The 57,671-nt window shown below is 40.6% G+C and carries 50 protein-coding genes and 3 tRNA genes (2 of these 53 only partly in view); 39 read left to right on the top strand and 14 right to left on the bottom strand.

Translation table 11 applies throughout. The features are described from left to right. Positions 1 to 196: the 3' portion of an efflux RND transporter permease subunit gene (locus ACLCDL_RS05275; protein ID WP_423147226.1), read on the top strand. Its footprint begins 3,194 nt before the window's first position; the window shows 196 of its 3,390 coding nt (coding positions 3,195-3,390); its start codon lies beyond the left edge, outside the window; its stop codon occupies positions 194 to 196. A gap of 70 nt (positions 197 to 266) precedes the next feature. Here the strand turns inward: ACLCDL_RS05275 and ACLCDL_RS05270 are convergent, their stop codons facing one another. From ACLCDL_RS05270 to ACLCDL_RS05260, 3 genes are all read right to left on the bottom strand, one after another. Beyond that, entirely contained in the window at positions 267 to 449 is a 183-nt protein-coding gene (locus ACLCDL_RS05270) for a hypothetical protein (protein WP_423147225.1), read from the bottom strand. A 114-nt stretch (positions 450 to 563) separates the two neighbouring features. Beyond that, on the bottom strand, positions 564 to 773 hold the full coding sequence (locus ACLCDL_RS05265) for a hypothetical protein (protein WP_423147224.1): 210 nt from the start codon (positions 771 to 773) through the stop codon (positions 564 to 566). A gap of 132 nt (positions 774 to 905) precedes the next feature. Then, positions 906 to 1,076 carry a hypothetical protein gene (locus ACLCDL_RS05260; protein ID WP_423147223.1) on the bottom strand — a complete coding sequence of 57 codons (171 nt, stop codon included), beginning with the start codon at positions 1,074 to 1,076 and terminating at the stop codon, positions 906 to 908. Between the two features lie 135 nt (positions 1,077 to 1,211). Between ACLCDL_RS05260 and ACLCDL_RS05255 the strand changes: the two genes are divergently transcribed. Then, positions 1,212 to 1,781, top strand: a complete 570-nt coding sequence (locus ACLCDL_RS05255) for an RNA polymerase sigma factor (protein ID WP_423147222.1) — start codon at positions 1,212 to 1,214, stop codon at positions 1,779 to 1,781. A 17-nt stretch (positions 1,782 to 1,798) separates the two neighbouring features. Then, positions 1,799 to 2,887 carry a trypsin-like peptidase domain-containing protein gene (locus ACLCDL_RS05250; RefSeq protein ID WP_423147345.1) on the top strand — a complete coding sequence of 363 codons (1,089 nt, stop codon included), beginning with the start codon at positions 1,799 to 1,801 and terminating at the stop codon, positions 2,885 to 2,887. Positions 2,888 to 2,943: 56 nt separating this feature from the next. Here ACLCDL_RS05250 and ACLCDL_RS05245 read toward each other — a convergent pair whose 3' ends face one another. Genes ACLCDL_RS05245 through pdxH form a run of 3 tightly spaced genes read right to left on the bottom strand, consistent with a single transcriptional unit; the run spans position 2,944 to position 5,303 of the window. Beyond that, positions 2,944 to 4,128 carry an NADH-quinone oxidoreductase subunit D gene (locus ACLCDL_RS05245; RefSeq protein ID WP_423147221.1) on the bottom strand — a complete coding sequence of 395 codons (1,185 nt, stop codon included), beginning with the start codon at positions 4,126 to 4,128 and terminating at the stop codon, positions 2,944 to 2,946. 18 nt (positions 4,129 to 4,146) lie between these two features. Next, positions 4,147 to 4,647 (bottom strand): NADH-quinone oxidoreductase subunit C, encoded by a 501-nt coding sequence (locus ACLCDL_RS05240; RefSeq protein WP_423147220.1) that lies wholly within the window; start codon positions 4,645 to 4,647, stop codon positions 4,147 to 4,149. A gap of 2 nt (positions 4,648 to 4,649) precedes the next feature. Next, positions 4,650 to 5,303: a pyridoxamine 5'-phosphate oxidase gene (pdxH, locus tag ACLCDL_RS05235; RefSeq protein ID WP_423147219.1), complete on the bottom strand. Its 654-nt coding sequence runs from the start codon at positions 5,301 to 5,303 to the stop codon at positions 4,650 to 4,652. Between the two features lie 153 nt (positions 5,304 to 5,456). On the opposite strand from pdxH, the gene ACLCDL_RS05230 reads away from it, so the two are divergent. Continuing rightward, a complete protein-coding gene (locus tag ACLCDL_RS05230; protein ID WP_423147218.1) occupies positions 5,457 to 6,020 on the top strand; it encodes a YqgE/AlgH family protein in 564 nt (187 codons plus the stop codon). 32 nt (positions 6,021 to 6,052) lie between these two features. Here the strand turns inward: ACLCDL_RS05230 and purE are convergent, their stop codons facing one another. From purE to ACLCDL_RS05210, 4 genes are read right to left on the bottom strand one after another with little or no spacing between them, the layout of a single operon-like run. After that, complete coding sequence (gene purE / locus ACLCDL_RS05225) at positions 6,053 to 6,562, bottom strand: 5-(carboxyamino)imidazole ribonucleotide mutase (RefSeq protein ID WP_423147217.1); 510 nt, start codon at positions 6,560 to 6,562, stop codon at positions 6,053 to 6,055. A 1-nt stretch (position 6,563) separates the two neighbouring features. Further along, positions 6,564 to 7,703 (bottom strand): 5-(carboxyamino)imidazole ribonucleotide synthase, encoded by a 1,140-nt coding sequence (locus ACLCDL_RS05220; protein ID WP_423147216.1) that lies wholly within the window; start codon positions 7,701 to 7,703, stop codon positions 6,564 to 6,566. A 45-nt stretch (positions 7,704 to 7,748) separates the two neighbouring features. After that, the gene (locus ACLCDL_RS05215; RefSeq protein ID WP_423147215.1) at positions 7,749 to 8,231 is read right to left on the bottom strand and encodes an NADH-quinone oxidoreductase subunit B; all 483 of its coding nucleotides are present in this window, start codon (positions 8,229 to 8,231) and stop codon (positions 7,749 to 7,751) included. 4 nt (positions 8,232 to 8,235) lie between these two features. Further along, positions 8,236 to 8,832 carry an NADH-quinone oxidoreductase subunit A gene (locus ACLCDL_RS05210; protein ID WP_423147214.1) on the bottom strand — a complete coding sequence of 199 codons (597 nt, stop codon included), beginning with the start codon at positions 8,830 to 8,832 and terminating at the stop codon, positions 8,236 to 8,238. 133 nt (positions 8,833 to 8,965) lie between these two features. Here ACLCDL_RS05210 and ACLCDL_RS05205 point away from each other — a divergent pair, with 133 nt between their 5' ends. The 6 genes from ACLCDL_RS05205 (at position 8,966) to ACLCDL_RS05180 (ending at position 12,343) form a co-directional block, all read left to right on the top strand. Beyond that, complete coding sequence (locus tag ACLCDL_RS05205) at positions 8,966 to 9,526, top strand: C40 family peptidase (protein WP_423147213.1); 561 nt, start codon at positions 8,966 to 8,968, stop codon at positions 9,524 to 9,526. Positions 9,527 to 9,536: 10 nt separating this feature from the next. Beyond that, positions 9,537 to 9,821 carry a YciI family protein gene (locus tag ACLCDL_RS05200; protein WP_423147212.1) on the top strand — a complete coding sequence of 95 codons (285 nt, stop codon included), beginning with the start codon at positions 9,537 to 9,539 and terminating at the stop codon, positions 9,819 to 9,821. Between the two features lie 123 nt (positions 9,822 to 9,944). Next, positions 9,945 to 11,948, top strand: coding sequence for an HD family phosphohydrolase (locus tag ACLCDL_RS05195; protein ID WP_423147344.1), 2,004 nt, complete (start codon positions 9,945 to 9,947; stop codon positions 11,946 to 11,948). A gap of 63 nt (positions 11,949 to 12,011) precedes the next feature. Then, positions 12,012 to 12,101, top strand: a tRNA-Ser gene (locus ACLCDL_RS05190). A gap of 48 nt (positions 12,102 to 12,149) precedes the next feature. Next, positions 12,150 to 12,223: transfer RNA gene (locus ACLCDL_RS05185), tRNA-Pro, on the top strand. Positions 12,224 to 12,269: 46 nt separating this feature from the next. Next, a tRNA-Pro gene (locus ACLCDL_RS05180) sits at positions 12,270 to 12,343 on the top strand. A 131-nt stretch (positions 12,344 to 12,474) separates the two neighbouring features. On the opposite strand, the gene ACLCDL_RS05175 is transcribed toward ACLCDL_RS05180, so the two are convergent. Next, positions 12,475 to 12,810 carry a plastocyanin/azurin family copper-binding protein gene (locus ACLCDL_RS05175; protein WP_423147211.1) on the bottom strand — a complete coding sequence of 112 codons (336 nt, stop codon included), beginning with the start codon at positions 12,808 to 12,810 and terminating at the stop codon, positions 12,475 to 12,477. Then, on the bottom strand, positions 12,807 to 13,346 hold the full coding sequence (locus ACLCDL_RS05170; protein ID WP_423147210.1) for a DUF4142 domain-containing protein: 540 nt from the start codon (positions 13,344 to 13,346) through the stop codon (positions 12,807 to 12,809). Before ACLCDL_RS05170 ends, ACLCDL_RS05175 begins: the two co-directional genes overlap by 4 nt. 445 nt (positions 13,347 to 13,791) lie before the next feature. On the opposite strand from ACLCDL_RS05170, the gene ACLCDL_RS05165 reads away from it, so the two are divergent. After that, positions 13,792 to 15,054, top strand: coding sequence for an alkaline phosphatase family protein (locus tag ACLCDL_RS05165; protein ID WP_423147209.1), 1,263 nt, complete (start codon positions 13,792 to 13,794; stop codon positions 15,052 to 15,054). Between the two features lie 355 nt (positions 15,055 to 15,409). After that, a complete protein-coding gene (locus ACLCDL_RS05160) occupies positions 15,410 to 16,360 on the top strand; it encodes an NAD-dependent epimerase/dehydratase family protein (RefSeq protein WP_423147208.1) in 951 nt (316 codons plus the stop codon). Between the two features lie 13 nt (positions 16,361 to 16,373). Here ACLCDL_RS05160 and ACLCDL_RS05155 read toward each other — a convergent pair whose 3' ends face one another. Beyond that, positions 16,374 to 16,835, bottom strand: a complete 462-nt coding sequence (locus tag ACLCDL_RS05155; RefSeq protein WP_423147207.1) for an Lrp/AsnC family transcriptional regulator — start codon at positions 16,833 to 16,835, stop codon at positions 16,374 to 16,376. A 178-nt stretch (positions 16,836 to 17,013) separates the two neighbouring features. Between ACLCDL_RS05155 and ACLCDL_RS05150 the strand changes: the two genes are divergently transcribed. The 13 genes from ACLCDL_RS05150 (at position 17,014) to ACLCDL_RS05090 (ending at position 41,418) form a co-directional block, all read left to right on the top strand. Beyond that, entirely contained in the window at positions 17,014 to 18,444 is a 1,431-nt protein-coding gene (locus ACLCDL_RS05150; RefSeq protein ID WP_423147206.1) for an L-serine ammonia-lyase, read from the top strand. 31 nt (positions 18,445 to 18,475) lie between these two features. Further along, on the top strand, positions 18,476 to 19,666 hold the full coding sequence (gene kbl, locus ACLCDL_RS05145; RefSeq protein WP_423147205.1) for a glycine C-acetyltransferase: 1,191 nt from the start codon (positions 18,476 to 18,478) through the stop codon (positions 19,664 to 19,666). A 306-nt stretch (positions 19,667 to 19,972) separates the two neighbouring features. Next, on the top strand, positions 19,973 to 23,218 hold the full coding sequence (locus ACLCDL_RS05140) for a SusC/RagA family TonB-linked outer membrane protein (protein WP_423147204.1): 3,246 nt from the start codon (positions 19,973 to 19,975) through the stop codon (positions 23,216 to 23,218). 22 nt (positions 23,219 to 23,240) lie between these two features. Continuing rightward, positions 23,241 to 25,139, top strand: coding sequence for a RagB/SusD family nutrient uptake outer membrane protein (locus ACLCDL_RS05135; protein ID WP_423147203.1), 1,899 nt, complete (start codon positions 23,241 to 23,243; stop codon positions 25,137 to 25,139). A 22-nt stretch (positions 25,140 to 25,161) separates the two neighbouring features. Beyond that, positions 25,162 to 25,866 carry a DUF3823 domain-containing protein gene (locus ACLCDL_RS05130; RefSeq protein ID WP_423147202.1) on the top strand — a complete coding sequence of 235 codons (705 nt, stop codon included), beginning with the start codon at positions 25,162 to 25,164 and terminating at the stop codon, positions 25,864 to 25,866. A 110-nt stretch (positions 25,867 to 25,976) separates the two neighbouring features. Next, positions 25,977 to 27,839 (top strand): glycoside hydrolase family 2 protein, encoded by a 1,863-nt coding sequence (locus ACLCDL_RS05125; protein WP_423147201.1) that lies wholly within the window; start codon positions 25,977 to 25,979, stop codon positions 27,837 to 27,839. 91 nt (positions 27,840 to 27,930) lie between these two features. Further along, positions 27,931 to 28,593, top strand: coding sequence for a hypothetical protein (locus tag ACLCDL_RS05120; protein WP_423147200.1), 663 nt, complete (start codon positions 27,931 to 27,933; stop codon positions 28,591 to 28,593). A 96-nt stretch (positions 28,594 to 28,689) separates the two neighbouring features. After that, complete coding sequence (locus tag ACLCDL_RS05115; protein ID WP_423147199.1) at positions 28,690 to 32,247, top strand: VCBS repeat-containing protein; 3,558 nt, start codon at positions 28,690 to 28,692, stop codon at positions 32,245 to 32,247. Positions 32,248 to 32,498: 251 nt separating this feature from the next. Further along, positions 32,499 to 33,530 (top strand): glycoside hydrolase family protein, encoded by a 1,032-nt coding sequence (locus ACLCDL_RS05110; RefSeq protein ID WP_423147198.1) that lies wholly within the window; start codon positions 32,499 to 32,501, stop codon positions 33,528 to 33,530. Positions 33,531 to 33,553: 23 nt separating this feature from the next. Beyond that, a complete protein-coding gene (locus ACLCDL_RS05105; RefSeq protein WP_423147197.1) occupies positions 33,554 to 36,010 on the top strand; it encodes a glutaminase family protein in 2,457 nt (818 codons plus the stop codon). Between the two features lie 3 nt (positions 36,011 to 36,013). Next, positions 36,014 to 38,059 (top strand): beta-L-arabinofuranosidase domain-containing protein, encoded by a 2,046-nt coding sequence (locus ACLCDL_RS05100; protein ID WP_423147196.1) that lies wholly within the window; start codon positions 36,014 to 36,016, stop codon positions 38,057 to 38,059. Positions 38,060 to 38,373: 314 nt separating this feature from the next. After that, positions 38,374 to 39,789: a glucuronate isomerase gene (uxaC, locus tag ACLCDL_RS05095; RefSeq protein WP_423147195.1), complete on the top strand. Its 1,416-nt coding sequence runs from the start codon at positions 38,374 to 38,376 to the stop codon at positions 39,787 to 39,789. A gap of 24 nt (positions 39,790 to 39,813) precedes the next feature. Further along, on the top strand, positions 39,814 to 41,418 hold the full coding sequence (locus ACLCDL_RS05090; protein WP_423147194.1) for an AGE family epimerase/isomerase: 1,605 nt from the start codon (positions 39,814 to 39,816) through the stop codon (positions 41,416 to 41,418). Between the two features lie 310 nt (positions 41,419 to 41,728). Here the strand turns inward: ACLCDL_RS05090 and ACLCDL_RS05085 are convergent, their stop codons facing one another. After that, entirely contained in the window at positions 41,729 to 42,754 is a 1,026-nt protein-coding gene (locus ACLCDL_RS05085) for an MBL fold metallo-hydrolase (protein ID WP_423147193.1), read from the bottom strand. Between the two features lie 211 nt (positions 42,755 to 42,965). On the opposite strand from ACLCDL_RS05085, the gene ACLCDL_RS05080 reads away from it, so the two are divergent. The 14 genes from ACLCDL_RS05080 to ACLCDL_RS05015 all read left to right on the top strand — a co-directional run. Next, positions 42,966 to 43,529 (top strand): UpxY family transcription antiterminator, encoded by a 564-nt coding sequence (locus ACLCDL_RS05080; protein ID WP_423147192.1) that lies wholly within the window; start codon positions 42,966 to 42,968, stop codon positions 43,527 to 43,529. 37 nt (positions 43,530 to 43,566) lie between these two features. Further along, positions 43,567 to 45,789 (top strand): glycosyltransferase, encoded by a 2,223-nt coding sequence (locus ACLCDL_RS05075; protein WP_423147191.1) that lies wholly within the window; start codon positions 43,567 to 43,569, stop codon positions 45,787 to 45,789. A 9-nt stretch (positions 45,790 to 45,798) separates the two neighbouring features. Then, positions 45,799 to 46,413, top strand: coding sequence for a Pvc16 family protein (locus ACLCDL_RS05070; RefSeq protein WP_423147190.1), 615 nt, complete (start codon positions 45,799 to 45,801; stop codon positions 46,411 to 46,413). Positions 46,414 to 46,443: 30 nt separating this feature from the next. Beyond that, entirely contained in the window at positions 46,444 to 47,496 is a 1,053-nt protein-coding gene (locus ACLCDL_RS05065) for a hypothetical protein (RefSeq protein ID WP_423147189.1), read from the top strand. A 23-nt stretch (positions 47,497 to 47,519) separates the two neighbouring features. Further along, entirely contained in the window at positions 47,520 to 49,088 is a 1,569-nt protein-coding gene (locus ACLCDL_RS05060; protein ID WP_423147188.1) for a phage tail sheath family protein, read from the top strand. Positions 49,089 to 49,127: 39 nt separating this feature from the next. Then, positions 49,128 to 49,562 (top strand): phage tail protein, encoded by a 435-nt coding sequence (locus tag ACLCDL_RS05055; RefSeq protein WP_423147187.1) that lies wholly within the window; start codon positions 49,128 to 49,130, stop codon positions 49,560 to 49,562. A 14-nt stretch (positions 49,563 to 49,576) separates the two neighbouring features. Then, positions 49,577 to 50,104: a phage tail protein gene (locus ACLCDL_RS05050; protein ID WP_423147186.1), complete on the top strand. Its 528-nt coding sequence runs from the start codon at positions 49,577 to 49,579 to the stop codon at positions 50,102 to 50,104. Positions 50,105 to 50,113: 9 nt separating this feature from the next. After that, positions 50,114 to 50,272 (top strand): DUF5908 family protein, encoded by a 159-nt coding sequence (locus ACLCDL_RS05045; protein ID WP_423147185.1) that lies wholly within the window; start codon positions 50,114 to 50,116, stop codon positions 50,270 to 50,272. Continuing rightward, positions 50,272 to 51,006, top strand: coding sequence for a CIS tube protein (locus tag ACLCDL_RS05040; RefSeq protein WP_423147184.1), 735 nt, complete (start codon positions 50,272 to 50,274; stop codon positions 51,004 to 51,006). Before ACLCDL_RS05045 ends, ACLCDL_RS05040 begins: the two co-directional genes overlap by 1 nt. Next, positions 50,999 to 52,753: a type VI secretion system tip protein VgrG gene (gene vgrG / locus ACLCDL_RS05035; RefSeq protein ID WP_423147183.1), complete on the top strand. Its 1,755-nt coding sequence runs from the start codon at positions 50,999 to 51,001 to the stop codon at positions 52,751 to 52,753. Before ACLCDL_RS05040 ends, vgrG begins: the two co-directional genes overlap by 8 nt. Before the next feature lie 12 nt (positions 52,754 to 52,765). Further along, positions 52,766 to 53,047 (top strand): PAAR domain-containing protein, encoded by a 282-nt coding sequence (locus tag ACLCDL_RS05030; protein WP_423147182.1) that lies wholly within the window; start codon positions 52,766 to 52,768, stop codon positions 53,045 to 53,047. 4 nt (positions 53,048 to 53,051) lie between these two features. Continuing rightward, positions 53,052 to 53,471, top strand: a complete 420-nt coding sequence (locus ACLCDL_RS05025) for a GPW/gp25 family protein (RefSeq protein WP_423147181.1) — start codon at positions 53,052 to 53,054, stop codon at positions 53,469 to 53,471. Beyond that, complete coding sequence (locus ACLCDL_RS05020) at positions 53,468 to 56,611, top strand: baseplate J/gp47 family protein (protein ID WP_423147180.1); 3,144 nt, start codon at positions 53,468 to 53,470, stop codon at positions 56,609 to 56,611. Before ACLCDL_RS05025 ends, ACLCDL_RS05020 begins: the two co-directional genes overlap by 4 nt. A 66-nt stretch (positions 56,612 to 56,677) precedes the next feature. Next, positions 56,678 to 57,671, top strand: partial view of a hypothetical protein gene (locus ACLCDL_RS05015; RefSeq protein ID WP_423147179.1) — the start only. The gene runs 1,187 nt beyond the window's last position; the window shows 994 of its 2,181 coding nt (coding positions 1-994); it begins with the start codon at positions 56,678 to 56,680; the stop codon falls past the right edge of the window.

The raw sequence follows: 57,671 nt of genomic DNA, 5'->3' as shown, positions 1-57,671 counted from the left end.
TACAGAGTTCAATCCTCATATTTATTTCGGAGGGGATAATGTTGCTTTTTGGGGGCCGCTTTCATGGACTATGATATTCGGCTTAAGTTTCGCAACTTTCCTGACACTGGTTTTAGTTCCATGTATGTATCTTATTTCAGATTCAAACTCTAAAAAGGTAAAAGGCTGGTTCAAAAGAACGTTCAGTGGCGATTAAGAAATTTTAAGAAAGTTTTTGGTTGATTGTTTGTCACAAGGCCTGCTGGTTTCAGCAGGCCTTGATTTTTTTATAAGGTATCCGCTGCTGAGTCGGCAGGAGAATTGAATGTTGAGTCAATTGCATCCGATACGGAATCTCTTACAGAATCGATAGAATCAGAAGTGGATTCATGTGACATATTGGAGCTGCAGGCAGAAGCAGCCAAAGAAACTGCAAATGCTAAAAAAAAGATTTTAAATAATTTTTTCATGATGAAGGATTAATTGGTTCAATAATCTTTAATACTGGCGGATTAAGAAAAGTAACCCTAAATAAAAAAGCTGCTCCGGAATACCGAAGCAGCTTTTTATGATGCTTAATAAAATTATTGAGCAGCAGCAGTATCAGTAGCAGCTGAATCAGTAGTAGCAGCAGCAGAATCAACAGTAGTAGCAGCTGAATCAGTTGTCATAACAGAAGAATCTGCACTTACTGAAGTTGAATCAGAAGCGCTTTCTGATTTGTTAGAGTTACATGCAGCAACTGATAAAGAAATAGCTAAAGCTACGAATGCGAATTTGAATGTCTTTTTCATGTTTTTGTAATAAAGTAATTAATAAGTTTATTCATTAATACCAGTGTAGTAAAAAGGTAACCCCAGTATTTTAAAAAAAATAAAAAACCGCTCCTATAAGGTAGCGGTCTGGGTTAAGCAAGCTTAAATTAGTTATTGAATACTATCATTTCCGGTAGCACCTAAAGTATCGGTACTTGTAGAATCAAGTGCAGCAGGCTGTGTGTCTGATCCTCCATCATTACCTGATTTATTGGAACTACATGCCGATAACGCAAGTGAAAAGATAAGTGTAAGAAAACCGTATTTTAATTTGTTTTTCATAGCAATAGGATTTAGTAGATGTGTGTGTTTTAATACCTTTGTGGCTTCAAAAGTAACCCTGTTATCAACAAAAATGATTGGAAAAAATATTTTACCTATCATTGGGTTACAATTTAAATATTACTGTATTAAATAGTGAGCAGGGAGATAAAAAGGTCAGTTCCAACAGATAACGAGATAATTTTAGGAGTCCTCAACAGCTCAAAAGATATTCTTGAAAAGGTGTACAAAGCATATTTTCCGATGGTTTTGCAATTAGTGCTTACCAATAACGGGGATGATGACGATGCCAAGGATATTTTTCAGGAAACTGTAATTGTTCTTTATAATAAGATTAAAAGTGGAAATTTTGAACTTAACAGCAAGCTTAAAACTTTCATTTATTCGGTAAGCAAACGTTTATGGCTTAAGAAACTAAGTTTGAAAGGCCGTAATACAGCAAAGATTGAAGATTTTGAAGATGTAATCGCAGTTGAAGATGACCTGGAGCAGCATACAGAGAGAGACCGGCAGTATAAACAGATGGAGCAGGCCTTAACCCAACTGGGCGAACCTTGTAAAACCATTATAGAAGATTTTTATATTCATCACAATTCAATGCAGGAGATTTGTGAGAAGTTTGGTTATACGAATGCAGATAATGCGAAAAACCAGAAATATAAATGCCTGCAGCGCTTGAAGAAATTATTCTTCCAGTCAATTTAACTATTTGTCAAGTGAAAATGGAATTGTTAGAACGGATTGAAGCTTATTTAAGAGGTGAAATGTCAGAAAGGGAACGGGCGGAGTTTGAACAGCAACGCCGGTCGGATTTTGAACTGGATCACATGGTGATATCTCACATGAATTTTCTTAAGCAATTGGAAGAAGCAGGTGAAATGCGCCAGCTTTCTTCCCGTATGAATGAAATTCACAGTTCTTTAGATATTGACGCTTTAAAGAAAGAAATTCTTCCTCAGCCATCGGTTATAAAAACGCTTTGGAACAAATACAGAATGAATGCTGCAGTTGCAGCTTCCGTAGCTATTATTGCAGTGTTGGCTACCATGCTTACCACGGGTTTTTTCTCTAAGAATAACGCAAATAATTCTAATTACAGTGCGCTCAGAAGAGAGATTAACAAGATCAAAAAATCGCAGCATGCCTTAATAAATAATATCAAGGAGGATAATAATTTACCTCCGTCTGACCCGGGTGAGTTTGGAGCTACAGGATTTGCGCTTTCTGAAAACGGATATGTAGTAACTAATTTTCATGTTATAAAAGGAGCAGATTCAGTGTATGTGCAGGATACGAAAGGCCGGTCTTATAAAGTAAAGCTGATTCATCAGAATCCAGCATATGATATTGCGGTACTGCAAATTATTGATCCCGATTTTAAATCGTTGAACACGTTACCCTATACTTTTAAAAAGAATATCACTGATTTGGGAGAGCGTGTTTATACCATGGGCTTTCCTAAAGATAATCCGGTATACGGCGAAGGTTATTTAAGTTCAAGCACCGGATATGCTAACGATACGTTAGCCTACCAGGTATCAATTCCTGTTAATCCGGGTAATAGCGGTGGTCCGTTATTAGATTCAAAAGGAAATATTATCGGGGTTATTACGGGCAAGCAAATGCAGTCTGACGGGGTGGCTTTTGCTACCAAATCTGATTATCTTTTAAAAGCAATAGAGGAAATTCCTGAAGATTCATTAGATCAAAAACTGGTTCTTAATAAAAGAAATAATGGCCTGAACGGATTAAAACGCACCGATCAGATTAAAAAGCTCCAGAATTATATCTTTATGGTAAAGGTATATTAAGATATACAATTGGTTAACTTGATGGAGGAGCCTTGATTTCAAGGCTTTTTCTTTTTTTATCTGTCCAGTTCGCCCAAAACAATATCAATCGAGCCAATGATGGCGATAAGATCAGCTATTAATACTCCTCTTGATATTTCTGAAATTACCTGCAGGTTGTTAAAACTGGGCGCCCGGCATTTTACCCTTTTGGGAATTTCTGTTTTTCCGTCACAAATAAAATAGAAGCCTAATTCTCCTTTTGGGTTTTCAGCTCGCATATAAAAATCCTGCGCTTTGGGAATAATCTTTTTAGGTAATTTTGCTCTTGGATCAAAATCAGGTGTGCGCTTTAATTCCTTTTGCAAACGATCAAGACATTGTTCAATAATCTTAACAGATTGGTCTATTTCATCCACGCGGACTTTAAACCTGTCCCAGCAATCTCCAACAGCACCCATTTCCCCTTTTCCTACCGGGATGTCAAATTCTAATTCGGGATATACAGAATACTCATCAACACGTCTTAAATCCCATTTTAATCCGGATCCTCGCAACATGGGTCCTGAACATCCGTAGCTAATAGCAACATCAAGCGGCAAAATTCCAACTTTGGCAGTTCTTGAAATGAAGATCTGATTATCAGTAAGCAGTTCGTTCAGTTCGCCCATTTTGGGTTTAAAGTAATCAATAAACTCTTTGCATCTTTCTTCAAAGCCAACCGGAAGGTCATAAAAAATTCCCCCAACCCAAATATAATTATAAAGCATCCGTGCTCCTGAAGCCCATTCCAGCATGTTCATTATATGTTCGCGGTCCCGGAAACACCACAAAAAGGGGGTAAAGGCTCCTATATCAATTCCGTAAGTGCCAAGAGCTATTAAATGAGAGCCAATACGGTTTAACTCGCATACCAATACACGGATATATTCGACTCTCTTAGGAATGTCTTTATCTATTCCAAGCATTCGCTCTACGCCCATAACCCAGGCGTGGCTGCTGTTCATTGATGCAAGATAATCCAGGCGGTCAACAAAAGGGATGGTTTGCTGATAGGTAAGGTGCTCGGCATGTTTTTCAAAACAACGGTGCAGATAACCTACATGCGGAAAAACTTCTTTTACGATTTCGCCGTCTGTTATCAGTTCCAGCCGCAGTACTCCGTGTGTTGAAGGGTGTTGAGGCCCCATATTCAGGATCATTTCTTCTGATCCGAGTTCCTGCATTCTCTCCTGATAGCGTGTTACTGCGTTGTTTGTCATTATTGGCGTGTACAATTATTAATATTCAACTTTTATCCCTTTATAATATTCCGGATTGGTATAATCTTTTCGTAAGGGATAACCTACCCAGTCATCGGGCAGAAGAATCCTTCTCAAGTCGGGATGATTTTCAAAAAAGATACCTACAAGGTCATAGGCTTCCCGTTCGTGCCACTCTGCAGTACGCCACACAGCAGAAACACTTGGCAGCAGGGGTAAATTTTCAGGATCGCGGTTGTTTTCTACATATACCTTGAGCGTTAAAGACAATTTATAAGGAATTGAAGTAAGGTTATACACTACAGCGAATTTATTTTCCTGTACGCCCATATCAACAGCCGTAATACAGGCAAGAAAATCGAAATAAGTAGTGCTGTTATCTCTCAACTCCATACAGACTTTGTCAATGGAGGAGGCTTCAATAATCAGAGCTGGCTGTAATCCTGCTTTTTCTTCTCCGATAATAATTTCGGCGCCAAATTTATTTAGTAAAAGTGCTTGTATCTCTTCAAAAGTCATGGTTATGGAGCTAAACGAACAATTTTCCAGCTATTCTTACCAGTGCTGCGATAAACAATCCGATCATGCAGCCGATTGGTACCCCCCTGCCAGAATTCAATAACCTGTGGTTTCAAAATATAACCTCCCCAATGGGCTGGCTTCGGAATTTCTTTGTCTTTATATTCTGATTCAAGCTCCTGTAATCGCTTTTCGAGGATTTCTTTACTTTTGATCTCCTGGCTTTGGGGAGAAGCAATTGCCCCGATCTGGCTTCCAATTGGGCGAGAATGAAAGTACCTTACAGATTCTTCTTTGCTTAATTTTTCGATCGTTCCTTCAATACGCACCTGTCTTTCAAGTTCTTTCCAGAAGAATACAGTGGATGCTACCGGATTCTTTGCAATTTCCCGTCCTTTTCTGCTCAAATAATTCGTGTAGAAAATAAAGCCCTTTTCATCAAAACCCTTTAACAGCAATACTCTTGCCGATGGTTTTCCATCAGGTGTTGCAGTTGCAAGAACCATAGCGTTGGGCTCGTATATTCCTGAATCCATCGCATGGTTAAACCACTTCGAAAACTGCCTGATGGGGTTAGGATCAGCCTCTTTTTTTGAAAGTTTTGCTGACCTGTATTCCTGTCGCAGGCTTTCTATTTTTTCTTTATCTGTAAGCATATATTAATTTGATGCAAACTTACTAATAAACAGCCTTTTTATCATTTATAACTGCTAAATCATGTCTTTAAAAAGACGAAATCATAAATACTAATAGTATATAAGGTAAATTGTAAGTTAAAACATAATAAATAAACCGCTTGTTAAAGCAATATGTTAAGTAACTCAAATCCACAAATAGGAAGTCTCCTGTTGTCAGAGCCGTTCATGCTCGATCCGAATTTTAAAAGATCGGTTGTTTTGCTTACTGAGCACAATGAGCAGGGTACGATTGGCTACGTTCTGAATCATCGTAGTGACTATATATTGAAAGATGTTGTTTCAGATTTTGGCGAAGCAGAATTTACGGTCTATATCGGAGGGCCTGTAGCTAACGATACCTTGCACTTTATACATCGCTGTTACGACAGGATGAATAGTGGTACTGAGATCAGTAATGGTATTTACTGGGGTGGTAATTTTGAAACGCTCAAGCTGCTTATTGAAAATAGAATGGTTACTGAAGATGAAATAAAGTTTTTTGTTGGATATTCAGGTTGGGGAGATAGTCAATTGCAGGATGAACTTGAACAGAATTCCTGGCTTGTTACCAATACCTTTAATACCTCTTATGTATTTGTAAATGATGACGAAAATCTTTGGAAAGACGTTGTATTAGGCTTAGGACCCAAATACGCTCACATCGCCAATTTTCCGGAGAATCCCCTCTGGAATTAGCCTTTCAGCTTTTGGCTCTAAGTTCTCTGCTCTTAGTTTTTAACTCTTTCCAACTCTTCTGCACTTTCCTCAATTTTCTTTTTAAGGCTTTCTTTGTAACTAATCAGTTTTTCAGCTATTGCGTCATTTGCTGTTCCTAATATCTGAGCCGCTAACAAACCTGCATTTTTTGCTGCATTTAAGGCCACTGTAGCAACCGGAATCCCGTTAGGCATTTGTAAAATAGAAAGAATAGAATCCCAGCCATCAATAGAATTTGAAGATTTAACCGGTACGCCAATAACCGGTAAGTGTGTAATTGAAGCCACCATCCCGGGTAAATGTGCCGCTCCGCCTGCTCCGGCAATAATTACTTTTAATCCCTTTTCGGCAGCAGTTTTTGCGTAGTTGAACATTCTTTCAGGAGTTCGGTGGGCTGATACAACTGTAAGCTCGTAACCGATTCCGAGTTCATTTAAAATATCCGCAGCGTCCTGCATAACCGGCAGGTCTGATTTGCTACCCATTATAATTCCTACCTGTATTTCTGACTGGTTCATCATATTATGCTTCTGCTGTAAGGGTTTGTTGAATTATTCTTGCTTTTTCAATGGCCTTTTCCCTGATATCATCTAAAATGGTTACATGTCCCATTTTCCGGAATGGTTTGGTAAATTTTTTGCCGTAAAGATGCACGTACACTCCGTCCATTTTTAAAGCTTCATCCAGACCTTTATAAACCGCCAATCCTTCATGTCCTTTTTCACCTAATAAGTTAACCATAACCGCATTGCTGATACAACGCGTATCGCCCAGAGGCAGGTTAAATATTGCTCTTAAATGCTGCTCAAACTGCGATGTATAGTTGCCTTCAATACTATGATGTCCGCTGTTGTGAGGGCGTGGTGCTAACTCGTTAACTAAGATTCTTCCGTCTTTCGTAAGAAACATTTCAACAGCAAGCACGCCTACTATGCGTAACTCCTGGGCTATTTTTATAGCCAGCTGTTCGGCGTTTTGTAGGAGTTCCAACGGAAGTGTTGACGGAGAAATAAGAAATTCGACCAGGTTTGCCTGCGGATTAAACTCCATTTCAACACAAGGAAAAGCTTTAACTTCCTCATTCTCATTTCGTGCAACGATTACTGCTATTTCTTTTTCAAAGTCTATCCACTCTTCCACCAGGCTTGGCGCTTCAAATGCGTTTTCTAAATCATCTTCAGAAACGATTTTGTACACCCCTTTTCCATCATAACCATCCTTTCTTAACTTCTGAATGTATGGAAAAGGAATAGCCGCATTTTTTAGTGTTTGTTTATTGGATATAAGCTGAAATGGCGCAGTAGGGATGTTATTTTGTTTGAAAAATTCTTTCTGTAAGCCTTTGTCCTGTATAATTCGGATTACGCGTGGCTGCGGATATATTGTCAGGCCTTCATCTTCCAGCTTTTGCAGGGCTTCAACATTTACTTTCTCTATTTCTATTGTAAGCAGGTCAACTGTTTTTCCAAAATTGTAAACAGTGGCAAAATCAGTAAGTGAACCGACGGTAAAATCATCGCACAGATTTTTACACGGGGCATTAGGATCTGGATCCAGAACACGTGCATTAATGTTGTAATTTATTCCTTCCTGGATCAGCATTCGCCCTAATTGCCCTCCTCCAAGAATACCTAAACGCAGGTCGCCGTAAAATGCTTTCATCGATGCAAGTTTAATCCAAATCTTTTATAAATGCTATAACAGATGCTACGAATTGATAAGGCTTTCTCCTTCAATCTTTTTTTGCAGCTCGAGTATTCCTCCAATCAATGCTTCAGGCCTGGGCGGGCATCCTTGTACATAAATATCTACCGGAATAATCCTGTCTACTCCTTTTACTACGTGATAGCCGTGTTCCCAGTAAGGGCCGCCGCAATTGGAACACGACCCCATAGAAATTACGTATTTAGGGTCGGGCATTTGTTCGTACAACCTTTTAATCCGTTCGGCCATTTTAAAGGTAACGGTGCCGGCAATAATTATCACGTCCGACTGTCTGGGTGAAGGTCTTGGAAATACGCCGAAGCGGTCGAAATCATAAGTAGATGCATACGAGCCCATCATTTCAATGGCACAGCAGGCAATTCCAAAGCTCATAGGCCACAAAGATGATAGCCGGGACCAGTTTAAAAGATCATCCAGCTTGGTTACCATTATATTGCCGTTTGGCGACGATTTCTCCAGGCTCATTTCTCTACGTAGTTTTTCTCATTAATGGTTTAAATGCCGGCCGGACAACAGCAGCGGGTTGAACTGTTTCTTTTTTATTTATACTGTCAGCATCTTCTTTTTCTACGGAAAAAGGTTTAACAACGTAAGTTTCAGTATTTATTCGTTCGTAAATACTTAGAGGAATTAACGAATCGGCAGCAGCAGGTTTTTTTTGCTGAGGTCTTATCCATTCCAAATCCCCTTTTCTCCAAACATAAACCAGTCCAAGAAGCAGTATACCTACAAAAATAAACATTTCAGCTAATGTAAACCAGCCCCACCGGCTATCAGCGGCAAGTAACACACTTTGCCCGAAAACTGTTGACCAGGGAAAAATGAAAACCATTTCCACATCAAACAACAAAAAGACCAGGGCAATTACATAAAACCGCGAATTGAATTGCAACCATGAATTTCCGCTTGGATCTTCTCCGCATTCGTACGTGGTTAATTTTTCCGGATTAGGCTTTCTGGGAGCAATAAGGCGTCCCACAAAAAACGTTACTAAAACCAGGAGGATTCCCATGATAAGGAAAATAAAGATCTTTCCGAATTCGGTTAGTTGAGATGCTTCCTGCATCCGGCAAAAATACTAAAAATTAGAGAAGCCTATTTAAGCTGTAAAGGAAGAAATTAAGAAAAATTGCTTTATTACATTCTTGTGGTTATTTTGCTTTAATAAACAAACTTGCTTTTTTTCAAGTGAAGCGCCCATGATAAAAAATAGAACACGTACTTACGGTATCTGTAAATTCCTGCTAATTTTGCCGCTTATATTAATTTTATTTTCTTCTTGCCGGTCTAAAAAAATTATAACAGATGCCTCAAAGTTCAGAAATGTGAAATTAAAAGGCAGCCTTAAAGAGCGTTATTCTTCTATTTTGGAAGTTTCAGAAAGAGAAATTAAAAACCAGAAACTATATAAATTTATTGATGAATGGATGGGAGTACCATATGCATCAGGAGAAATGAATAAAAAAGGTGTTGACTGTTCTGGATTTACCTGTATGCTGCAAAAAGAGATTTACGGAAAAAATCTTCCCCGTACTTCCCGTCAGATGGCTGAGAACTTAAAGCGAAAATATGAAGGAAAGCTACAGGAAGGAGATCTGGTCTTTTTTGATTTTAACGGACAGAAATATAGCCATGTAGGAGTTTATCTGATGAATAATAAGTTTGTTCATGCTTCAACCAGCAGGGGTATTATAATCAGCGATTTGAAAGATCCGTGGTATTATAAATACTTTTCGAGGGGAGGAAGTGCTAGGGATTAAAAAGTTATAAATGAAACAATATCTGGTTATTGCATATGACTTTCCGGATGCAATAGAACGGCGGCTTGAAGTACGACCTCAGCATTTTGAAGAAGTTAGAAAGATGAAAGCAAAAAATAATTTTGTAAAAGGCGGAGCAATATTGGATGAAGAAGAAAAAATGATAGGCTCTGTAATGCTTTTGCAATTTGAAAACGAACACGAGTTAAACAACTGGAAAGAAAATGAGCCGTATATAAAATATAAAGTTTGGGAAAGAATAGAAGTAAAACCTTTTAAAGTAGCTGAAATTTAGGGAAGGTATTTCAACAGATCGTCATTATTTAAAATAAGATAAGCGTAAACAGTGGTTAAAATAAGAAGAAATTCATACAAGATTTTATACAGGAGATACGGATGGCGGGTGAAGTACATTATGATGCTCGCTTGCGTTGTAGCTGTAACCTTATTTCTACCCAGGCAGGCACGTTTCAGGTATGAATATGAAAAAGGGCAGATATGGATGAATAAAGACCTGATATCTCCGTACAGTTTTGGTATTCAAAAAACATATTCAGAGATACAGAAGGATAGGGAGGAGGTTTTAAAGTCGGTTCTTCCCGTTTATAAAAATGATACAAAAGTTCCTGCCGCAGAATACGAATCGTTTGCAGCCGGCTTTGATATCAGGTGGAAAAATGCACAAGAGCCCGAAGAACGTAAGGAAATATATAAACAAACCGGACTGAACATTCTGAAGGAAGTTTTTGAACGAGGTGTAATAGCTTACAGTAAGAAATTTCAACGAAATTCATCTCAATACAATTTTACACTTTTAACAGATAATGTTGCCCGAACATTAAATACGCTGGATGTTTTTACCTACGACGAGGCTCTTGATTTTGCAAAGAAGCAAGTCGACTCAAACAAAGACATTAAAAATAAAGAGTGGCTGAATGATGTGCTGGAAGATCATATTAAGCAGAACTATATTTACGACGAACGTTTAACAGACAAACTCGAGCAAAGTGCTTTGAATAATCTTTCTACCACCCGCGGGATGGTACAAAAAGGGGAATTAATAGTAGCAAACGGTACAATAGTAACTCCGGAAGTCTATCAGAAACTTGAATCATTACGGAAAGCTTACGAGAAAGATGCGAACATTTTAGGCGAAAGAAAGCAGGTTTTTTTAGGGCAGCTGCTTTTAGTAGCACTGGTCGTGATACTTTTAATGGTATTTCTGTATTTATTTAGAAAGGATATTTTTCAGGATGACAGGAAGATCAGCCTTATCTTATTGATAATTACAGGAATGCTGATTGTGCTTTCCTGGGCTATACGCCTTAAAATTCCCAGCCTGTATTACATTCCTTATTGTATTGTTCCAATTATCATCCGGATTTTATTTGATACCCGGCTTGCTTTAAATATTCACTTGCTGGTGGTAATGGTGGCAGGTTTTTTTGTGCCAAATAGTTTTGAGTTTGCATTTCTTCAGGTTACCTCTGGTATGGTGGCGATTTACAGTATTAAAAATCTGATTAGAAGAGAGCAATTTTTAACATCTGCGCTCATGATTCTTACCAATTATTTAATAGCTTTTTTAGGAATATCATTAATCCGAAATGGAGCTCTGGATAAAGTAGAATGGATCAATTTTGTGCCTTTTATCTTTAGTGTGCTGCTTTCGCTATTAGCTTATCCTCTTATTTATGCTTTTGAAAGGTTATTCGGCATAACCTCCGAAGTAACGTTAATGGAAATAACAAATACCAACTCCAGGCTGTTGCGGGAACTTTCCTATAATGCTCCGGGAACTTTTCAGCACTCCTTACAGGTAGCTAATCTGGCAGAAGCGGCTATATTTAAAATAGGTGGAAATGCTTTAATGGTAAGGGCAGGAGCTTTGTACCATGACATCGGTAAAATGGAGAAGCCTCAGTATTTTATTGAGAATCAGAATAAGGGAGTCAACCCGCACGATTTTCTTTCTTATGAAGAAAGTGCAAAAATTATAATATCACATGTAACCAAGGGTGCGGAAATTGCAAAGAAAAATCACCTGCCGGATATGATTATTGATTTTATACGTACACATCATGGCACAACCAGGCTTGATTATTTTTACCAGTCCTTTCTGAAAAATTTCCCCGAAAAGATTGTTGACGAAAATGTTTTCCGTTATCCCGGTCCTATCCCTTCATCAAAAGAAACGGGTGTTTTAATGCTGGCCGACTCCGTCGAAGCAGCCTCCCGAAGCCTTAAGGAGCCTGATGCTCAAAGTATTAATAATCTGGTTGACAGAATAGTTAGCTATAAATTAGAACAGGGGCAGTTAAAGGACAGTAACATTACATTGAAAGACCTGGAAACCATAAAATCAATTTTTAAAAGTATGCTGATGGGTATTTATCACGTTAGGATTGATTATAAAGTTTAAAATCTAAAATATTTTTTGAAGAGCTTGTTTAATTTCTATATTTGCAGTCCTTAAAAAAGGGAAGGAGAGGTGCCTGAGAGGCCGAAAGGAACAGTTTGCTAAACTGTCGTACTGGCAACGGTACCGCGGGTTCGAATCCCGCCCTCTCCGCCAGCTTTTGTGAATGTTAGGTTTACAGCAGTTGCAAAAAAAGATACCGATCGGGGTGTAGCGTAGCCCGGTATCGCGCCACATTTGGGATGTGGAGGTCGTAGGTTCGAATCCTGCCACCCCGACTAGTCAGAGCGATTCTGATTTAATAATTTCAAAAAAGATACCGATCGGGGTGTAGCGTAGCCCGGTATCGCGCCACATTTGGGATGTGGAGGTCGTAGGTTCGAATCCTGCCACCCCGACTTTACGAGTACTAAACTCAGTTGAAGCCTCTTAAATCGTATGGTTTAAGAGGCCTTTTTATTAAATTATTGTAATGATAAAGATTTAGAAAGAGAGTTTGTAGGCGTTTTATGGAAGTGTTTTTATTTGCCTATTTCAATATAAGCTTACCTTTCATCACAGAATGGATACTGCAGTAATAATTTGAATTTTCTGTTACCGCCATTTTCCAGGATTCCCCTTCGGCAATTGGACCTGAAGTCCATGCTTTCGTATCTGCTTCTGTTATATCGTGTGCCATCATATCCCTGTTTATCCAAACTACAGTATCTCCCTTATTCACAGTCAGGTTGGCCGGTGTAAATTTCATATCCTTAATTTCTACAGTATGTACTGCAGGCTTGCTTGATGAGGAGTTGCACGAATTGAATATTAGTGTCACACCTGAAAGGAAAAGGAAAATACTCCTTATTAGTACCTCTCTCATTTACTTACAGTTTTTTGCACCATTTGAGCATGTGAAAGGTGCGTTTTTAATGCAGGCACTACCCTTTGTAATAATTCTTTTAATTCTGCATTCTCGGTAGAAGGAATTAATAGTCCTTCTACAGCGTCAATCACAGCCTTATGGTAAGCAACTTCGTTATCAATGTAAGCTTTATTAAAAGCCTCTCCTGATTTCGAATGCAACATTTTCTTTGTTTTTTCTGCCTCAGACAATAGCTTTTTACTTACGTCATTGTCTTTAGGAGTTACCTTTAATTTAGTTACCAGGGCTAGCGCCTTTGCAATTACGGCTTTATGATCATTGGCCATTGTTTCTGCAAATCGCAGGACTTCCGCATCTTTTGATTTTTCTTTCGCAATTGCTGCATAGTCAATGTCAATCTGATTCGCTGTAACAGCAACAGAAGCAATTTCAGGATCAGATAGTTTAGGGCTTTGCGAAAATACAGGTAATGCAAGTGTTACACATACCATTGCAATTAGTACGACTGGGATGCATCTTTTAATAGTTTTCATTTTTCTTTTTTTTAAGGATTTATTTATCAGAGTTAATACTAATTAGAGAGGCTGGCTTCAAAAAGGGTTACAAATTATGTTTCTTTGTTTTGAGTTTTTAATTCATTCAATTCAGAGAATTAAAATGCTCATATTCAATTTTTAGTGAACCGGAATAAATGCCGTTTTCAGGTTATTTTATTCGCTCTGATGTTTAGAAACTTGAATGACATATATTTAATCTCCCTGGTAGTTTTAGAAACTAAATAAATCACAAAAGGGTGGAAGAATATCAGTATTCGAAAGCGATTGTTGCTGATAACAAGTCAGCGGTTAATTTTATTTTTCGTGATATTACCAGGAGCTGCTTGGTTCTGCCAGATCTGCCTTAACAGAAGAAGTTAGCGGGAAGTTATGTCAAAACAATAACGTTAATGGGATATGTTTAATTGAAATAAATCAAATTATGAAACTATTGATAAAAAAGTGCCTGATAGTCCTTATTTGCATTGCCAATTTATCGGCACAGGGGCAAAGTAAGATAAAAAAAGCCCTGTTTATTATTGCAGACGGTATATCTGCCGATGCCCTTGAAAAAGCCAATACTCCCAATATTGATAAAATCGTTAAGCAAGGGAGTTATTTAAGGGCTTATGTAGGAGGCGGAAAAGGAGAATATTCTCAAACTCCTACCATTTCCGCGGTTGGATATAATAGTTTATTAACCGGAACATGGGTTAACAAACATAATGTCTGGGATAATGATATTAAGGCACCGAACTATAATTACTGGACTATATTTCGCTTTTTAAAGAATCAATATCCGGAGAAGAAAACAGCTGTGTTTTCAAGCTGGACAGATAACAGGACTAAATTAATTGGCGAAGGGCTTTCGCAAACAGGCAATATACAAATGGATTATAAATACGATGGATATGAGTTGGATACGATAAACTTTCCCCATGATAAAGAATGGGATTTCATGCATCGGATAGATGAAAAAGTAGTAGACATGGCGTCAAAAACGATAAAGGATAATGGGCCGGATCTTTCGTGGGTTTACCTGGAATATACGGACGATATGGGACATATGTATGGAGATAGTCCGCAGTTTTATAGCGCTATTGAAAAAATGGATAAGCAGGTGGGCCGCATCTGGGATGCTATTACCGACCGCCAGAAGAAAAACAACGAAGACTGGCTGATTTTCATTACCACTGATCACGGCAGAGATGAAAAAAACGGACGGGGGCATGGAGGACAATCGCTACGGCAACGATCTACCTGGATAGCCACTAATTACCCGCATTTGAACAAATTTGCGGCCTGTAATAAACCCGGTATTGTTGATATTATGCCTTCAATTGCTCGTTTTATGAACGTCTCAATTCCTTCTCAAAGCCAAAAAGAGTTGGATGGTATCCCCATAATAGGACTTGTTTCTGTTTCTGAACCGGAACTTATTTATATAAACGGCACGATAGATGTAAGCTGGAAAGCGCTGGATTCTATTGGTAAAGTCAAAATATGGATGGCGCCTTCAAACAAGTTTAAAGAAGGAGGGAGGGATGAATATTATTTAATGAAAGAAGTGCCTGTAATTCAGCAAAGTGCTTTAATTGACGTTAAAGAATATCCTTCTTCTTTTTACAAGATTGTAATTGAGGGTCCTCATAATAGTATCAATAAGTGGATTATGCTGAAGGAGGATGCTACAGAAGTAAAATAATATGGCGTGTATACACTCTTATAACCGCCTTTGCTTTTTGCGTGTAAAATTCAAATACTGCCTGAGCTTCTGCGTTTACACGGGATCGCTTTGGCAGCTATATTAATGAAATAGCTTGTTGTTCCTGATTTAACATCAGTGCTTGTAGATTTTAGAAGTCACAAGCTGTTCGGAGTGCCCGTAAAATTTTCGACGCCTCGTCTATTTTCTAACCTTTAATAGTAATTTTTTCGTAAAATGGAGTTAATTTAAGTAACATTTCCTTTTATAAAACCGAGTTTAAATAAAAATACTTGTATTGCTTAAATTTGTAACGAAAATAGTTTTGAATTGTATTTAATATAAAAGTATTATAATGGAAAAGGAAGCGATTTTAGTTATTGGGGCTAACGGACAAATTGGAACTGCTTTATATCCTAAACTTCAGGAGGTTTATGGAGCAGAAAATGTGGTGGCTTCGGATTTAAGGAGTTCCTTTGAAGGGAATGGACAATTTGAGCAGTTAGATGCAACTGATTTCCAGTCTCTTTCTAAGATTGTCAGTAAATATAAAGTAACTCAAATCTATCATCTGGCAGCAGTTTTATCAGCTAAAGCGGAAGCTGATCCCATTTGGGCCTGGAACCTGAATATTCAAACTCTGTTAAATATACTGGAGGCAGGAAAGCAATTCAAACTGAAGAAATTATTTATTCCAAGTTCCATCGCAGTTTTTGGCGAAAACGCACCGGCAGAAAATACTCCCCAGATTACATACCTCGATCCTTCCACAGTGTATGGCATTAGTAAGGTTGCAACCGAAAATTGGATGCATTATTATTATAGCCGTTTTAATGTGGACGTCCGTTCACTCCGATATCCCGGAGTTATCAGCTACCAGTCTATGCCCGGCGGTGGCACTACCGATTATGCCGTAGATATGTATCACAAAGCTACTTCTAACGAGAAATATACTTGTTTTTTAAGTCCGGATACCCGACTTCCAATGATTTATATTGACGATGTTTTGCGGGCAACTTTAGAGCTGATGGAAGCACCGGCAGAAAAAATAAAAGTACGTTCGTCCTATAATCTTGCTGGCCTTAGTTTTACACCTGCAGAGCTATATGAATCTCTTAAGAGTTATTATCCGGATTTCAGTTGTGAATATGCTCCGGACTTTCGTCAGGATATTGCTGCTTCCTGGCCAAAAACAATTGACGATTCTTCTGCCCGTCAAGATTGGGGTTGGGAACCTGAATTCAACCTGGAAAAAATGACACGTGATATGGTGAAGCATCTGTCTGCTATTCCTTCCCTCAAATGAGGCAGAAATAACATTAAACAGGGTAAGACAGGTTATGCTTGATCTCTTTAAGCACGAAAGTACTGTTTAAAACACCTATATTATCTATCTTAGATAATTTATACTTAACAAAATCATGGTATTCGTCCAGGCTGCCAACATTAATCTTAAGTAAAAAATCTACTTCTCCTGCCATGTGGTAACATTCCTGAACTTCTTCCAGTTTTTGTATTTCCTGCTCAAACTTCTCAATAAAAGCTTCATTATGGTAACGCATAGAAACCTGGCAGAAGGTAGTCATTTTACGGGCTAAGAGGGTTTTATTAAGAACCGCCACGTATTGCTTAATATAGCCCAGATTTTCCAGTCGTTTAATACGCTCGTAAACAGGCGATATGGTTAAGCCAAGTTCAGCTGCAAGCTCCTTGGTTGTTGCCTTTGCATCGGTTTGCAGGCGTCGCAAAAGTTGTTTATCTACTTCATCTAAATTTTCCATCGTAAAATTTTCTAAGAGCGTGCCTTTGAAAGGTTGAATTTAGAAAGATTTATTGTACAGTCTTTCTTCTTCCGTAAAATTTCTTAAAGAATTGAAGAACTGCTATAGTATTTTTTTCGTTTTATATTTTTGACAGTATCTGTAACTTGATTTTTACAGCTGTAATGTAGTGAAACTTATGAGGGAAGAACGAATATCAGTTTTCGATATTTTCAAAATAGGAGTAGGGCCTTCAAGTTCGCATACGTTAGGCCCATGGAGGGCATGCAGCCTTTTTATTGATAAATTGTTTGGGCAGGAACTCCTTTCAAAGGTCAAATCCATCAGCATCTTATTATTTGGCTCCCTTGCAAAAACAGGTAAAGGACACGGGACGGATATAGCAGTAATGCTAGGTTTAAGTGGTTATAATCCGGTTACTATTAATACAGACGGTATAGACAAAATCATTGCTGAAATAAATCAGTCGCGGGAAATACGGCTGGCAGGTAAATATTCCGTTGCATTTTTACCTCATAAAGATATCCGCTTTCTAGGTACGCAATCCCTTCCGTATCACCCAAATGCCTTAACAATAGTTGCTGATTTAGGTGAGATTGGCTTGAGGGAAGAAACATATTATTCAGTTGGCGGGGGATTTGTTCAGCAGGAAGGAGATGAAACGCCGGATTTACAGCAGCCTGTTACTCTTCCATATCCTATTGATTCTGCCGCTGATATCTCAAAGTGGTGCAGTGTTAGCGGAAAGTCTATCTCTGAGATCGTTTTTGAAAACGAAAAAGTATGGCGGGAGGAATCAGCACTGAAAAAGGAACTGATGAATATTTACCGGGTAATGGTTGAAAGTATTTATAAAGGATGTCATACAGATGGCGTATTGCCGGGAATATTAAAGGTAAAAAGGAGGGCCGCGACTCTAAATCGGGATTTGCTGAAAGGAAAATCATACAGTGATTATGAAAGCTGGCTGCGAGCGATACAAAGTGGTGGAAATAATTTTCAATATACGCTGGATTGGGTAACTTGTTTTGCATTGGCTGTTAATGAAGAAAATGCCTCTTTTGGAAGGATCGTTACGGCACCCACGAACGGAGCAGCCGGAGTATTGCCCGCAGTTATGCTTTATTTTATTCTTTTTTGTAATGGGAACGATGAAAATAAAATTCAGCAATACCTGATGACTGCTGCAGAAACAGGAAGCATATTTAAAAAGGGTGCAACTCTCTCGGCAGCTATGGGAGGCTGCCAGGCTGAGATCGGAGTTTCATCTGCGATGGCGGCTGCAGGATTAACCGAAGTTATGGGAGGCTCGTACCGGCAATGTTTAATGGCTGCCGAAATAGCAATGGAACACCATCTCGGACTTACCTGCGATCCGGTTGCCGGTCTGGTACAGATTCCCTGCATTGAAAGAAACACAATGGGTGCAGTTAAAGCAATTACTGCATCGCAGCTGGCTTTAAGAAGCAACCCCGACCAGGCTAAAGTATCTTTAGATAATGTAATTAAAACAATGTGGGATACCGCCCGCGACATGAGCTCGAGGTATAAGGAAACTTCTGAGGGAGGTTTGGCAGTTCATATTCCGATCAGCTTAAGTGAATGTTAGGGAGGAGATAAAATATTGAAATTTAGAAATTATGTATGAAACATTAAAACCAGATCTGGAACAACAGATAGAAGAAATCAGGGAAGCCGGACTTTTTAAGAAAGAACGGATCATTACTACACCTCAGGGAGCGGAGATCAGCACATCAGAAGGGAAGGAAGTACTTAATTTTTGCGCAAATAACTACCTGGGTTTGTCCTCGCATCCTCAAGTAATAGAAGCTGCCAAGCGTACTATTGATACACATGGATACGGAATGTCGTCGGTACGTTTTATATGCGGCACACAAGATATACATAAAGAACTGGAGGCAAAGCTGGCAGATTTTTTAGGTACAGAGGATACTATCTTATATGCTGCGGCTTTTGATGCGAATGGCGGTGTTTTTGAACCCCTGTTTGGAGAAGATTCAGCAATTATTTCGGATGCCCTTAACCATGCCTCTATTATTGACGGCGTACGGCTGTGTAAAGCGCAGAGGTTTCGCTATAACCACAACGATATGCAGGATCTGGAAGCAAAATTAAAAGAAGCTGCTGCTGCAAAACATCGTATTATCGTTACTGATGGTTCATTTTCTATGGATGGGACTATCGCTCAGCTGGATAAGATCTGCAATCTGGCTGATCAGTTTAAGGCCCTGGTTATGGTAGATGATAGTCACTCAACAGGCTTTATGGGTAAAACAGGGCGGGGCACACATGAATTTCGTCATGTAATGGGTCGGATTGATATTATTACCGGAACTTTCGGGAAAGCTTTGGGTGGAGCAATGGGAGGATTTACTTCCGGCAGGAAAGAAATTATAGAAATGCTGCGCCAGCGCTCAAGACCCTACCTGTTTTCTAATTCTTTGGCCCCGTCTATTGTGGGCGCAACCCTTGCTGTACTGGATATGCTATCGGAAACAACTCAACTTCGTGATCAGTTAGAATGGAATACCAGTTATTTCAGAGATAAAATGACAGCGGCCGGGTTCGATATTAAACCCGGCCAGCATCCCATCGTTCCAATTATGCTGTATGATGCCAAACTTGCCCAGGAATTTGCTTCCCGGCTTTTGGACAAGGGAATTTATGTCATCGGATTTTATTATCCCGTTGTTCCTAAGGGACAGGCAAGAATCAGGGTTCAGATTTCAGCAGCCCATACCCATGCACATCTTGATAAAGCTATCGACGCATTTACATCGGTAGGAAAGGAGTTGAGTATTTTAAAATAGAAGTTATATCAGATCTCGTACAACCTGCAATATTTCATTTCGTGTGTTGCAGGTTGTATTTGATGTCATACTGAATAATCAATGTTTCCCTGAGTGTTAAAAACAGATGCGACATTCATTTCTCCGTTACATTGCAACTTTTCTTTAAGTACTTAACATATTGTAACTAATATGAGACGAAATGAGGAAAGTTTGATACAAACTGAATAATCGAAATCCCCTACTACCTCCTACTTTTAACTAAAATAATTCCCCTTCTTTTACCGGGAGAATTCATTTTAAACTAACTAACTCTAAAACCTTTTTATGAAAAGAAGTTTACTTCTCCATGGTGGTTTTTCCCACGCCAAACAGTTTCCTTTAAGAAAGGGGCTGTTCTTTAGAAAAATTATTTACGCTGTTATTTTGCCGTTCTTTTTTTTATCCCTGTTTACGCAAACGATTGCGTTTGCGCAAACCCAAGTTACAGGTACGGTGACGGATGAAAAAGGAGTACCTCTTATCGGTGTAAGTGTGAAGGTAAAAAATACAGCGATGGGTGCAGCAACCGATGTAAACGGCAAGTATGTGATTAAAGGAGTTGAGGGAAAGGAAACTCTTGTATTTACCTATATCGGTTACCAGGTTCAAGAAATACCCATTAATAACAGACCTGTTGTTAATGTGCAGTTAGGCTCAAGTTCTGAGGCCTTGAATGAAGTAGTTGTTACCGGTTACGGCACTCAGCGTAAGGGAAGTATAACAGGTTCTGTTGCAACCGTTACCAGCAAAGACATAGACAGGGTACACGCGGGTTCTACCGTAAGCAGTAGTTTAGCGGGTAAATTGCCCGGAGTAACATTCAGAATGCCGGATGGAAGGCCCGGTTCAAGTGCCAATATCCAGATAAGGAATATGGGGCGCCCCTTGTATGTAATTGATGGAATCCAGCAGGATGAAGGACAGTTTAATAACCTTGCTCCAAATGATATAGAAAGCATCACCATTTTGAAAGATGCTTCTGCCGCAATTTATGGGGTTCGTGCTGCTAACGGGGTAGTGGTTGTAACAACCAAAAAAGGAGCAGTGGGCAGTGGCAGCAAGATCAATATAGATGCTTATGCGGGCTACCAGGATTGGTTCCGATTCCCGAATGTGCTTACCAACTCATACGACTACATGAGCTACAGAGCCGATGCGGAAGTAAATAGTAATATTTTTAAGGTTAAGCCTGAAGAGCGTACTAATATTACCCAAGCAGAACTGGATAAATATCAGGCTGGTACAGATCCTGCTTACCGCAGCTTTAACTGGCGGGATTATATTTTACAGGATAATCATGCTCCTCAAAATTCTGTAAACGTAAATTTTACAGGAGGTTCTGATAAGATCAATTATTATGTTTCTGCCACTAATTTTTTTCAAAATTCAGTTTTAGGACATGAATATAAATTTAACCGGAGCAATATTCAGTCGAATATTAATGCACAGGTGGCTAACGGACTTAAAGTGGGAGTGCAAATTAATGGCCGTATAGAAACAAGGCAAAATCCGGGTGTACCAGGACTCGATGATTATTTTTTATCGCGTTTAGCAGTGTTAAGAAATACACCTATAGAAAGGCCTTATGCAAATGATAATCCAAACTACCTGAATGATTTGGGGCCGCATCTTGAGTCTAATTATGCTTTCTTAAATGAAAAAATTTCGGGTAAGTTGAAAAACGAATGGCGTGTGCTGCAAACCAATTTTACCGCAGAATATGCAATTCCGGGAATCAAAGGTCTGGATATAAAAGGCACGTATTCGTATTACGTTGCAGATAACCTGCTGAATAACCACGAGTACACTTATAAAGCATATACATACAGGCCGGCTACTGATACATACGATGTAACCGGAGGAAGTACCAACCCATGGAGGGAGCGTGAGCAGCGTAAAGAATACAACCAGACTTTCCAGGGGCAGATAAATTATAACAATACTTTTGGCAAGCACACCATTGGTGCCACATTAGTTGCAGAAAGAATAAAATTACAACATCTCAGAAACTGGATTCACGCTTCTCCGATTTCCAATAATCTGCCTTTAATCTATTTTCCAACTGCAGATCGATATGACGATAGCAATACAGAAGAAGCCAGAATCGGCTATATCGGACGTATTAATTACAACTTTGCTGATAAATATTATCTAGAACTCTCAGGAAGAAGAGATGCATCTTACCTGTTTGCACCAGATCAAAGGGTGGGATATTTTCCTGGTGCATCTGTCGGCTGGAGAATTACCGAAGAACCTTTTATGAAAAATCTTCTGGGAGAAAAAAGTGTTTTAAATGATTTAAAATTCAGGGCATCATATGGTGTTTTAGGAGATGACAGGAATCCATACGATCAAAATCAGCCGATTATCGGGGCCTATTCTTATCTGCCGGGATATAATTATAACCAGGGCACTGCAATTCTGGATGGAAATGCCGTAACGGTTTCGCGGGATAAAGGCATCCCAATTACCAGAATTTCCTGGATGAAAAGTAAAATAACTGATGTTGGGGTTGATTTCTCTATGTTCAACAGCAAACTGTCCGGAACCATAGACTATTTTTACCGAAAACGTACAGGATTGCCGGGTAATAAAAATGATGTCCTCGTACCTGTGGAGCTTGGTTATAGCCTTCCACAGGAAAACATCAACAGCGATGCCCAGTATGGTGAGGAACTTTCATTAAATTACAACACCAAAATAGGTCAGGCGAATGTTAACATTGGAGGAAATGTAAGCTACAGCAGGTCTAAAAATCTTCATTCATACAACCCGCTTTTCTTTAACTCTTGGGATCAGTACCGCAACTCTACCGAAAACAGGTTTGCCCATATAGACTGGGGATACGAAGTTGCAGGACAATTTCAATCGTTTGAGCAGATTAATAATTACAACGTCAACATCGACGGCCAGGGAAACCGAACGTTAATTCCCGGCGATTTGATTTATAAAGATCAGAACGGTGATGGTAAAATTGATGGTTATGATCAGCGGCCTATTGGTTATGGTTTAGGTACGCAGCCAAATATTAATTTCGGTTTCAGTTTAGGAGCAAACTATAAGAATTTCGATTTTAATATTGATTTTTCAGGTGGCGCCGGATATACCTGGTTCCAGAACTGGGAAACACGCTGGGCTTTTCAGAATAACGGAAACCTGAATGATATATTTACTGACAGGTGGCATCGTGCAGATATTTTCGATGTTAACAGTGAATGGCTGCCAGGAAAATATCCCGCAAACAGGTACAACCCCGGAACTAACCACAGTGATTATAATTCAAGCTCGACCTTCTGGCTGCACAATGTAAGGTATTTAAGAGCCAGAACCATTCAATTAGGGTACAGCCTGCCCGAAAAATGGATCAAAAAGGTTAAAATGCAAAGGGCGAGAGTGTACATTAATGCCTATAACCTGTTTTCATTCGACAATCTGAAAGAGTATCAGGTAGATCCGGAAGTTTCTGACGACAATGGTTTGCAATTCCCGCAAAACAAGGTAGTTAACTTAGGCCTAAATGTTACTTTTTAATTAATCTTCAAGTATTCAATTCATGAAAAAGATATTATCAGTTGTAATATATGCGTGTTTGTTAAGCATAACAGCATGCAAAAAAGACAGTGAGTTTTTGGATGTGCCACCAACGCAGGTTCTTCCCGAAGAACTGGCATTTTCTGATCCTGCTCTTGTACTGTCTATTTTAGGGGATCTTTATAACAGGCAGGAGGATTTTTCAAGCCTGGACAATGGCTGGCGCTCGTTTGTTGATTTCAGCGAGAGCTTTGCTTCCGAAAATGGAAGTGATTTTATTAACACGCGTACAGGCTGGGGCTACGGTGAGTGGGGAACCTGGAATTATGGTTATATACGTGATCTGAATCTCTTTATACAACGAGCTACCGCATCAACGCAGCTTACTGAAGCAGATAAATCCAGGTTTATAGCCGAAGCCAGATTTCTTAGGGCAAATTATTATTTCGAAATGGTGAAAAGAATGGGGGGAGTTCCTCTGATTACAGAACCGCTAGAATACGATTATTCAGGTAATGTAACAGATTTACAAAAACCTCGTGCCAAAGAATCAGAAATATACGATTTTGTAATCAGCGAAGCGGAAGCTATTAAGGATTTATTACCTGCTGATGTGAACACCAAGTCGAGGGCAAGCAAAGCTGCTGCACTGGCAATGGAATCAAGGGCAGCTCTATATGCCGGCTCTATTGCTAAGTACGGCGTGAGAACGCCCCAGGTTTCACTTCCGGGTGGAGAAGTGGGTATTCCTTCAAATATGGCAAACGGATATTATACCAAGGCATTAACTGCCGCCCAGGAAATTATTAACGGATCTGCGGGGGCCTATCAGTTGTATAAAGTTTTACCTGATCTTTCAGATAATTTTGCTGCATTATTTCTTGATAAAAGCAGTGTTAACCAGGAAGCAATCTTTATTGAAGATTTTAAAGTTGGCGGAAGAACCCATGGATTCACTACCAATGATCAGCCTTACTCAATTTCTGATGAAGGCGGAGATGCAGGACGGATAAATCCTTCTTTAAATTTAGTACAGTCATATGAAAAGTTAGATAATACCTATGCTCCTCTTCAAACAACTGATGCCTCGGGCAACCCTGTTTATTATTCAAATCAGCAGGACATCTTTGAAGGAAGGGATGCACGGTTAAAAGGAACAGTTTTAGTGCCTGATGCTCAGTTTAAAGGCAAACATGTTGATATCTGGGCGGGATATTTATTAGCTGATGGCAATATTCTTACCAGCGAGGAATCAGGTAAATTGAAGAAGTTGCCAGGTACAGATGTTGATGTGCAGGTAGTGGGTGAAGATGGGCCCATTAACGGCCTGGAGTTTAGAACTCAAACAGGTTTTTACATTCGTAAATATTTAGATCCTACAGTAGGTTCGGGCAGAAGAGGTAGGGGAAGTGATGTTGCATTTATCCGTTATCGTTACGGAGAAGTTTTACTGAATGCTGCTGAAGCTGCCTTTGAACTTGGACAAATGCCCGTAGCTCTTGGTTATATCAATCAGGTTAGAGCCCGAGCCGGATTAACAACCGGATTAACCGCTGCTCAGCTGAATTTTGACAGAATTGTACATGAACGGCGGGTTGAACTTGCCTTTGAAGGGCATCTTTTATTTGATATGAAACGCTGGAGGCTGGCACATATCGTTTGGGACGGAAACCCGATGACTGTTTCAGACCTGGTTAGCAATATTGGCTCTGCAACCAAGAGAAATACACAGCCCTTTGGCTTATGGCCTTATAAATATTACAATCCTGGCAATCCGAATAACGGTAAATGGGTTTTCAGAGAAGTAAAGCCATCTAAAGTTACCGGGGCTAACCGCTTCCTGTTAGGAAACTATTATTCAAATATAGGAGAGGATATATTGGCAGCGAATCCTAAAATAGTTAGGCAACCAAATCAATAAGTGTTTTTTCAATCAAAGAATCATGAAAATTAAATTTCATTTTTACATACTAACGGTGCTTATAATAGCAGCTATATCCTGCAAAAAAGATAATTATGATGCACCATCTTCTACTTTAAGCGGCCGTTTGGTTTACAATGGCGATTCTATAGGGGTAGAAGCAAACCAGGTTCAGTTTCAATTATTTCAGCCGGGCTTTGGTAAGATTGGGCCTATTTCGCAAACTTTTGATCAGGATGGCTCTTATTCTGCACTTCTGTTTGACGGCAATTACAAATTTGTAATTCCTAACGGACAGGGTCCGTTTATGTGGAAGAAAACTGCAAACGGCGCTCCCGATTCAATTGCTATTAATTTAAACGGCAGTCAGAATCTGGATATTGAGGTTACTCCTTATTACATGGTTAGAAATGCACAATTTACCGGTAGCGCAACTAATGTAACGGGATCCTGCCAACTGGAAAAAATTATAACAGATGCCAATGCAAGAGACATTGAAAAAGTTATCCTGTATATAAACCGTACTCAGTTTGTATCTGGCGGCGATTATAATGTTGCAAATGCCGAATTAGAGGGATCTGCCATTGCCGACCTTAATAGTGTTTCTCTTAGTGTCACTGTTCCTGCGATAAGTCCTGTTCAGAATTATGTTTTTGCCCGTATCGGTGTAAAAATTGCGGGTGTGGAGGATATGATTTTTTCGCCAGTATCAAAAGTTCAGCTTTAAGCATAGATTGTTAGGTTAGTAAAAGGTTGCCCATTTTTATGGGCGACCTTTAATTATTCTAACTTTACGATAATTATCAGTTCATTAATTTATATGTGTTATTAAGTATTATGAGTATTAAGAAGCTATTCCTGATTTTATTTGTATCCTCCGTAATAGGTGGCAATGTTGCTGCTCAAAGCAACGGATGGAAAATTGCGGGAGAAAAAATAACAACTCCCTGGGCAGAAAAAGTTAATCCTTCTAATGTGTTGCCAGAGTATCCTCGTCCTCAGCTGGTAAGGGCTAACTGGAAAAATCTGAATGGCCTTTGGGAATATGCTATCCAGCCCAAAAATACAAGTAAACCAAAATCCTATGATGGAAAAATCCTGGTTCCGTTTGCTGTAGAATCAGCCTTGTCCGGCGTAGGAAAAACGGTAGGCAAAGACAGTGTATTGTGGTATCAAACCTCTTTTACACTGCCTGCACAAATGAAAGGAAAAAATACGCTTTTGCATTTTGGAGCGGTTGACTGGGAGACAGATGTATATATAAACGGTAAGAAGGTCGGTTCACATCAGGGCGGATACGATCCTTTTTCGTTTGATATAAGCCCTTATCTTAAAAAAGGAAATAAGCAGGAAATAGCTATTCGTGTATGGGATCCAACAGACGATGGCCCTCAGCCTCGTGGAAAGCAGGTGAAGAATCCGGAAGGAATATGGTACACGCCTGTTACCGGTATCTGGCAAACAGTATGGCTTGAAGCAGTACCCAAAACCTATATAGAATCTACAAAACAAACTCCGGATATTGACAACCAAAAGCTGAGCTTCTCGGCTAAAGTTAAAAACGCTCAGGGAAGCGATAAATTAAGGCTATCTGCATGGGATGGCCAGAATAAAGTAGCTGAGCAGGAAATAAATGCCAATGCAGAGGCAGTTTTAAAAGTAAGCAACCCAAAGTTGTGGTCGCCCGAGAACCCGTTTTTATATGATTTAAAAATAGCAGTTGTTCGGAACGGAAAAGTGGTGGACGAAGTAAAAAGCTATTTCGCCATGCGGAAGATCTCGACCGGTGTTGACAGCAAAGGCACCAGGCGAATGCTGTTAAATAACAAATTTGTTTTTCAATACGGCCCGCTGGATCAGGGCTGGTGGCCTGACGGTTTATATACTGCACCGACAGATGAGGCTTTGAGGTTTGATATCGAGAAGACAAAGGAAATGGGTTTTAATATGATTCGCAAGCATACAAAGGTGGAGCCGGCCCGTTGGTATTACGACTGCGATAAGCTGGGTATGCTTGTCTGGCAGGATATGCCTACCGGAGATCTGGGCGGAGGACGCTGGGAGAACCGCCCCGGGATAGATAATTATGGAGCTGATAAGGTGCGTACAGAAGAGTCTGAAAAGATATTCCGTACTGAATGGGCAGAGATCATGAAGGATTTGTACAACTTTCCAAGCATTGTTGTTTGGGTGCCATTCAACGAAGCCTGGGGCCAGTTTAAAACCGAAGAAATTACAAACTGGACGATGAAAAATGATCCTTCACGCCTGGTAAACAGCGCCAGCGGTGGTAATTTTCACCTCGTGGGTGATATTATGGACCTGCACAATTACCCTTCTCCGGCAATGCCGAGAGCAGATGTTTTCGGTGCGAAAAATATCCTGGTACTGGGCGAATTTGGCGGGCTTGGCTTACCTCTGGAAGGCCATACCTGGAAGCAGAAAGACAACTGGGGCTATCAGAGCTTTAAAAATCCGGAAGAATTATTTAAAAAATATTCTTCTTTTACAGATGAACTGGAAGGATTGATAAAAAGAGGCCTTTCGGCTGCAGTTTATACGCAGACTACAGACGTGGAGGTAGAAGTAAACGGGCTGATGACCTACGACCGTAAAGTAATTAAAGTTCCTGCTGCACAATTAAAAGAGGTTAGCAAAAAGCTGTATAATCCATCCCTTGTTGATCTGAAGGATAAATAGAATTTACTTTGAGCGGAGCCAAAGAGTATGGATGCTTCGTCCGATGACTATCGGGCGAAGCTCAACTGATGTATCAAAAAATAGTGTGATTATGAGATTTATAGTGAGTTTTCTTCTTGCAATCGTTACTGTTCTCCCTGTTTTTTCACAGGAGAATTTAAAAGGAATTTCTATTTCTCACTATGTATTCCCCGAATTTAAACAGGGAACCGTGTTGAAAAAATCCGGCGAAACGCAAAAAGCACTGCTAAATTATAATACGCTCACACAGGAAATGATTTTTGACCACAACGGAACAAAACTCGCCCTTGCACAAATCAATACCATTGACACGGTTTATATTGACGGTCGCAAATTCACTCCGGTTGATTCTATTTTCTACGAAGTTGCCGATACCAAAACTAATACGCCGCTTTTTATTCAGCATAAAAGTACTGTAACAGGTCCGGGAGCATCAGTTGGCTATGGCTCAAGCACCCAGTCATCTTCGGCTACTTCCTTATCCAGCTACTCGGGCTCAGGTATTGGGAAAACAATTTATAATCTAAAATTACCCGACGAGTATAAAGTAAAATCGCAGAAACAATTTTTTTTAAAAAAAGACAACCGGTTTATTAAAATAAACAACCTGAAGTCAGTGCAACGGCTTTTTAAGGATAAAGCGGAAGAAATTAAAACTTTTGCAGTTACAAATCATACAAATTTTAATGATGTGGAGGATTTAATTGCCTTAATAAATTATATAAGTAAATGATGCTAATGCAGGCATGCTCAAAGCTGCCTGCAGTAAAAAATTACTATATTAGTTTTCCCATAAATTAACTAACCTACTTACTAAACCTCGCATGCTTTGGAAAAATTCATTCGACTAACAGTTGTTTTTATAATCGCTGTTTTTTGTATTTCTTGTTCAAAAGATAAACCAGCGCTTTTTAAGTTACTTCCTTCGTCGCAAACCAATATTGATTTTGCAAACAATCTTACCGAAAGTGACTCTATAAATATTTTGAAACAGGCTAATTTATACAATGGAGGGGGAGTTGGTATGGGTGACTTTAATAACGATGGTTTAACGGATATTTATTTTGCCGGGAATATGGTTTCAAACAAGCTATACCTGAATAAAGGAAAAATGCAGTTTGAAGATATAACAGATGTTGCAGAAGTAGGCGGAAACGGACATTGGTGCACGGGGGTTTCTGTAGTGGACATTAATGCGGATGGATGGCTGGACCTGTATGTTTCGGCATCATTTCGTAACGATGCGGCTCTGCGTACCAATTTATTATACATTAACGAGGGTTTAAATAAAGATGGAATTCCTGTTTTCAAAGAGTCGGCACACGCCTATGGTTTGGATGATGCTGGCTTTAGCACACAGGGTGTGTTTTTCGATTACGACAAAGACGGTGACCTTGATCTATACCTGGTTACTAATCAGTTGTATGATAATAAGACCCCGATAAAATACCGGGCGAAAGTTACCGATGGTTCGGCGTTAAATACAGACAGGTTGTACCGGAATAATGGTAATTCTACATTTACCAATGTATCAAAGCAAGCGGGTATTTTAATAGAAGGTTGGGGACATGCGGTTTGTATTTCGGATGTGAACCTTGACGGCTGGCCGGATGTTTATGTAAGTAACGACTTTATCTCAAACGATTTATTATATATCAATAATCACGATGGAACTTTCTCCGATCGGCTGGGGGATTATTTTAAACATACTGCCTGGAACGCGATGGGAACTAACATGGAAGATATCAATAACGATGGCTTTGCCGACCTGATCTCGCTCGAAATGCTTCCCGAAAAGAATTTGCGTAAGAAAACCATGCTGGGCGGCAACGAATATTACAATTATTTCAATAGCCGCAAGTTTGGTTACAACCATCAGTATGTGCGCAATACCCTGCAGCTTAATAGCGGTTTAACACCACAGGGCCATCCGGTGTTTAGTGATATTGCCTTTATGTCGGGCATTTATCAAACCGATTGGAGCTGGACACCGCTTATTGCTGATTTTGATAACGACGGCTTTCGCGATCTTATTATTACAAACGGTTTACCCCGTGATGTTACAGACCTGGATTACATCGTTTTCAACAACGGTCAGGGTACAGATAAAGGAGCTGTTAATACCAATCTTGCCATGACAGATTCTCTCCCGATAGTTAAAATTTCCAACTATGCTTTTAAAAATACCAATGGCTTGCTTTTTAGTGATAAAACTGCCGATTGGGGATTTGATAAAGCCGCGTTTTCAAACGGTGGTGCCTATGCTGATTTGGATAATGATGGCGACCTGGATGTGGTAATTAATAATATAAACGATCCTGCCTTTATTTATGAAAATACCCTGAATGATACGCAAAACAGGAGCAATGAAAATACCTTATCGCTTGTTTTTGAAGGAGCAGGAAAGAATCTGCGGGGAATTGGTGCACGAGTGCATCTGTATTATGAGGGAAACAAACAGCAATATTATGAACACCAGCCCTGCCGCGGATATCTTTCTACGGTTGACTCAAAAGCTCATTTTGGCTTCGGTAAAACCAAAGTAATAGATTCTTTACGAGTGTACTGGCCAGATGGTAAGAGCCAGCTGCTTCCTGGTGTCAAAGTGAATCAATTATTGAAACTATCTTATAAAAATGCGAGAGAAACAGTTGAGCCCTTAGGAACTGCTGCTGAACCTCTTTTTGAAGATATGGCAGGGGCTTCCGGCATTCGCTTTAAACCAGATGAAATTGATGCGGTAGATTACAATATTCAGGCAACCTTACCTCATAAACTAAGCCAGTATGGACCGGGAATTGCCGTTGGCGATATTGATAAAAACGGATACGATGATTTCTATGTTTCTGCTTCGGCAGGTAGAAAAGGTGTATTTTTTATGCAGGATGCTAGCGGACGTTTTAAACAGGATGCCAACCGTATTGTGCAGGAAGATAATGCTGAAACAGAAGAAATGGGTGCTCTTCTTTTTGATGCCGAAAACGACGGTGACCTGGATTTGTATGTTGCTGCAGGAAGTTTTGAGTTTTCTCCAACCCATCCCGGAAATCAGGACCGACTGTATCTGAATGACGGAAAAGGGAAGTTCAAGTGGGATCATACCGCTCTTCCGCCGGAAACTGCCAATGGTTCCTGCGTACGGGCAGCAGATTTTGACCAGGATGGCGATCTGGATTTATTTGTAGGCGGCCGCTCGGTATCAGGAGCTTACCCTCTCGCCCCTAAAAGTTTCATTTTAGAAAATAAGAAAGGGCTTTTTATTGATGCAACAGAAAGATACTGTTCGCAGTTGCAGAATATCGGAATGATTACAGACGCCCTCTGGTCAGATTTCGATATGGATGGCAAAGTAGACCTGGTGCTTTCAGGAGAATGGATGCCTGTTACATTTTTAAGAAATACTGGTAATTCTTTTAATCCCGTGTCAGATTCTGGTATCTCACAATACACGGGCTGGTGGAACAGTTTGGTATCCGGTGATTTTGATAACGACGGAGATATCGATTACATAGCAGGAAATTTAGGATTAAATTCGGGATTTAAGGCAAGCTTTAAAGAGCCTATGACGCTTTTAGCTAAAGACCTGGATGATAACGGCAAGCTGGATGCCATGATCTTCTGCTACGGAAAAGCAGAGGACGGTTCGTATAAACCCTTTCCGATGCATACAAGGCAGGATATGGTGAGCCAGCTGGTGTCTACCCGAAAACGTTTTCCTACTTATAAATCCTACGGGCTGGCTACTATGGATGATTTATGGAGTAAAAACGACCGTGAAAATGCAATTGAACTGAAGGCTACCAATCTTACCACAAGCTATATTGAAAATAAGGGCGGAGGAAAATTTTCTATACAGCCCCTTCCGCTGCAAGCACAGGTTGCACCTGTTTTCGGAATGCTGAGCAATGATATTGATTTGGATGGCAACCTCGATTTATTACTTGTTGGAAATGATTACGGAATGGAACCTTTGGGTGGCCGCCACGATGCCTTCAACGGCTTGTATTTAAAAGGCAATGGTAAAGGGTCCTTCATGCCACTAACAATAGCTAAAAGCGGGTTCTTTGTAAGTGGAGATGCCAAAGGATTAGCTATGATGCAGTCTGCCAAAGGCGGCGACTTATTTATTGCTTCCCAAAATCAGGATAGCCTGAAGGTTTTTGGAAATAATGCTTTAGGAAGTTTAAAAAGCAGGAAATGGATTTCCTTAAATCCGGGAGATATGTGTGCTGACCTTACTTATAAGGACAATAAGAAGCATCACCTGGAATTTTATTATGGCAGTACGTATTTATCGCAGTCAACACGGAAGTTTCCGTTAGATAAGGATCTTCAGAAAGTAGTTATTACAAATTACAGGGGTCAGAAAAGGGAAGTGAAATTATAGCTCTTGGACTTTGTTCACTGTGAACAGCAGAATTGTTCTGAGCGGAGCGCAGGATTAAGTAGGCAAAATGTGCCTATCCAATAGACTATTGCTTTTTATCAGTTCCTTTTTTGAGACAATCTGTAGAAATATTGATACAGATAACAGATAGAATATCTTTCCTAATACTTTTCTTTGAATAACGAAGTTAAATACAATACTCACTTGTTTTTAACTAAAAAAGCTGACGTAAACCTGCAATTATTTGAAAGATGAAGTTCATCAAATATGCTTTCCTGGTATTGCTTCTGAATGTACAGATTAATCTGAAGGCACAGGAAGTATCAGCTGTTTTAAATGAGGCACCTGCACCCATGTTCAGAGATCCTATTACTGACGGGGCAGCTGACCCAGTGGTGGTTTGGAATCGTAAGGAAAAAAACTGGTGGATGCTTTATACCCAAAGAAGAGCAAATTCTGAAACTGCTGATGTTGCCTATTGTTACGGAAATGCCATTGGTATAGCTTCTACAGATGATAACGGAAAGTCGTGGGTTTACAGGGGGACTTTAAATCTGGAATTTGAGAACGGGCAGAATACATTCTGGGCGCCGGATGTTGTTTTTTACAAGGGAAAATACCACATGTTCGTTGCCTATATCCCCGGTGTACGTAACCACTGGAGTGGAAAAGCCAGAATGGTTCACTATACGAGCAAAGATATGTGGCACTGGAAATTACAGGGTTTTCCGGTTTTGCCTTATGAAAATGTTATAGATGCTACTCTTTTGCAAACACCTGCCGGAAAATGGCGGATGTGGTACAAAGGTCCTCAAAGCAATACCATGATGGCCGAAAGCGCTGATCTTAAGAACTGGAAAGGCGGTAAAGAACCCGTAATTGGGGGTAAACCTCATGAAGGTCCTAAAGCTTTCGTTTTTGCCGGTTCCTACTGGATGCTTACTGATGAATGGGCAGGAATGCGGGTCTATAAATCCACCGACCTTACAAACTGGGAAAAACAAGGAATGATACTGGATAAGCCAAGTAAACGGCCTGATGACAAACCCAGCGGTGCTCATGGTGATGTGGTAGTCGTCGGCGATAAAGCGTATGTTTTTTACTTCACACATCCCGGCAGGAAAACACATTTTGCAGCTACATTAAATGAAACAGGCAATTATCCCTACGAAGAAAGGCGCTCATCAATCCAGGTGGCAGAATTGAAATTGAAAGATGGTACATTGGTATGCGAACGAGATCGGCCGTTTGATTTCTGGCTGCCGGCATTAATTGAAAAATAATTTGAACACGCATAATTTATAAAATGAAAAGAATCGTATTTTCTCTGCTTTTTGTCTTCCAGGTAAGTATATTGTTTGCGCAGCAACGTAAAGCGCCTGCTTATCCGCTTATAACGCATGATACTTATTTCAGTATCTGGTCTGTTTCAGACACGCTGACTTCTTCAACAACTAAACATTGGACAGGGGCCGATCAGTCTTTAATCGGTTTAATCAAAGTTGACGGCACTATTTATCGTTTTCTTGGCAAACCAAATCAGGCGTTTAAAACGGTACTACCTGCTTCCGACGAATTGGAGTATTCAAACAAATATACCGAAACACAACCGGCAGGCGACTGGATGAAGGCTCAATTTAATGATTCGGGATGGAAAACAGGGGTTGCTCCGTTTGGCGATAATAAAACGCAGTCAAAAACCGAGTGGCTAAGTAAAGACATTTGGGTTAGAAGGAAGTTTAATCTGAAAAATACCGATTTTAATAAGCTGTTTCTAAAGCTTCAGCACGATGATGATGTGGAAGCGTACCTGAACGGGGAACTCGTTTACAGTAAAGAAGGCTGGACAAATAAGTTTATCTACCCCGAAATAAGCGAAGCAGTAAAGAAAAATCTCAAGAAAGGTGAAAATATTCTGGCCGTGCATGTCACCAATAACAGAGGAGGCGCTATGCTGGATTTTGGTTTATCAGAGCTTCCGGTTGTAAAACAAACTCCGGTTTTACTGGCACAACAGAAAAGCCTTGAGTTTAATGCTACTCAAACTATTTATGATTTTGCCTGTGGTAAAGTTGACCTTAACTTAACATTTACCTCGCCCTTATTAATAAAAGATTTGGATGTGATGTCACGTCCGGTGTCGTATATTACATATAAAGTAAAATCAAATGACGGTAAAGATCATGATGTTCAGGTTTTTTTATCTGCATCTACTGATATTGCGGTAAACACTCCTACACAGGAAGTGTCTGCAAAAAAATATGATGCTGGTAACCTGAGCATTCTTAAAGCCGGAACTGTAGCACAGCCGGTATTACAGAAAAAAGGGGATGATCTTCGTATTGACTGGGGATATATGTATGTGGCTGCACCAAAGTCTGAAAATGTGCAGCAAAGTATTACCAAACTTTCAGATGCAACAGTAGCTTTTTCCGGAAAGCAAGGCCTCTCTGATAATACAGTGACGGGAAAGCAATTGTCGCTGAATACGATCATTCCTTTTAGTAAAGTAGGAAATACGCCAAAAGAACATTTCATTATGATCGGTTACGACGATTTGTATTCAGTACAGTATTTTCATCAGAATTTAAAAGCCTGGTGGAAACAGGACGCATCTCAGACAATTGAAAAAGAACTTGCTGCAGCTGCCGCAAATTATAAAACTGTCTTCCAGAAATGTGTTGCTTTTGATAAGGAGTTGTACCAGCAGGCAGTGGCAGCCGGAGGCGAAAAATATGCAGACCTATGTGAAATCGCCTATCGCCAAAGTATTGCTGCACATAAATTATTGAAAAGTCCGCAGGGCGAGATCCTGTTTCTTTCAAAAGAGAACTTCAGTAATGGATCGATAAATACTGTGGATATAACTTATCCATCAGCCCCAATGTACCTTGCTTATAACCCAGACTTGTTAAAAGGAATGATGAATGGGATTTTCTATTACAGCGAAAGCGGAAAGTGGGCAAAACCTTTTGCAGCACATGATTTGGGAACTTATCCTCTTGCAAACGGGCAAACATACGGCGAGGATATGCCTGTAGAAGAGTCGGGCAATATGCTGATTCTTACTGGTGCCATTGCTAAAGTGGAAGGGAATGCAGATTATGCTAAGAAACACTGGAAAACATTAACCACATGGGTAGAGTACCTTAGTAAAGAAGGCTTCGATCCGGCCAATCAATTATGTACCGATGATTTTGCTGGCCATCTTGCCCGCAACGCTAATCTCTCGGTAAAAGCCATTGTTGGCATTGCCTGTTATGCCATGCTTGCCGATCAGTTGGGAGAAAAAGCAGTAGCAGAGAAATATCATAATACAGCCCGTGAAATGGCTAAAAAATGGATGCAAATGGCCGATGACGGTGATCACTATACACTTACTTTTGATAATAAGGGAACATGGAGTCAGAAATATAATATGGTTTGGGACAAGATTTTAGATCTTAATATTTTCCCTAAGGAAGTGTATGAAAAGGAAATCAAGTATTATTTAACCAAACAAAATGAGTACGGTTTACCGCTGGATAGCAGGAAAACCTATACAAAATCCGACTGGATACTTTGGACATCAACTTTAGCAGATAATCGTCAGGATTTTGAAGCACTCATAAATCCGGTTTATAAATATGCGGTAGAAACTCCTTCACGGGTTCCTATCAGCGACTGGCACGAAACAACGGATGGCAAGATGGTAGGTTTTCAGGCGAGAAGTGTGGTAGGCGGATATTTTATTAAGCTTCTGGAAAAAGAACTTCAAAAATAAACCATGAAATCACTTGCCTTGTTCTTTATTCCGGCTCTTATTCTATCTTTTAAGGCAGATCCTGCTGGTAAAAAAAATGTGAGTCCTGAAGATCCTCCCGGTTCTTTTGTTCATCCTGTTTATGCTGAACTTCCTTTAGGTGCAGTTAAGCCCAAAGGATGGCTCCGGCACCAATTACAGATTATGCGGGATGGAAGCACAGGGCATTTGGATGAGACCTACTGGAAACTGAAAAATGATAATGGCTGGCTTGGGGGAAAGGGCGACGGATGGGAGGAAACTCCCTACTGGCTGGATGGCGCTGTTCCCCTTGCTTATTTGCTGGATGATAAGGCGCTGCAACAAAAAGTATTGAAATACATCAACTGGACAATTCAACATCAGCGTCCTTCGGGATATTTTGGTCCTGTAACCAAAGCTGAAAGGGAAAAAGGAATTGAGATAAAGCCGGAAAATTGTAAGGATGGAGACGATTGGTGGCCAAAAATGGTCATGCTGAAAGTAATTAAGCAATATTATACAGCCACTAAAGATTCGAGGGTTATTCCTTTCATGACGAAGTATTTTGATTATCAGCTGAAAACTTTAAAAAGCTGTCCGCTCAGTACATGGACTGAATGGGCAGAATCGAGAGGAGCAGATAATGTCCTGATAGTGCAATGGCTATATGGGATCACGAAAAATGAAAATCTTCTGGAACTGGCCGCTATCTTGCAAGCACAGTCTTTTCAATGGAGTAACTGGCTTGGAAACAGGAATTGGGTTATTGATGCAGCCGCTCAGCAGAACGATGAATTCTGGATGCGCCGGCATGGTGTGAATGTTGGGATGGCGCTTAAAGATCCCGCTTTAAATTATCAGCGTACGGGCGATCCTAACTATATAAAAGCTTTAAATACCGGATTCAATGATATAATGAACTTACATGGTTTGCCAATGGGTGTTTTCTCTGCAGATGAAGATTTGCATGGAAATAACCCGACACAGGGTACGGAGTTATGTGCTATTGTCGAATCGATGTTCTCCCTTGAAGAAATTATTGCTATAACAGGCGATGTTCATTATATGGACGCACTGGAGCGGATGACATTTAATGCACTTCCAACACAAACTACCGACGATTATAATAACAAGCAGTATTTTCAGATAGCTAACCAGGTGCAGGTAAAACGAGGAGTATTTAATTTTTCGCTTCCTTTTGACCGTGAAATGAATAACGTATTTGGTGCAAGGAGCGGATATACTTGCTGCCTGGCCAATATGCACCAGGGCTGGACAAAATTTACGTCACATTTATGGTACGCTACCGCAGATAAAGGGCTGGCAGCACTTGAATACAGCCCGAATCAAATTACTGCCAGAGTAGGAGATAACGATACAGAAGTAATAATTGACGAGCAAACAGAATATCCTTTTGATGACCGCATAAATTTTGAAATCAATACAAAAAAGGCAGTGACATTTCCAATGCAATTACGCATACCTTCCTGGTGTAAAGAGGCAATAATACTAATTAACGGGCAGCAACTGCAGACCGAAAAAGGCGGAAAAATGGTAACTGTTAACCGTACCTGGAAAAATAAGGATAAATTAACGCTGCAGCTACCTATGAACGTAAACACCTCAAACTGGGGCCGAAATTCCAGAACGGTAGAAAGAGGTCCTCTGGTTTATGCTTTAAAACTAAATGAGAAATGGGAAAAAGGGCATGATGAAAAGGAGGGCGATTATTTTAATGTATATCCCAAAGAAGACTGGAACTATGGTTTGCTGGATTCAATAATTAAAAATCCAGCTGCGATGCAGGTAAAAAAAGTAAAACCTGCAACCGAAAGTTTTATCTGGAATTTAGAAAATGCGCCCCTTGAAATTACTGCATCAGCAAAAAAGATCCCCGGTTGGAAAATTGTAAATGACGTAGCTCCGCAACCGGTAACAGACCGAACCGGGCTGTTTAAAGGCGAAGTAAGTAATACTCCTGAAGAAATAAAGCTGGTCCCTTACGGCTGTACTAAGGTGCGAATCGTGGCATTTCCGGTAGTGAAATAGACATAGTTCGGCCTTACAGTGAACAGGAAGAGCGTAGTGAAGTGACGAAGTAATCTCTTAAAGTCAAAGGAATTGCTTCGTCACTCTCTATCTTATAGCCTCACTCAGATCTCCTCTGCAAAAAAAACTGCCTTATAGCTTTAAAATTACATAAACAAGTTCTTAATAAAGGATTAGATATAGTATTTTTCTGTCCGGAATTTGAACGATGCCGCTTTGGTTATAAAAATCAACCAAAAGTATTATAATTACATTTATAGGTGCTTGATTGAAATACCCGGATAAAAATTAATGCCCTTCTTTAGTTTTATAATATGAAACAGTTTTTAGATGAAGATTTCTTACTGCAAAGTAAAACAGCGCAGCGTCTGTATCATGAATTTGCAAAAGAAATGCCTGTAATAGATTATCATAATCACCTTCCTCCCGACCAGATAGCCAATGATATTCAATTTGAAAATTTGACCCGGGCCTGGCTGTATGGTGATCATTACAAATGGCGTGCTATGCGGACAAACGGCGTAGATGAAGCCTATTGTACCGGTAATAGAAGCGATTATGAAAAGTTTGAAAAATGGGCAGAAACAGTTCCTTATGCGTTAAGAAACCCCTTATATCACTGGACGCATCTGGAATTGCAGCGATATTTTAATGTGCACGATATTTTATCGCCACACATAGCGAAGGACATTTACGAAAAATGTACTGCCCTTCTGCAAACCCCGCAGTATTCTGTTCGAAATCTTCTGCGGAAAATGAATGTGGTTACACTTTGTACAACAGACGATCCTTTGGATTCGCTTGAACATCATCAGAAAATAAAACAAGATAACTTTGAAATTGCCGTCCTGCCGGCATTTCGCCCCGATAAGGCGATGAATGCAGATAACATTGAAGATTTAAACCTTTATATCAATAAGCTGGAAGAGGTATGCAATGCAAGTATCAGTACATATCAGGAGTACCTGGATGCGTTAAAAGAACGACACGATTATTTTGCTGAAAATGGCTGTTGCGTATCCGATCATGGCTTGGAGCAACTGTATGCAGAAGATTACACATCTGATGAAATAGAAAATATTTTTGGTAAGATCCGTGCTTCACGGCAGATTACCCGGGAAGAAAAACTGAAATTTAAGTCTGCTTTATTAGTTGAATTTGCCTTGTGGGATCATGAAAAGGGCTGGGTACAGCAGTATCATTTAGGAGCTTTGCGAAATAATAATTTGCGGATGCTGAAAAGAATAGGGCCGGATACAGGCTGGGATTCTATTGGCGATTTTAAACAGGCACAAGCACTCTCTAAATTTTTAAGCCGGCTGGATGCAGAAGACCGGTTAACGAAGACGATCATTTATAACCTCAATCCTGCCGATAATGAATTAATGGCTGCCATGATCGGTAATTTTAATGATGGTTCTGTAGCCGGGAAAATTCAATTCGGCTCGGCATGGTGGTTTCTGGATCAAAAAGATGGTATGGTTAAACAATTAAACGCCTTGTCAAATATGAGCATGGTTAGTAAAATGGTGGGAATGTTAACCGATTCCAGGAGTTTCCTCTCTTATCCGCGTCATGAATATTTCAGGAGGATTTTATGTAATCTCTTTGGAGAAGATATTGAAAACGGAGAACTTCCGGGGGATATCAGCTGGATTGGTAAAATAATAAAGGATATTTGCTATTACAATGCCAAAAACTACTTTCCCTTTGGAAGTGATAAAGTTTAAATATTCCATCAACTTATACTATTTATGAAGTTTATAAAGCTGGCTTGTATTGTTTTAACAGGGTTACAGTTAACCGCCTTTGCTCAAATTTCAAATACCCGGAAGGAGCGCCTGGAAATAGGAGATGAAATGAAAAGCTCAATGGTGAATGAGCTTCTGAAACAATGGTATCCCATGTCAGTAGATCAACAGTACGGGGGCTTTTTAAGCAACTTTACCTATGATTTTAAACCCAGCGGAAACCAGGATAAAATGATTGTGACACAGGCAAGGCATGTATGGAGCAATTCAAGAGCTGCAGAACTCTTTCCTGATGTTACACACTACAAAACTGCTGCGAAACAGGGATATGAATTTTTAAGAAATGTATTTTGGGACAGGAAGTATGGCGGTTTTTATACTTATACTGACCGCCAGGGAAATGTAAAAAACAACAGTTTTGCTGAAAAAGAAGCTTATGGAAACTCCTTTGCTTTATATGCACTCGCTGCGTATTACCGTGCAACCGGTGATACCAGTGCTTTAAACTTGGCAGCGGAAGAATTTCAATGGCTCGAAAAACATAGCCATGATCCCGTATACAAAGGGTATTTCCAGCATATGAAAAGAGACGGAGCTCCCATTACGAGGGCTGCTTCGGTTCCTTCCCGTTCCGAGCTGGGGTATAAAGATCAGAACACTTCCATTCATTTGCTTGAGTCTTTTACAGAATTGTATAGTGTATGGCCCGATAGTTTGCTGAAACAGCGTTTACAGGAAATGCTGTACCTGGTAAGAGATACTATTACTGATAAGAAAGGGTATTTACGATTGTTCTTCCAGCCCGACTGGACTCCGGTATCTTTTAAAGATTCTTCCCGAGCGGTTATTCTTAAACATAAAAATCTTGACCACGTGTCTTTTGGACACGATGTGGAAACAGCCTATTTAATGCTGGAAGCATCACATGTTTTAGGATTGCATCACGATACAACAACTATGCGTGTAGCGAAAACAATGGTGGATCATGCTTTAAGAAATGGTTGGGATAGCAGCGTAGGGGGCTTTTACGATGAAGGATATTACTTTAAAGATAAACCCGCAATAGCAATACTTGCCGATACAAAGAATTGGTGGGCTCAGGCTGAAGGCTTAAATACACTTTTACTGATGGCCGATTACTACCCAAACGATTCCATGAAATATGATGATAAATTTAAAAAGCTGTGGACGTATGTACAAACTTATTTGATTGATCATGAACATGGTGACTGGTACCAGGGAGGAATAGACAAAGAGCCAAAGCAAAAAACAGCTTTGAAAGGGCATATATGGAAAGGAACATATCATCATTTGAGGGCTTTGATTAATTGTATTAACCGTTTAGATCCTGATAACATCCCTCCGTCTGTTCCTTCGGGTTTAAAAATAGCAGCAGAAAATAATTTTTTAACCCTAACATGGAATTCTTCCCAGGATGATAAGAACCTTCTGGGTTACAATATTTATCGGGATGGTAAGCGAGTTGCTTTTACTCCGCTTACGTCTTTTAAACTAACTGTCGATAAGAAAGATAAAAGCAAATTCTCACTGACGTCTGTTGATTTTCAGGGAAATGAGTCTTTGGAGAGTAAGATAAGTGTGTATTAATTTAATCACTAAGGAGGGCGAAAGGAATAGATATTTTGATTTCACACTTTTTTACAAAAATTAGATAATTCATTTAAAAAAACTATATTTAGAGCCTCAAACTGTCCAAGTATAACCAGAAGCCCTTATCAAACTGATAGGGGCTTTCTTTTACATTATCATTTAATTGTTAAATAATGTTAAATCACCGATTTATTTTTTAAGATAAATGCTATTCGCATTATATTTGCAGCAGGTTTATAATTGGTTAGTTTGAGTGCCTCCATTCTCCCCGTTTGGAGGCGCTCGCATTTTATAACAATTCCTTTTCCTATCTCCACCAGGTGTCTGCAGGATAAATTTTATCCAATACAACGAATTCTCCTATCATTGGAGTAGTAAGGCGCATACTTCGTTTCTCTGCTTCTTCAAATACTCTCTTTATAGGCTCGTTCCAAAGGTGCAGCGATAAGGAAAACTTGCTCCAGTGTACAGGAAGAAGATATCTGGCTTGTAAATCTATACTTGCCTGCACTGTTTGTTGGGGAAACATATGAATATAGGGCCAGTCTTTACCATATTGACCCGCTTCTAAAATGGCAATATCAAAGGGGCCGAATTCTTCTCCGATAGTTTTAAAAGTGGTGTCATATCCGCTATCGCCGCCAATAAAAATTTTATATGGTAACATGTCCAGAACAAATGACGCCCAAAGTGTTTTGTTGCGTATAAACGTTCGTCCTGAAAAATGCCTTGAAGGCGTAGCGGTGATCCTGATTTGTTCATTAACAAGATGAGATTCCCACCAATCCAGCTCAGTTATTTTCTCATTGGGTACATTCCAGTATTCCAGGTGAGAACCTACTCCCAACGGAGCAATAATGCTTTTTACTTTTTCATGTAGTTCTTGAATAGTTTTATAGTCAAGATGATCATAATGGTCGTGAGTAATAATAAGTAAGTCAATTTCATCAAAATCATCAGCGTGATAGATGTCAGCTCCCTTAAATGCTTTTCCGAAGAATGAAAAAGGGGATGCATTGCCACTAAAAACCGGGTCGACTAAAATTTTGAAGTTTTTAAACTGGATGAAGTAAGAAGAATGGCCAAACCAAACGATCGTGGGATGTTCAGCATGCAGATCCTTTAAATTGCTCCTTACGGATGGCAGGCTGTTTCCCGGAACGGTAAGCTTTGGTTTGTTAATGAAATCTTTCATCATTCTGATAAAAGAAGCGTTTTTTAAAGTAACTTCTGTTGGCAGCAAGTTTTGAAAAGTACCATGCTTATAGTTTGGAGATTTTATTATTCGTTTTAACCTCGTTCCTGAAGGATTCTTGCCGAGTGCTTTAATCATATAACAGATGGTTTCCTCAAAGTTAATTATTCTTTTTTAGCTAAATTTTATTATGAAAAGTTTGGTATAGTGGGATTGGGGCAACTATTTGCTTGTTCAAATCACCTTGTTTTAAAAGAAAAATACCCTGTAAAATGTGTGCATTAACCCTTTAAATTCAGCACAGAAGTATTGATATTTAGAAAAGTAAAACTTCTCTCTACAAAAAAGAATGGGTCAAGCTTTCAGCGAAGCTGTGTCTTTTAACCTTTTCTATCATAAATACCTCGTTTACAACATGCCCGACACATTAAGAAATAATTGGTATACTGCTTACACCTATCCTAATTTGGAAAAGAAAGTGTATGGCCAGTTGCTTAAACAGCAGGTAAAAGCGTACCTGCCTATGCAACGGGTAATCCGGGAGTGGAGTGACCGGCGAAAAGAGCTGGAAATTCCCTTATTTCCCAATTATGTTTTTATAAATATTTCAGAGAAAGACCGTTGTTCCCTGTTTCATATCACCGGTTTGCTTCGTTTCGTTTCATTCAATGGGCGGCCAGCCCTTATTTCAGATGAGGAGATAAGTAATATACAAAAAGCTGAAAATGCTAACCCGGAAATTGAGCCGCATTTAATACAGGGGGAAGATGTATTAATTGTAAAAGGTCCCTTTACAGGTTTGAAAGGAAAATTCTATACTAAAAGAGGCAAAAGCAGGTTCGGAATCCGTTTAAATGCCCTTCATCAGTCACTTTCACTTGAAATTGCTATTTCAGATATAAGGAGGATTTAGCCACTTCTCCGTTCATCCTGATACGCTTATTTATCTAATGAAGAATACAGATCTGCATTTAGTTTCTTGTATTATGCCAACCTGCAACAGGCGTCGGTTTGTGCCGCATGCTATCCGCTATTTTATGAGGCAGGATTATTTTGAAAAAGAACTTATTATTCTGGATGATGGTACCGATTCAGTAGAAGAGCTAATACCTCCGGCGAAAAATATCAGGTATTTTCGCCTTAGCGAAAAAATTACACTGGGTGCTAAACTTAATATGGGTTGCCGGTATGCAAGAGGCAAGATTATAGCCAATTGGGACGATGACGACTGGTACGACAGTCGCCGTTTAACCTATCAAATAGAGCAGCTACTAAACAGCCAGGCGAAAGTGTGTGGCATCAATCGACTCCTTTATTATAACCTGAACGACGAAAAAGCACTTCAATACATTTATCCACCCAATCAACGGCCCTGGCTTTTGGGAAGCTCACTTTGCTATTACAAAGAACATTGGAAAAAAAATCAGTTTGCTGAGATAGACGTAGGCATGGATGCTTTGTTTGTGTGGAATACACCATCTGATAAAGTGAAGGCGCTGCCGGATAGCACCATTGCCGTCCATATGATCCATCAGGATAATGCAAGTCCTAAACAAACCGATGATCTATGGTGGCATCCCTATGAAGTAGAAAAAGTAAAGAAAATTATTAATGGCGACTGGTTTGTATATGATAAAATGAAAGGAGCGCCAGCAGCTGAACCTTTAGTCGCACCTCTGAAATGCAAGCCTGCGGCGGAACTGCCTAAAAAAATAAAAAATACGTATGTCTGCCTGGTACATGAAAATGAGGATTGCATCATTGATCTGGTTCGAAACCTGCATTACCACGATCCTGAATCTTCTATTTTATTATACAACGGAAGCGGAAATGACCATCTGATTAATAAACGCTTTCCTTTCCGTTCTTATGGTGCTATTGTGTATCCCCATCCCTTGCCCGTAAAACACGGCTATTTGCATGAATTTGCACTTCGTGCGATGGAGTTTGTTACCGAAAATCTGGAATTCGATACACTCACAATTGTAGATTCCGATCAGCTTGCCATCCGTTCGGGATATTCTGATTATGTGTCTCGTTTTATGGCTTCAAAAACAAATGTGGGGATGTTTTCAAATCGTGCAGAGCGAGTGAACCCTGATAACCAGGATGTGTGGACAGCCACGCAGGCCTTTAAGGAATATGATTTATGGAAGCCTTTTTTGCAAAAATTCCCCGGGGGGGAAGATAAATTTGTGCATTGGACGTTCTGGCCTTCTACCGTATTCACTGCTGATGCCGCACTAGATTTGGTGAAAATTTTTAAACAGGATAAACAGCTTCAGCAAATTGTAAGTCAATCGGAAATATGGGCAACAGAAGAAATTATTTTACCGACAGTAGTGAAGCTCCTGGGATATGAAATACTTTCAAATCCTTGTACCTACCAGTATGTGCAATATCAAAAAAAGTATTCGTTACAGGACGTAAAGCAGGCCTTAACAGATCCAACTGCTTTCTGGATTCATCCTGTAGAACGTAAATACGATAATTCAATCCGGACGAACATTCGCGAACAATTCAATCATTACAGTAAAGAAACTGAGAGGGCTTCAGAAGAAAATATACTTAAGAATATGTTATCAACAACTACGTTGTTAGGCCAGATTAAAAAAATAGAAGGGTGGCTAAGTGAGGGGGAAGCAGATCTGCTTATTTCAACTACATTAAAAGCAGGGATAGAATTGCCTGCGCCTCATGCTATTGTTGAAGTGGGTAGTTATCAGGGCAAATCAACCGTTTTGTTAGGCAGTGTGGTAAAAGCTTATTTTCCACGGTCTAAAGTTTACGCAATTGATCCCCACAACGGGGTAGTAGGGGCGGTTGGCCAGTTAATTGAATCGCTTTCCCCAACCTTAGAAAACTTTAAACGAAATATCGAAGAAGCCGGTATTGGCGAAGTAGTTCAGCTAATCAAGGATTTTTCATTTAACGTATCCTGGGGAAAGCCGATTTCGCTGCTGTTTATTGATGGCTTGCACGATTACCCGAACGTATCACGTGATTTCTGGCATTTTGCAAACTGGGTTATGGCGGGCGGATACATTGCTTTCCATGATTATGCAGATTACTATCCGGGAGTAAAAGCTTTTGTTAATGAGCTTTTAAGAACTGAAAAATACGTGTCTGTGCAAATCTCGGATAGCCTAATTGTAATTCAAAAACAAGAATAAAAAGGTGAAATGTTACGCACCGCATTAGAATTCCTGGCAGATGAATTGAATCTTTACCTGAAACGGAAAGACGCTGGTAATTTTGGGAGTGTTGACAGCGTTGTGCTTTCGGGGTTAATGAAACCAGACGGGACATTTGCCCTTCCACTCGATCAGGGAAACGAGAGTTTTAAAGTTATCATTACCCTGATAAATCTGGAAGAAGACCGTATTGCGGATTCGCAAAATAACTATTTGCGGATAAATGAGAAGGTGCAGACTGTCAATCCTCCGGTAAATATGAACGCATATGTGCTTTTTTCTGTACTTGCTGCTAATTACCCCACTGCCCTGCGACTGTTATCATATGTAATCTCGTTTTTTCAGTCTGCTGCAATTTTTACTCCGGAACAATATCCGCAAATGAATGCAAAAGTCGATGAGGATAAGCCCTGGCAAAAGATCGGCAGACTTACGGCCACGCTTCAAAAAACCAGTTTTGAACAGCAAAATAACTTATGGGCAGCGTTAGGGGCTAAATATATGCCAAACGTGATCTATAAGATCAGGACGATGAGCTTTATAGATGCAGAACCTAAACTGGAAGCTCCGCCAGTTACAGAAATTACGATAACTGATAATTAATCCGGTTTTAAAAATTTCAATTGTCTTGCGATGATTCAGATTAAGTATAAGCAGATTTTTGATATTGAATTTGAGCATAGTTTTTACCGGTCTGGAAAATCTTCCGACCTCCTGCTTGTGCCTACGCCGGATTGCCGCCGTGTGATCAATAGCCTGGGACTAAAGTACCTTCAAACAGAATTTGGAGGAAAAGTATTTGCCCGCGTAAGCACGGTTGGATTAACAGATATTATAAAGAATCCGATTCCTGAAGGAACACGATTTACATTCGTTATACAGCTTAAAAGAGGGTCCTTTGAAAATTTTACAGCACTGAATTTGCTAAAACCAAGGGACAGTCACTATTACTTTAGTAACCAGTTAAACAACATATCCGCTTCAGGTAACCCTTTGCTGATTGCTGATACAGCAGGTAAAGTTGTTTCTGATATGGATCTGCTTCCTTTTGTTAGTAATTGTTTTGCCTATGTCCATGCAAGCACAGCTGCTGAACAGAACGGCGAGTTGCGCTTTATTGATACAGACGAAAGCTTTCATCAATCTTTAACCAATACGAACAACCTGTTCAATTTTTCTTTTGATCTGGCTAAAACACCTTCCGGAAGGGCAAAACTGTTTATAGAAGGGGTGGAAAAAGCTTTTGTATATGTTATTGATTCGGTTATAAGGCCAGAGCTGTTTGGTATTGCTGAAATTTTTTACAGAAACAGTTTGCCTGATGAATATCAATTCCAGAAGACAGGGAATACGATAGAGACCAGGTTTTATAAGATTGTTTTTACTAACAGGGCTACTAAGTGGCGTTACATCATTACTAAAAAATTTAATCCGGATGTTACAAGTGTAAAAGTGGCTAAAACCAATGGCTCACCCATCAGTTTTACTGCACAACCCGGAGCGCCAGCCGGCCAGTTTGTAGTGGCTTCCAGCGTACCTGTACCACTGCATGAAGATCCCGTTCGGGGAATAAAATTAAGCGATCAGGCTGATAATATCATCATTCCTAATCTTCCTAATCCGGTATTAAACAGCATTCGCACAGAAGGCCCGGATACCTTTTCGGATATATTAATTACTATTTAAAATTAAATAAACAACCCTTAACCATGGCAGATGTATTCAAAACTCCGGGGGTATATATAAAGGAAATCCCCACATTTCCACCTTCGGTAGCCGAAGTGGAAACCGCCATTCCTGCATTTATCGGGTATACCGAAAGCGATACCTTTAACGGGAAGAGTTATCATCTACAACCCTTACGGATTACTTCGTTGCTCGAGTACGAGCAGTTGTTTGGTTTTGCTCAGAAGGAAACGGCTTTGGGAGTAACCATTACAGATACAACAGCCGGCGGAATAACAACCCGGGTTATAAGTGCAAAGAGCAATCCGGCTGTACGTTCGCGGTTTAAAATGTACTATGCTTTGCAGATGTATTTTGCCAATGGGGGTGGCCCCTGCTACATTGTTTCTGTGGGTACTTATTCAACCACTGCACCTTCTGATGCAGATATCCTTATCGGGGATTTAAGAAACGGATTGAACGAAACAGCCAAAGCGGACGAGCCAACTTTGCTTCTTTGTCCTGATGCAACAGCGCTCGACCCGGGGCAGTACCATACATTAATGAACGAGGCGCTGAACCAATGTTTTACCTTACAGGACCGTTTTACAATAATAGACGTAAAACATGTAACCGGTACGCCAAATGAAATAAACAGTTCGGTAGATGCGTTTAGGAATGCCTCTGGACTTGGAAGCAATATCGATCAGCTTAAATATGGTGCTGCTTATTTTCCAAATCTCGAAACTTCTTTAAATTATCGTTATGAAGATGCCGGCGTAGCTGTTGTTTACACCAGAGATGGAGTAACGTTAACAGATGCTTCAGAAGCTTCCGATCCTGCAACTACAGGTGTTCTGAGTCTGGCAAGCATAAAAAATCCTCCGGCAAACCTGAAACCCGCTTTAAGGGATGGGTTAAACTTAAAAAAACCAGATCCGGTAGTGCCTTCTTCCCCGCCTTCCGCACCTGAAGTTGCAGGCAATACTGAGCTGTATAACCTCATAAAGCTTGAGCTTAACAAGGTAAATATCGTCCTGCCACCTTCTTCCGCTGTTGCGGGAGTGTATGCAGCAGTGGATAATTCCAGGGGAGTGTGGAAAGCACCGGCAAATGTATCGCTCGCATATGTAAATGCAGCGACGGTAAAAATTTCAAACACGGATCAGATGTCGATGAATGTCGATCCTACTTCAGGAAAATCAGTAAACGCCATACGGTATTTTACAGGCAAGGGGCTTATTGTCTGGGGCGCCCGAACCCTGGCTGGCAATGATAATGAATGGCGTTATGTTCCTGTCCGCCGCTTTTTCAACTTTGCTGAAGAATCTATAAAAAAGGGGACTGAATGGGTGGTTTTTGAACCTAATGATGCTAATACCTGGGTTCGGGTGCGTGCCATGATCGAAAATTTTTTGACCAAACAATGGCGTGCTGGCGCTTTAGCAGGCGAAAAACCGGAGCAGGCATTTTTTGTGCGTGTGGGTTTAGGCGTAACAATGACTGCTTTAGACATACTGGAGGGAAGGATGAATATTGAAATAGGAATGGCGGTAGTAAGGCCGGCAGAATTTATTATCCTTAAATTCTCTCATAAATTGCAGGAAGCTTAAACCGCAAATAATCGACTCCATAACAAAAACTTAAAAATCATGGCAAATAAATATCCTTTACCAAAATTCCATTTCAGTGTACAATGGGGTGGGGCTAATGTTGGTTTTTCGGAAGTAAGCGGGCTAAATATTGAGAATAAACTGCTTGAATACCGTGATGGCGCTTCTTTAGAGTTCAGTAAAATTAAGATGCCGGGCATGCGGGAGTTTAGCAACATTACCTTAAAACGTGGCGTCTTTCAGGGCGATAATGAATTTTATAGCTGGCTTAACACCATTTCCTTAAACCAGGTTGAACGCCGTGACCTCATTATTACATTACTTAATGAAAAACATGAGCCAGTAGTAACCTGGAAAGTGAAAAATGCTTTTCCGGTAAAAATTCAAAGCACAGATTTAAAAGCTGATGGAAGCGAAGTAGCTATTGAACAGCTTGATATCGCTCACGAAGGCCTTACGATACAGAACGGCTGATAAACCGTATACCAATGAGTAACATACTTGACGGATTGATCTATCCGCCACCCGGTTTTCATTTCCTGGTGGTAATAGAGATGTTTCCTCAAACGCCGCAGGACTTTCGGTTTCAGAGCGTTAGTGGCTTGAGTGTAAACATTTCTACCGAATCAGTAGCCGAGGGGGGCGAAAACCGTTTCAAGCATCAGCTGCCCGAACTGCCCCAATTCAACAAGCTGGTTTTAAAGCGGGGCTTGTTTACCGGCTCATTCATCAGCAGCTGGTGTAAAGCTGCTATCGAGAACTTTGAATTTGACCCAAAAAATATCCTCATCAGTCTGTTAAATGATAAACATATCCCTGTTGCTGTCTGGCATGTATTCAACGCGTATCCGGTAAAAGTTGATATTTCTGAGTTTAATGCCGAACAAAATACCCTGGTGGTCGAAACGCTTGAGCTTGCTTATCAATATTACAGGCCAATGGACATTGGGCTGTCGCTGGCAGCAGGTGCAACCAATGTTGTTGCCTCCGCGGTTTCCGGCAGTTTATCCATTTAACCTTTCAACATGCCAATAGTAATCAATGAAATAGAAATTTCGGTTGAGGTGGTACCGGATAAGGGCCCTAATGCCACAACACCTGCGGACGAAAGCTTCCGCGAGGAACTTATTAAAGAATGTGTAGAGAAGGTGATGGAACTTATTAACCTGAAAAATGAACGCTGATGCTGGATATTTTAAGCGGTATAATGGGCTCGGAAGCCGCCCGGAAATTAAAAATAGAAGCGTGGCCTACAGCTAAGCGGAGCGGTACAGCCCGTAAAGTTTTTACAGCCTTTCTTAACCCCGATGAGTTTACGCTGAACTATACCGTCCGCACTGAAAGCAAACACGCTGTCGGGGCAAACGGGAGCGAGGGCGGGTACCTGGGGGCAGAACCATTGGAAGTTACCCTGAAGTTCTACCTTGATGGCACAAATGCTACCGGCGTCAAATTAAACGTGCCCGAAAAGATTAAAGAGTTTTATGAAACCGTAGGCTACAACGGCGATATCCACCGCACCAATTTTTTACGCATTACCTGGGCCAATTTTACCTGGCTGAGGCCCAACCAGTCGGAGCTGGATTGCGAGTTTAAAAACGCTTCCATCCAGTACAAGCTATTTAAGTCGGACGGGACTCCGTTACGGGCAATAATTACCGCCACCTTTGCCGAAAAGCTTCTTCCGGAAATTATCCAGGCACAACAGCAGGATAAGTCGGCCGATTTAACTCATGTTCGCATCGTTAAAGAGGGCGATACCCTGCCATCAATGGCGCAGCAGGTATATGGCGATTTTACTTACTACCTGGATGTAGCAAGGGTAAACAACCTGGTTAACTTCAGAGACATAAGTCCCGGGCAGCAGCTCTTTTTTCCGCCGCTTGTGAAAAATATAAAAGCCTCCAAAAATGCCTGAAGAAAGGTTGATTCCCGCTGTGCAGACTGTAGCCGAGTTTTCGGTGAAAGTTAACGGCACGGAAATTCCACGAACGGTACCAAAGCTATCGGTAAATGTCATGAAGATGGTTAATAAGATCGCCTCCGCTACGCTGGTTATTATGGACGGCGATATTGCATCCGGGGAGTTTCCTTTAAGTAACGGCGATCTTTTCACTCCGGGAAATGAAATTGAAATTGAAGCTGGCGATACAGATCAGAAAGCCAGTATTTTTAAGGGCATTATTATTAAACAGGCTTTGAAAGTAAGGAATAACAGCTCGCCCGAACTGATCGTAGAATGCAGGCATAAAGCTGTAAAAACAACGATAGGACGAAACAATGCCTGTTTTCATGAGGCAACAGATGCCGATGTTATCGAAGAGATTTTAAAAAGCCGGGGCTTTTCATCGGATGAGATAGCGATAGAGCCAACACCCTTTACGCATAAAGAACTGGTTCAGTACAATTGTACCGACTGGGATTTCATTGTAAGCCGTGCCGAAGCCTGCGGAAAGCTGGTATTATGCAACGATGATAAAATAAGCATCAGACAAGCTACCGTAACAGGGAATCCTGCACTGTCCCTGCTGCTGGGCGCAACCATTATCGAGTTGGATGCGGAAATGGATAGCCGTACCCAATACCTTTCTGTAAAAAGCCAAACATGGGATATGGCAAACCAGTCTGTTTCAGAATCCATTGCAACAGCCCCGGCTGGTATAGAAGAACATGGAAGCCTTGCTGTAACTGACCTTGCTGCTGTTGCCGGGCCTGATGAGTTTATATTACAGCATCCCGGTGCTATACCTTCGGAAGAAAGCAAAGCCTGGGCTGATGCACAACTGCTTAAATCACGGCTTTCGAAAATTAGGGGCAGAGCTAAATTCCAGGGGATTTCGGCTATTGACTCGGGCGATGTGATTGAATTGAACGGCTTAGGGGGGCATTTCAGTGGCAAAGCCTTTGTAAGTGGCGTAAGGCATGACTTTACCGCGTCCCAAGGCTGGAAAACACAGGTGCAGTTTGGAAGTTCTCCGGGATGGTTTACCGAAGAAAATGAGGTGGATACGCCGAAAGCAGGAGGGCTGTTGCCGGGGATAAGGGGGTTGCAAACCGGTATCGTAACGGATAATGAAGATCCGGGGGGCGAAATGCGGGTAAGGATTAAACTTCCCTTTATTAACCCCGAGGACGATGGTATATGGGCAAGAATAGCTTTGACTGATGCGGGTAAAGAACGGGGCTTGTTTTTTCGCCCCGAAATAAATGATGAGGTACTTGTCGGTTTTCTGCACGACGATCCCCGGCAACCGGTTATACTGGGTATGCTGAATAGTTCCGCATTGCCCTCCCCGCTTTCTCCCTCAAATGCTAACCATCAGAAAGGCTATACTTCTCGGGAGAAACTGGCGTTGCTTTTTGATGATGAGCGGAAAAGCATCAGCCTCGAAACTCCTGGTGGAAACAAATTTACCATTAGCGACTATGCTAAAGGCATTTCACTGGAAGATCAGAACGGCAATAAAATACAAATGGATGATAAAGGGATCAGCATACAAGCGGTACAGAAGCTTGAACTCAAAGCCGGCACACAATTGGTAATTGGCGGAACCCAACTCTCTGTAAGCGCTGATGCCAGTCTCGAGCTGAAGGGCGGTGGCAGCACCAAAGTTAAAAGCGATGGAGCTCTGCAGATCCAGGGTTCTGTAGTCCAGATAAATTAAATAACCCTGTTTATGCCCCCCGCACTTCGAATAACCGATCAAACCAATCATGGCGGTACCGTTATTGGGCCAGGAGTTCCAAATGTACTGATCGCCGGAAAGCCGGCCGCCGTAGCCACCGATAACCATATTTGCCCTATCCCCCCCGCTTCCGGTCACCTTACCGCCAGTATCTTCCCGATGGGCAGTGCTACCGTATTTGTCTGCGGCAAGCCGGCATTAAGGATAACAGATATGTGTTTATGCGGGGCGATGGGAATAGTAGGAGAGCCCACGGTATTAATAGGAGGATAAGTTGATGGATAAGGAACCGCTTTCTTTTTTAGGAAGGGGATGGAGTTTCCCTCCGGCTTTTTCTAAAAGCAGCAATGCTTTATTGATGACACAGGACGAGGATGATATCAATAAGAGCCTGGAAATCTTACTGTCCACCGCCATCGGCGAGCGTTTCCTTCAGCCTGAATACGGTTGTAACCTGGAAGATTATGTGTTTGAGGCAATGAATGCTGCAACCGAAACAGCCATTAAAATAACGGTAAAAAATGCTATCCTTCTTTTTGAACCGCGAATTAGGCTGCTTACTATTAAGATGATAACTGATTTTCTTACTGAAGGAAGGTTAGATATTTCAATTGATTACGAGGTGATTACTACTAATTCAAGGTTTAACCTGGTGTATCCGTTCTACCTGAATGAAGGCAACAATAAATCGGCATGAGCAGCAAGGCTATTGATTATAAAGTTATCTTGAAACGCGACGGCCAGGCGCAACAGGAAAGGATGCCACCCTGGCTTGATCCGGCTTTGATTAAAATCGACCCCCGAAAAGAGGAAGATTTTTATAATTATGCCCGCTCGCTTGCTTCCGGAATTAAATTTTATGATGCCGATATGCTAGCCGAAAATGGCACCTGGGCTGACTTTTTTAGCCTCAGTTTTAAAGAAATTGAGAATTTAGCATCCAAAGCTTCCGTTCCTTCTCATCTTGCCCTGTGGCAGAGCTTTCAAAAATTATATGGGCTCCCGCAGGAACTTTTAAACGGGATCACTAAACGCCATCTGGATTTTTACTATGGGGAAGTGCTGAAACTGCAGGTAAAATCTCCTGTTCCGGACAAAGCACATGTTATATTTGAATTAAAGAAGAATACAGCAGATACGCTGCTGCCTGCGGGCACTGTACTGCTTGCCGGAAAAGACGAGAAGAAACAGGACCTGCATTACCGGCTTATGCACGATATCGTTGTGAACCAATCAAAAGTAGCTGCATTGAAATCTCTCTATATAAATCCGGCAAATAAGAACTTTATTCATTTCGCACCGGTTGCTAATTCTGCCGACGGGCTGGGGGGCGAACTGGATAAGAACAATCTAAAATGGCAGCCTTTAGGCTATGCAGGTTTGCCATTAGCCCAGATTGGTTTTTGCCTCGCCAGCCCGGTGCTTAATATGAAGGAAGGAGAAAGGGAGATAATGGTAAAACTAACACTCCGTAATCTCCCGGAAATTACTAAAAATGAAGCACTCACCAGTAATCTTTTTACTATTAGCCTTACCGGCGAAAAAGGATGGATAGGCCCCAAAGCAGCCTCGGCAAAGGTTTCTTCTCCCGATAATATTACTTTTACGCTTACGTTTTCTATCATCCTCAGAAATGATGAACCTGCTATTGCGCCTTACCAAATAGAAATCCACGGGCATCGTTTAGAAACAGTACACCCGGCCTTACAGGTACTTTTGAATAATGAAAAAGCTGATTTTAGCTATCAGGCATTGTCGGCAGCCGAGTTGATAGACGCCACGATAGAAGTGAGCGTACAAGGCATTAAAAACCTGCAGCTTGAAAACGATCAGGGTGCCCTGGATTCAAAAAAACCATTTCTGCCCTTTGGCGCTTCTCCGGCGGTAAATGCCGGTTTTTCCATCGGGTATGATGAATCCTTTTCCAAGCGCTTAAAAGAGTTTTCCATAGATGTAGAATGGAAAAATATCCCCTCAGGAAATCTAGGAAGCTACTTTTCTGATTACCCCGGCTTAAATAAGAATAACAATTTTACCGCTTCAGCCGCTTTTAAAGACGGCTCTTCCTGGGAACAGAAAGCGGGAACTATTAACCTTTTTAACGCGGCGAATGCACAATCCGCTACTACCTGGCGTTTTGTAAACCCTGATTTTCCTGTAAAAGTCCCAATCTTAAAAATTCCGGATATAGCCATACGCCCCCAACTGCGGACCGGAACTTCGTTAAGCCAGTCGGTAAGCAGCAACCTTGGACAACTTGTCCCGGCATTTGCGCCCCTTCAATTAAAAGCTGGCTCTTTCGCCGTTCAGCCTTATTTGAGTTTTTTGTTTCAGCCGATGTTGCTGCCTTACAGGGAAGCCCCGAAAGGAAGGCTAAGCCTTCGTTTGCACCATACCTTTTTCTTTAAAGAATACCGCGAAAAATACACAGCAGAAATTTTGCGGTACAGCAAAAATGGAGGTACGTTGAACCTTCCTGCAGAGCCTTTTGCTCCGGAAATGCTTTCAATCGCTTTGAACTATACCGCTACTACTGTTAAAACCCCTTTTTCGGGAACAACACTGAACGATTTTGTGGACGAGGATATTGAATTTTTCCAGTATGGCGCTTTCGGGCAGATGAGGGAACACGCTTACTCGCGGAGCTGTCATCCATTTTTAAATAATACTTCCGTAAAGCTTTTACCTGAGTATACCTGTGAAGGCGAGTTTTTTATTGGTTTTGAGGGGTTAAAGGCTGAAGATGCTGCCTGTGTGCTTTTTGAAGCGGCAGAAGGAAGTGCCAATCCGGATAAACCAAAGGTGAACCTAAGCTGGAGCGTACTCTGCGATAATTATTGGAAAATGCTTACAAACGAAGATTTTATCTTCGATACAACGAACGCCCTGCTTACCAGCGGTGTCATTAAATTTGTTATTCCCAGGGAAGCAACCACAGGCAATACGTTGATGCCCGATGGTCTGCTCTGGATAAAAGCTTCCGCCAGTAAAGATAGTGACGGTGTTTGCAATCTTACTGATGTACAGGCGAATGCCGCCATTGCCGAGTTTGAAGGTCGGGATAACGATACAGGCCACCTGGCTAAAGCGCTTCCGGCCGGTACGATAAACAAGCTGGAGCCTGAGAATGGCGCTATTAAATCGGTAAAACAGGCTTATGCCTCTTTCGGAGGACAAATGCAGGAGCAGGATTCAGCGTATTATATCCGCGTTGCGGAAAGGCTGCGCCATAAGGAACGAAGCATCGCAAATTGGGATTATGAGCGGCTCATCCTTCAGTATTTTCCGCGGATTTATAAAGTGAAGTGCATTAATCACGCTTCTGAAACGTCTTTTTACGAACCGGGGCATACGCTTATAATCGTGATTCCGGATCTGACGAATAAAAATGCAGCTGACCCTTTCCGGCCTAAAACCGATAAAAATACCCTGGATACTATTTATAATTTCCTCGTTAAACACTCCTCCGCTTGGGTAACGCATCACGTATCTAACCCTTATTATGAACCTGTAAAAGTCTCGGTGCGCATTAAACTAAAAGCCGGATTCGAGTTTAATTTTTATGAAAAAGTGATCAGTCAGCGTTTGCAGGAGTTTTTATCGCCCTGGATTAGCAGTAGTGCTTCCAGCAGCCTCCATTTTGGAGGCAAGGTAAGCCTGTCGATGATTGTGAAATTTCTGGAAGATATGGAATTTGTAGATTTTATTGCCGACCTGAAACTATTCCACTGGAAATACGGCGATGTGGATTTCGGGAACAGCACTGGCATTGCCGAAGCATCAAATCCTGCTGCTATCCTGGTTTCTCATCATCGTCATGAAATTATTAATTATTGATCGTCAGTGCCCGATGTAATCACATTATCAGCTAAAAAAGTGCCTGAGCCTGCCTTTAATTACGAAATGCTCAGAAAGATAGGCATTGGACATATTGAAAAAACAGCATCTGCCATCTGGACAGATTACAATGTACACGATCCGGGAATTACCACCCTCGAATTTTTATGCTACGCCATTACCGACCTGAGTTTTCGTTCCACATTTTCTATCCCCGACCTGCTGGCAACTGAAACGGATACTGTTAAAAATATACATGAGCATTTTCTATCAGCAGAAAAAATCTTCCCTAATAAACCGGTAACGGTAAATGATTACAGGAAATTATTAATTGATATTGAAGGAATAAAAAACGCCTGGATTTCCAAAGCTGACATAAACATTTTTGCCGATTTAATTGAAAAAAAACTTCAGCATCAGCCACAAAGCCATCGCTGGGAGCAGGTTGCAGTAAAAGGGTTTTATGATGTGCTGATTGAATTTGATGAGGACGTTTTACCCGAAAATAAGGAAGCGCTTAAAGCTGAAGCCAGAAAGATTTTAATGGCTAATCGTAACCTATGTGAAGATTTTAGCGGCATAAATGAAATAAATAACCAGGAGTTTAGGTTGTGCGGGGAGTTTGAAATTTCGCCGGGGGCTGACGAAGTAGAAACCTTGGCTGCTGTTTTTTTCAATATTCAGTCTTACCTGAATCCCTTGGTAAAATTTTATGGGCTGCAACAGTTACTGGATGAAAAATATCAGCCTGATAAAATTTTTGAAGGCCCGCTGCTGAATCATGGATTTATAAAAGAAGAAGAGCTGATAAATGCCGGCCTGAAAAGCGAACTCCGTCTGAGCGATATTATGCAGCAGGTTTTACAGGTAAACGGAATACTTGCCATTACCGATATTATTTTCAGCCCTGTTAGCCAGTCAACATTGCCTACGAGTAAATGGATAGTTGCTGTAGAGAACAGCTGCCAGCCGAAAATATCTGTTTCAAGCTCGAATGTGCTGGTTTACAAAAACGGTATGCCAATCCGGGTTCCGATGGATAAGGTAAAACTTCGCTTTG

Source organism: Rubrilithobacter danxiaensis, assembly GCF_047272945.1.
In the GTDB taxonomy this organism is placed as follows: domain Bacteria; phylum Bacteroidota; class Bacteroidia; order Sphingobacteriales; family Sphingobacteriaceae; genus Rubrolithibacter; species Rubrolithibacter danxiaensis.
Note: the sequence above shows the minus strand (reverse complement) of the source record. Positions and strands in the feature narration are given on the sequence as shown.

Excerpts from the sequence above, each read along its gene's own strand:
- ACLCDL_RS05030 (WP_423147182.1), top strand. The coding sequence starts at position 52,766 with ATGCCCCCCGCACTTCGAATAACCGATCAAACCAATCATGGCGGTACC.
- ACLCDL_RS05040 (WP_423147184.1), top strand. The coding sequence starts at position 50,272 with ATGCTGGATATTTTAAGCGGTATAATGGGCTCGGAAGCCGCCCGGAAA.
- ACLCDL_RS05210 (WP_423147214.1), bottom strand. The coding sequence starts at position 8,832 with ATGCAGGAAGCATCTCAACTAACCGAATTCGGAAAGATCTTTATTTTC.
- ACLCDL_RS05215 (WP_423147215.1), bottom strand. The coding sequence starts at position 8,231 with ATGAGCCTGGAGAAATCGTCGCCAAACGGCAATATAATGGTAACCAAG.
- ACLCDL_RS05195 (WP_423147344.1), top strand. The coding sequence starts at position 9,945 with ATGCTCGCTTGCGTTGTAGCTGTAACCTTATTTCTACCCAGGCAGGCA.
- uxaC (WP_423147195.1), top strand. The coding sequence starts at position 38,374 with ATGAAACAGTTTTTAGATGAAGATTTCTTACTGCAAAGTAAAACAGCG.
- ACLCDL_RS05060 (WP_423147188.1), top strand. The coding sequence starts at position 47,520 with ATGGCAGATGTATTCAAAACTCCGGGGGTATATATAAAGGAAATCCCC.
- ACLCDL_RS05085 (WP_423147193.1), bottom strand. The coding sequence starts at position 42,754 with ATGATTAAAGCACTCGGCAAGAATCCTTCAGGAACGAGGTTAAAACGA.
- ACLCDL_RS05055 (WP_423147187.1), top strand. The coding sequence starts at position 49,128 with ATGGCAAATAAATATCCTTTACCAAAATTCCATTTCAGTGTACAATGG.
- ACLCDL_RS05160 (WP_423147208.1), top strand. The coding sequence starts at position 15,410 with ATGGAAAAGGAAGCGATTTTAGTTATTGGGGCTAACGGACAAATTGGA.
- ACLCDL_RS05100 (WP_423147196.1), top strand. The coding sequence starts at position 36,014 with ATGAAATCACTTGCCTTGTTCTTTATTCCGGCTCTTATTCTATCTTTT.
- pdxH (WP_423147219.1), bottom strand. The coding sequence starts at position 5,303 with ATGCTTACAGATAAAGAAAAAATAGAAAGCCTGCGACAGGAATACAGG.
- purE (WP_423147217.1), bottom strand. The coding sequence starts at position 6,562 with ATGATGAACCAGTCAGAAATACAGGTAGGAATTATAATGGGTAGCAAA.
- ACLCDL_RS05220 (WP_423147216.1), bottom strand. The coding sequence starts at position 7,703 with ATGAAAGCATTTTACGGCGACCTGCGTTTAGGTATTCTTGGAGGAGGG.
- ACLCDL_RS05045 (WP_423147185.1), top strand. The coding sequence starts at position 50,114 with ATGCCAATAGTAATCAATGAAATAGAAATTTCGGTTGAGGTGGTACCG.
- vgrG (WP_423147183.1), top strand. The coding sequence starts at position 50,999 with ATGCCTGAAGAAAGGTTGATTCCCGCTGTGCAGACTGTAGCCGAGTTT.
- ACLCDL_RS05260 (WP_423147223.1), bottom strand. The coding sequence starts at position 1,076 with ATGAAAAACAAATTAAAATACGGTTTTCTTACACTTATCTTTTCACTT.
- ACLCDL_RS05140 (WP_423147204.1), top strand. The coding sequence starts at position 19,973 with ATGAAAAGAAGTTTACTTCTCCATGGTGGTTTTTCCCACGCCAAACAG.
- ACLCDL_RS05025 (WP_423147181.1), top strand. The coding sequence starts at position 53,052 with ATGGATAAGGAACCGCTTTCTTTTTTAGGAAGGGGATGGAGTTTCCCT.
- ACLCDL_RS05165 (WP_423147209.1), top strand. The coding sequence starts at position 13,792 with ATGAAACTATTGATAAAAAAGTGCCTGATAGTCCTTATTTGCATTGCC.
- ACLCDL_RS05070 (WP_423147190.1), top strand. The coding sequence starts at position 45,799 with ATGTTACGCACCGCATTAGAATTCCTGGCAGATGAATTGAATCTTTAC.
- ACLCDL_RS05110 (WP_423147198.1), top strand. The coding sequence starts at position 32,499 with ATGAAGTTCATCAAATATGCTTTCCTGGTATTGCTTCTGAATGTACAG.
- ACLCDL_RS05150 (WP_423147206.1), top strand. The coding sequence starts at position 17,014 with ATGAGGGAAGAACGAATATCAGTTTTCGATATTTTCAAAATAGGAGTA.
- kbl (WP_423147205.1), top strand. The coding sequence starts at position 18,476 with ATGTATGAAACATTAAAACCAGATCTGGAACAACAGATAGAAGAAATC.
- ACLCDL_RS05065 (WP_423147189.1), top strand. The coding sequence starts at position 46,444 with ATGATTCAGATTAAGTATAAGCAGATTTTTGATATTGAATTTGAGCAT.
- ACLCDL_RS05230 (WP_423147218.1), top strand. The coding sequence starts at position 5,457 with ATGTTAAGTAACTCAAATCCACAAATAGGAAGTCTCCTGTTGTCAGAG.
- ACLCDL_RS05240 (WP_423147220.1), bottom strand. The coding sequence starts at position 4,647 with ATGACTTTTGAAGAGATACAAGCACTTTTACTAAATAAATTTGGCGCC.
- ACLCDL_RS05175 (WP_423147211.1), bottom strand. The coding sequence starts at position 12,810 with ATGAGAGAGGTACTAATAAGGAGTATTTTCCTTTTCCTTTCAGGTGTG.
- ACLCDL_RS05170 (WP_423147210.1), bottom strand. The coding sequence starts at position 13,346 with ATGAAAACTATTAAAAGATGCATCCCAGTCGTACTAATTGCAATGGTA.
- ACLCDL_RS05130 (WP_423147202.1), top strand. The coding sequence starts at position 25,162 with ATGAAAATTAAATTTCATTTTTACATACTAACGGTGCTTATAATAGCA.
- ACLCDL_RS05020 (WP_423147180.1), top strand. The coding sequence starts at position 53,468 with ATGAGCAGCAAGGCTATTGATTATAAAGTTATCTTGAAACGCGACGGC.
- ACLCDL_RS05080 (WP_423147192.1), top strand. The coding sequence starts at position 42,966 with ATGGGTCAAGCTTTCAGCGAAGCTGTGTCTTTTAACCTTTTCTATCAT.
- ACLCDL_RS05270 (WP_423147225.1), bottom strand. The coding sequence starts at position 449 with ATGAAAAAATTATTTAAAATCTTTTTTTTAGCATTTGCAGTTTCTTTG.
- ACLCDL_RS05120 (WP_423147200.1), top strand. The coding sequence starts at position 27,931 with ATGAGATTTATAGTGAGTTTTCTTCTTGCAATCGTTACTGTTCTCCCT.
- ACLCDL_RS05250 (WP_423147345.1), top strand. The coding sequence starts at position 1,799 with ATGGAATTGTTAGAACGGATTGAAGCTTATTTAAGAGGTGAAATGTCA.
- ACLCDL_RS05135 (WP_423147203.1), top strand. The coding sequence starts at position 23,241 with ATGAAAAAGATATTATCAGTTGTAATATATGCGTGTTTGTTAAGCATA.
- ACLCDL_RS05050 (WP_423147186.1), top strand. The coding sequence starts at position 49,577 with ATGAGTAACATACTTGACGGATTGATCTATCCGCCACCCGGTTTTCAT.
- ACLCDL_RS05105 (WP_423147197.1), top strand. The coding sequence starts at position 33,554 with ATGAAAAGAATCGTATTTTCTCTGCTTTTTGTCTTCCAGGTAAGTATA.
- ACLCDL_RS05125 (WP_423147201.1), top strand. The coding sequence starts at position 25,977 with ATGAGTATTAAGAAGCTATTCCTGATTTTATTTGTATCCTCCGTAATA.
- ACLCDL_RS05155 (WP_423147207.1), bottom strand. The coding sequence starts at position 16,835 with ATGGAAAATTTAGATGAAGTAGATAAACAACTTTTGCGACGCCTGCAA.
- ACLCDL_RS05265 (WP_423147224.1), bottom strand. The coding sequence starts at position 773 with ATGAAAAAGACATTCAAATTCGCATTCGTAGCTTTAGCTATTTCTTTA.
- ACLCDL_RS05075 (WP_423147191.1), top strand. The coding sequence starts at position 43,567 with ATGAAGAATACAGATCTGCATTTAGTTTCTTGTATTATGCCAACCTGC.
- ACLCDL_RS05090 (WP_423147194.1), top strand. The coding sequence starts at position 39,814 with ATGAAGTTTATAAAGCTGGCTTGTATTGTTTTAACAGGGTTACAGTTA.
- ACLCDL_RS05200 (WP_423147212.1), top strand. The coding sequence starts at position 9,537 with ATGAAACAATATCTGGTTATTGCATATGACTTTCCGGATGCAATAGAA.
- ACLCDL_RS05245 (WP_423147221.1), bottom strand. The coding sequence starts at position 4,128 with ATGACAAACAACGCAGTAACACGCTATCAGGAGAGAATGCAGGAACTC.
- ACLCDL_RS05205 (WP_423147213.1), top strand. The coding sequence starts at position 8,966 with ATGATAAAAAATAGAACACGTACTTACGGTATCTGTAAATTCCTGCTA.